Here is a 57671-nt window from a genome sequence, read left to right as displayed (position 1 = left end):
TCAGCGACAGCCTGCGCGACGTCCGGTACAGCAGCATGGTGCCGAGCCGGTTCTCGAGGCGTGCAATGGCCTTCGATACGGTCGACTGCGACGTGCCGATCAGCTCGGCGGCTTTTGCGAACGAGCCGGTTTCCGCGACGCGCGCGAAGATGGCCCAGGCGTCGAGATCAGGAAGGTGTTGCATCATGGAAATGGAATCGATGGTTGTGTGCCTGCGCGCTGGCCGGCACGATCCAAACGCAGTCGTCGACTGCACTTGCCGGCCGGCTCGTCATGCTGATTGACGCGCAGGCGATCGCGCTCATCGAGTCGTCTTTCGAATACTCGTCACGTGAGGAAATGCTTGCGAGCGCAACCTGTTTCACGCTCGATCTCATTCTTTTCAACGGACACGTCACTACGCTCGAGCGTTCGCACTCGATCAACGACGTGTGGGGACAGCGTCGGCAATTGGCGAGTTCAACACGACCGCGCCCGATACCCGGCGCTTATTTCACAGGCATATCCGCGAGCGCCGCCTGCGGGTGCTGATTGATGAAGATCGGCTGGCTATTCTTCGGAGTGGGTAATTCATGTTTCCGATTGCTCATGAAGAGTGCAGTCCTTTGAATCGGAAAATGGGAGACCGGCCTCGATCGTGCGAACAATGAACGCCCGGTGCGCATTGCGCTGGCATTACGGTAGCCGCGCCGACACATTTGACACGTATTCGTGTCGAAATAACACCGAAGAAACGGAATTGAACCGATTCGAATTAGCGCTTGCACTTCGTGCGCGACGAGTTCTCTCGCGTTCGTGCAAACGCTCGCCACGTTTCCAGGGGATCGACGGAGCTGTGCGCGTCACCAGTCGGTGATCGACGAGCCCCGCATCATGCACCCGCGCTCCCGTCGCTTCTCGCGGGTTTTACGCAATCGGCGCGCCGGCGTCGGCTCGCCACCCGCACTGACGATGCCGCGCTCGTATCCGAGCGCGGATATCGGCTCGCGCGGGTGGACTCGCGACACCCGGCAACGGCGATTTACTGCTTCGCTACCGAAAACGCGTAAAGCTTGTGGTTGTCGCCGGCATACGGCAGCCCGAGAATCTTGGTGTGATAACCGGATCCCCAGTAGACCGTACCGTCGACGATCGCGGCACCGGACACGACGGCGCCGCCGCTCTCGAAGCTCCACTTGATTTCGCCGGTCGACGCATCGAGTGCATACATGTTGGCGCCGCTGCCCGCCAGCGAACCCGCATACACCACGCCGTTAGCCTCGGACATCGCAACGGTGTCCATCATCTGCTGCGGATCCGCGGTGCGCCAGAGCACCTTGCCGGTTGCAGCGTCAACCGCGGCCCAGATACCGCCCTTGGTCGTCTTCGTCCCCGCGGGCGAATTGACTGCGACGGACTCGTGATTCAGGTTGCCGATCGACACGTAGATGCGTTTGCCGTCAGCAGCCGTTCCCCACAGCATGCCGCCGAGCAGGCTGCCGGGGCCGACCTGGGTATGCCAGACGACCTTGCCCGTCTTCGGCTCGAGCGCCCAGTAGACTCCGCTCTTCTGGCCGGCACCGAGCAATGTGCGCTTGCGGCCGCCGATGGTCGTCGTGTAGAGGTTCGGCCCCGAGCCGAAATCGTAGTCCGGGCCGTCGTCGTGGTCGTAGTTCGTCGACATGTCGGCGGCCAGCGTACGGGTGGCCCACGCGATCTTGCCTGTCTTCAGGTTCAATGCAACGAAACTGTCGATATGATTGTCCGGTACGGCTGCCTTGCACTTCTCTTGCCCCGGATACCGGCACACTCCTTCCGGAACGGTAAAGTTGTTGCCCGTGGTCACGTACAGCAAGCCGGTTTCACGATCGACGACCGGCGTGTTGCCCCAGACCGAACCGCCGGTGTAACCCTCCGGAACCATGTACGTCTTCCACAACAGCTTGCCGCTCGTCGCGTCGAGCGCCACGACGCTGCCGCGATACCGGGGCGTCTCCTTCAACGCCTCGGCGCGAGACGATACGCCGACGTAGACGATCCCGTTGTCGATAACCGGCGAACTCGTAATGATGGCCGACTTGTCCGTGTCGACCTGCGTGCGCCACAGCGGCGCGCCGTCTTCGGCCTTGATGCCCAGCATGTAGGCGCCGCTCGGATTGTTGGCGAGCTGCGTGCCCTGGCCGATCACCAGCGTGCCTTTCCAGTACGCAGGGCTGGTACGCGACGCATCGTTGGGAATCTCGCTGTAGTCACTGACCTTCCTGTGCCACTTGACCTGTCCGGTCGCGGCATCGACGGCCCATAGCGAGCCGCCGAAGTCGGGCACATAGACGACGCCGGCGACGACCGTCGGCGTAGCGGACACGTTACCGTCCGTATCGACCGACCAGCGCGGCGCCAGTTTGGCCACGTTGTTCAGGCCGATCGCGCGTTCGCCCGCGGCGCTGCGGGTATTGTGCAGATTCTGCCCGCCCATCGGCCAGTCTCCCGCGCTTTGGGCGGCAGCGGGAGCCGCAGCGACGAGGCTGCTCACGAGAGCGACGGCCGTCGCGATAGCCGGGGTGCGCCAGGATAGCGGCGAAGCGCGCCGATCTGCGTCTTGCCTGTTCAACACTCGTATCATTTTCAGTTCTCCATAAGACAGCGATAGAAAATCCCAGCCTTGCCACTGTGCTCACTTTGGTGAGTCATCGCATTCAAAAACGATCGATCATGCCGATCTGTACGCCGCGCACCAGCGAGCCGGGCCACGATGGCGGAAGCCCGGTTACGTTGACGCCACGCAGCGTGAAGGTCGCGTTGTTACGATTACGCAACCAGCCTGCACTCGCGTAGAACTGCAACGTCTTTGACAGCCTGTAATCGCACATCGCACTGAACTGGTCCGCGTTGTTGTCCGTTCCGGAACGGTCGCGCACGTACGCATAGCCGAGCGACGCATCGAGATTCGGCGCGAACGCGTAGCGCAGCGATACCGCAAAACCGTCGTTGTGATAAACCGGCGCATTGCCGCCCGACGCATTGAACCAGTCCGCAAACAAGGTGGTTTTGTCGATGCGATACGACGCGCCGGCGAGATTCGCCCGCAATGCGCCGCTGCCGTGCGTTTGCTGATGCCCGTAAGCGAGCCGCACCGGCCCGTACTGGTACGACACTGTTTCGAAGTTGCCCGCGAGCCCGTTGCCGTCGTTGTCGCTCGCCGCACGCAGCGACATCATCACCGTTGCGTCGAAGCCCGCGATTTTCGGTGACAGGTAGGTGATCGCATTACTCGCGTAGGGGGTGATCTTGGAGAAGTTGTTCAACCCGGACGCAATGGTTCCCGCGCCGAATGCATCGATCCCGCCTTTGAAGGGGATATAGATCGGCGAATATTGCCGTCCGACGCGCATTTCCCCCCAGGGGCCGCCCGCACCGATCCAGGCCTGGCGGTTGAACAGCGTGCCCGCCGTATCGAGCGTGCCGTTGGTCGCGCCAAATCCGTTCTCGAGCACGAACAGCATGTTCGTCCCGCCGCCGATCGGCTCGCTGCCGCGCAAGCCGATCCGCGAACCGCGATACGCACCCGAGTCCATCCGCGCCGCCCATCCCGCCCCGGGGTTCGTGATCTCGATACTCGTATCGATGACACCGTACAAGGTCACGGATGCCTGCGCCCACGCGAGAGACGGAGCAACGAGCAAGGCGCCCAGCGCACCGCACGCCCGCGCCCGTTGTCGAAAAACCGGACGAGCGCCGCTGCGCCGCTGCCGGAACCGCTTGACGCCGATCATCGATACTGTCTTCATCTATCGTTTCAGAACGTGTGCATCACGCCGACATACGTCGTGACCTGCGATTCGCCGTCGAGCGGATTGGTGGTCGGCGTCGTGCCCAGCGGAGTCGCGAATACCGAAAAATCCGAGTGACTCCCGTTACGCACATAACCCACCGTGCCGTAAAGGAAGGTGCGCTTGCTCAGGTTGTAGGTCGTGCCGAGCGCGTACAGCGTCGCATGGCCGGCAGGATCGTGCGTCGCATCGCCGCTGCCGCTGCGCACGCGAACGTAGTAGCCCGCGCCCGTCACCGACCAGCGGGAATTCGCCTGCCACGTCGCACCGAGCCAGAAGTGATCCGCGTTGTCCGCGAGGCCGGCCGGCGTGTCCGGCGCCGAATAGTGCGTCCAGGCGGTCTGAATCGTGAACTTCTGGATCCGCACGTTTCCGCCGACGAAATATTCACGGGAGCTCGTGAAGACATTGGTGAACTTGCCGGTCGAATCGCGCAGTTCGTCGTACATGCCGCGGACGTCGAAATACGGCGAGCGGTACGTCAGCATGACGCCGTCCGAGCGGCCGAACTCGCCCGACGCACCATTGTTGAAGCTGCTCGCCTGATTACCGAACGCGTATTGCGCCTGCACGTCGAAGCCGTGGAAAACCGGGCTGTGGTATTCCACGTTATTGCTGGTCTGCTGCCAGTTGCGTCCGCGCACGAGGGATGCCGACGACACCGCCTGCTGCACGAACGGGTCGAACGCCCACACGCCGTCGCTATCGATGAACAGGTTGCGCCCGGCCTGGAGTTGCCCCCACGTATCGTCTTTCAGTCCGACGTAGGCGCGCCTCGAAAAGAGCCGTCCGCCTCCCGTCGTACCGTTCATCGTTTGCAGCGCGGTTTCGAGATTGAATACCGTGGACAATCCACCGCCCAGATCCTCGTTGCCGCGCAGCCCCAGCATGCTCGTGCCCCAGTCGCCCCCCTCTGCGCTGAAGCGCGTGCCGGTTCGACCCGGTGCCGTCGTGACGTGGTTCAGGTACTCGAGCCCCGCGTCGACGCGGCCATACAGCGTCACGCTCGTTTGTGCCCACGCGGCCGGCATGAGCCCCCCCAACAACACCGCCACCGAGATTCTCTTTCTCATCGCGCTCTCCGATGAAAGCCGCCCCGGCATTCATCCCATATTTATATCGCTATCGTCGACGACGGATCATCGTTCGATTCATTTTGCATTGCTAATAATGAGCGGCACGCTTCCGCTGACAAGCCCGATCCGGGATCAACTGCCTGGCGCCGGTTGAAACGGCAGACCGAACCGGCTTGCTATGCGAGCGAGTTGTACGCTGTTGTCCGCGCCGAACTTCTGGCGGAGCGTCGACTGATGGTTGGCCACGGTCTTCCGGCTGATGCCGAGTTGCTCGGCGATGGCGAGCAATGTATACCCCTGGATGAGCAATCCCATCACCTCGAACTCGCGCGCCGAAAGCGCGCTGCCGACTTGTCCTTCCCGAAACGCATCACTCGCGTGCAGCGCCTGTGCGACGTCGGGACTCAGGAATCGACGGCCGTGCGCCACTGCGCGAACCGCATCGACAAGCACGTCGGGTGCACTGGACTTGGTCACGTAACCGAGCGCCCCCGCGGCGAGCGCGCGGCGCACGAAAATCGCTTCCTCACGGACACTGAATATCAGGATATGCGCCGCGCGCTCGCGCGCGAGCATGCGACGGATGGCCTCGATGCCACTCGGGCCCAGCAGCGACACATCGATCACGACCACATCGGGCCGCAGCGAGCAGAACGCGTGATAGGCCTCTGCCGCAGTCCTGGCTTCACCGCATACGTAAAGGTCCGATTCGAACGCGATCAGTCTCTTGTAGCCTTCACGCACAACCGCATGGTCGTCAACGAGCAAAATGGAAATGCGTGGGGGCACGTGGCGGGCCTCGTGTATCGAAATGTCCGACGTGTGCGCGTTTCGTCGACACGTCACTGAGCACTGCAATCTTGCCCCGTTTTTTCCCGGCCGGAAATGCAGATTATGGAAATGCATCCATTCCATTTATCCTTTCTAATTCATTTCATTTTCATGAAAAACGAAGGAAAACGTAATATTTCGCCTCCGGTCCATGATAGTCAGAACCGTTGAAATCGGCGCCCGCGGACGCATCGGCTCGGCGACGACCTGGAACGTCGCGGCCTGGTGTCCGATACGCCCCGACGACATACCGTTCGTCAGCAGCGGCGCGAGCAACATGCGGCTCACGAATCGACCTTCATCGAAACCGGTTCGAATCATTCGAGTGCCGACACGAACGGCAACATCGTCGTCCGATCTGGCGACCGCATTCCCGGCATTCCCGGCATTCCGGCCAACACCATGAAGCTGCGGCGCGTACGGAGCTGGCCGGCCGCGATTCGTCGGCGGAATCGCGGCCGTGCGCGCGGCAAAAGGTTGTCCGCGGGCAACAAACGTAATCGTCTGTAAATCCTGCAAGCAAACGGGCTTTTTGGCCACAGGCGACGCTGCCCGGTTTGCTAGGATCGCGCCTTTTCCGACCGCGCTGCTGCCGCCGTGAATCGCTTCGTGCCGTTTCTTCGCAACCTGTGGCTTCGCTGCCGTGACGGCGCCCGCGCGCTGGGTGCCGGCGCGTGGCATCGCCTGCGCCATCCGACGCGCCGTGGCATCGCGCTGACGCTCGCCGCGATACCGGTGCTCGGCCTGCTGGTCCTGCTCGCGTTCGTGCCGTTCACGCCGAGCATCGGCGACATCCGCAAGGCGCGCATCGACCGCCCCGCACGCGTACTGTCGGCCGACGGCCAGCTGATCGCCGAGTTCCGGCCCGTCAATCGCGAATGGGTGCCGCTCAAGCAGATCTCGCCGCACATGGTCGACGCGCTGATCGCGACCGAGGACCACCGCTTCTATGCGCATCACGGCATCGACTGGCGCCGCACGCTCGCGGCCGGGCTCCATACGTTCTCCGGCAGCCGCCAGGGCGGCTCGACGATCACGCAGCAACTCGCGCGCAACCTGTATCCGGACGAAGTCGGCCGCGCGCCGACGCTCACGCGCAAGGTGAAGGAGCTGATCACCGCGTTCAAGATCGAGACGGTGTACAGCAAGGACGAGATCCTCGAGACCTACCTGAACACCGTGCCGTTCCTGTACAACGCGTACGGCGTCGAAATGGCCGCACGCACTTATTTCGGCAAATCGGCCGACCAGCTCGACATCGTGGAAAGCGCGACGCTCGTCGGGATGCTGAAGGGCAACAGCTACTACAACCCGGTGCTCAATCCGGAGCGCGCGGTCCAGCGCCGCAACATCGTGCTCGGCCGGATGGCCGCGATGGGGATGCTGTCGCCGCAGCAGCTCGCGCAATTGCAGCGCCGGCCGCTGCGCGTGGACTTCGAGCCGCAGACCGCCCAGCCGGGCCCCGCGCCGCACTTCGCGGTGCAGTTGCGCAAGTGGCTGATCGCATGGGCCGACCGCAACAACTACGACCTCTACTCGGACGGCCTCGTCGTGTACACCACGCTCGATGCACGGCTGCAAGAGATGGCGACGCAAGCGCTGACCCGGCAGACCGAACGGCTGCAGGCGATCGCCGACAGCGCATGGCGCGGCCCGTCCGGCTGCGGCCTGCGCAACGACCTGTTCCGCGGCTTCATCCGGCAGACGCCCGACTATCGCGCGGCGCGCGATGCTGGGCTCGCCGATGCGGCGGCACTGAAGCAGCTCGGCGCGAATCGCACGTTCATGCGCGCGCTGTGCGAGCGCAAGACGCAGGTGCAGGCCGGCTTCGTCGCGATCGATCCGCGCAACGGCGCGATTCGCGCGTGGATCGGCAGCCCCGATTTCGGCAGCGAGCCGTTCGACCACGTCGTGCAGTCACGGCGCCAGCCGGGCTCGACGTTCAAGCCGTTCGTCTATGGCGCCGCGTTCGCGGACGGGATGCGGCCCGGCGATACGTTCGTCGATCGCCCCGTCGCGATCCCGGTCGACGCGCACGCGGTATGGCGTCCGACCGATGCCGAGCCGCCAACCGACGCGCCGATGACGCTGCGCGACGCACTGGCCCTGTCGCGCAACCGCATCACCGCACAGGTGATGCAGCGCGAAGGCGCGGCCCGGGTCGCGCAGCTCGCGCGCGCGATGGGCGTGCGCGACAGCCCGCTCGACGCGGTGCCGTCGCTCGCGCTCGGGACGAGCCCCGTCACGCTGAAGGAAATGGTGTCCGCGTACGGGACCATCGCGAACCGCGGCGTGTACGTCGCGCCGCAGATGATCACGCGCATCGAGGATCGCAACGGCAAGGTGCTCGCCGCATTCGGCAGCGCGCCGCCCGAACGCGCGCTGCCGGCGGCCGCGGCCCAGACGCTGGTGGACGTGATGCGCGGTGTCGTCGACTACGGGACCGGCGCCGACATCCGCTCGCGCTACGGCATTCGCGTCGACGTCGCGGGCAAGACCGGCACGACGCAGGACAACACGGACGGCTGGTTCATCCTGATGCATCCGCAACTGGTGGCCGGCGCGTGGGTCGGCTTCGACGACGGCAGCGTGACGCTGCGCAGCAACTACTGGGGGGCGGGCGCGCACAGCGCGTTGCCGATCGTCGGCTCGTTCTACGAGACGGCGCTGCGTGCGCGCGCGATCGATCCGCATGCGCAGTTCTCGCCGGACTTCCGGCCGCGCAGCGCACCGGCAAGCGTGCCGAAGCGGCGGCCGCACCCGGGGTTGTTCGACTGGCTGAAGATTTTCCGTTGATCGTGAAGCCGGCCGGCGGATCATGCCGGCCTTGCGATTCGTCGATTCATCGACATCGACGCGTCGTCGCGTCGTCGCGCAATGGCATCGCGTCAGCGCGCGGCCGCCGCCTTCAGCAGCCGCAGCATCTCCGGATCGTCGCCCGCATCGGCCAGCACCTTCGCGGTCGGCTTCACGCCGGCGCCCAACAGCCGTCGCACCCCCTCGACGTGATGCTCAATCACCTCGCCGCGAAGCAGCGTATCGCTCTGCAGCACCACCGGGTTCGTATCCTTCACGAGCAACGCGAACACCGACGCCGACACGGGCGGATTCAACGCGTCGGACAACGCGGCGTCGGCGAGGTGGTACGGATTGTTGTCGTGGATCTGCCAGCTCAGCGCGCCGCTCGCGTGCAGCTTGCCGAGCGCGGCGAGCGCATCGGCTTCCGGCAGTTTCACGAGTTCGGAGGCGAGATCGCTCGCCTGATCCTCGCGCCCGTCGCGCAGCGTGTCGGGCGGCGGCAGGTTCGGCACCAGCAGGTCCAGCACGAGCGCCTGCCGGCGCGCGTGGTCCGGCGACGCCTTGGCATCGGCATTCGAACGGTTGGCGTGCAGCAACTGGCCGGCCACGCGCCAGCGATCGTCGCTGCCGTGCTCGTCGCGCGGCACCTGATGCGCATGCAGCATCACGTCGAGCCAGCGCCACATCGAATCGACGGTCTTCGCGTCGTTCGACGACACGCCGTCGCCGACGATCTGGTCGAGCGTCTGCCCGCACACGAATTCGCGCTGCTGCACCGGGTCGAGACCAGCGAAGTATTTGCGCACGCGATCCGGCAGCCCGTCGAAGTCCGCCTGGCTCATGTCGGGTGCATGATAGCCGGGGCACGGCCCCGTGCCGGCGATCTCGCGGCCCGGCACCGCCTTCGCGGGGGGCGGCGGCGAATCGCCGCCGCGCGCGACCGGATACAGCTCGATGCCGTCGACCTGGAAGCCCTGCTCCATCCGCAACAGCACGCCCGTGGTCGAATGCTTCGTCGTGAAATTGCTGCCCGTGACCGACGTGACCTGATACGGCGAGCCGATCGGCATCCTGATCAGTTCGCCGCCCGGCACGTCGAGTATGCATGCGTCGGCAGGCGGCTTCTGCGGGCCATCCATATCGAGTTCCGCGACGTGCGTCGGGGCGGTTTCGACGCTCCACCGGCCGGCGTCGCGCATGCGCAGCACGATGTCGCCGCCCACCTTCTCGACCCGCATGGTCGCGGGCTTGCCGGCGGCCGGCGCATAGTCGCCGAGCAGGCCGTCGCAGCCGCTGGCGGCACGCGCGGACAGCGACACGAACATCATCAGACAGAAAACGGGAATGCGCACGGCAGGGCCTCTCGAGGTTCGAATTGTTGTCGGAATGCCGGCGCGGGCGCGCGCGGCGGCGGCAGCGCGATCGAGTCGCCGCCGGACGCCAATATAGCGAACGCGACCGGTGTATGCCAGCCCGCGACGCAGAGCGGTGCGAGGAGATGGCGGGACGCGTGCGAAGCAGCCTTCGCGATCGGTCGATGTGCCGCCATAGTCCACCTGGACGAAGCGGAAGAGCCGCACGCCGCGCACCATCGCCGTCGTCATCCATCGATGCCGGAGGCTGCATGAACGCGAGCGCTGTCGAGATCGCGAACCTGCTGTACCGCTACGCGGAGTTGCTCGACGCTGGCGACCTGCCGGGCATGGCGGCACTGTTCCGGCATGCGCGGATCAAGGTCGCGGAAGATGCGCCGACGATCGGCGCGGACAAACTGCTCGAACTGTTCGATGCGCGCGTCAAGCGCCACGCGTGCGGCACGCCACGCACAAAGCACGTGATTACGAATCCGATCATCGAGATCGACGAAGCCGCGCAGCGCGCGACGGCCCGCTCGTACTACACGGTGCTGCAGGCCGCCGACGGCCTGGCGTTGCAACCGATCGCGGCAGGCCGGTATCACGACGCGTTCGAGCGCGTCGACGGCGCGTGGCGCTTCGCGTTCCGCGACTACACGCTGTTCGATTTCGCGGGCGACCTGCGTTACCACCTGAACGATTCGCCGGCCGGCTGACGCGCCGACCGGCGGTTACCGCGCACAACGCGCGCTCAGCCCGCCGCGAGCGTCGCGGCCAGCGCGTCGAATTCCGGCGCCCACGCCGCGCGCCACGCGGCCTTCGTCGCGTCGTCGACCCACGCGCCGTCGATCCCGTTCAGCATGAATTGCTTCAGGTCGGCGACCGTGAAGCCGAAGTGGCTGAACATCAGCTCCCACGCTTCCGACGGATTCACCTTGTGCAGCGTCGGATCGTCGGTGTTCGGATGGATCTTCAGCCCGAGCCCCGGCATCTTGCGCATCGGATGCCGTTCCGCCCATTGCTCCGGCGGCAGCGTGCGCAGGTAGTACGAATTCGTCGGCACGACCGTGAAGACGATCCCGCGCTCCGCGTAGCGCGCGCACAGCTCGGGGTTGTCGACGATCGTATAGCCGTGATCGATACGATCGACGTGCAGCAGGTCGACGGCCGTCTCGACGTTGCGCCACGGCATCCCGAACTCGCCCGCATGCGCGGTCGTGCGGAAGCCGGCCGCGCGCGCGTCGCGATACGCCTTCCAGAACAACTCCGGCGGCCGGTCGTTCTCGCGATAGTCGATCCCGATCCCCGCGACTTCATCCGCGCGATTCGCCTTCATCCATTCGACGATCGCGACCGCTTCGTCCGGGTCCTGCTCGCGATCGATGCTCGGGATCAGGCATGCGCCGATCCCGAAGTCGCGCGCGGCATCGCGAATCGCGGTCACGATCGCGGCCTGCGCGTCCGCATACGGAATGCCCGAAACGCGCACCGTGCCCGTCGGATTCCAGAAGAATTCCGCATGCCGAACGTTGTGTGCGGCCGCATCCTCCAGATACTCGTACGCGATGCGCCGCAGGTCGTCGGGCCGCGTGAGCAAATACTTGTCGAGCGCGCGCAGCACGTGCAGCACGCCGACCGGCTTCTCGCCGCGCGCATAGAACGCGTCGATCTCCGCGCGCTCGATCGGCGCGCCGCTGCGCGCCGCGAGCGCGACGAACGTGTCGTGCCGCACCGCGCCGAGCAGGTGGCAATGCAGCTCCACCTTCGGCAGCGCGTGGAAGAAGGCCCGATGGGCCGGCGTGATCTCGATGCCCGTGCGCGCGGCCGGGACGTTACCTGGTGTTGCCTTCATGTGAGTCTCTTTTGCGGTAGTGCCGATGCGTCGTGAGAGCAGCCCCTCAGTGCGGCTTCACGACGGTCCAGAAGTAATAGCCGAGCGGCAGCGCGAGCACGACGAGCCCCCACGGCACGTCACGCCGGCGGCCCGCCAGCAGCTTGACGAGCACGTAGCACAGCAGCCCGCCGGCGATGCCGGTGCCGAAGCTGTTCGACATCAGCGTGAGCAGCACCATCGACATCACGGGCAGCGCATCGGTGAAGTCGTCGAAATGCGTATGGCGGATCGTCGCGAACATCGACAGCCCGATCAGGATCAGCGCCGGCGCGGTCGCCTCTTTCGGAATCGCGAGCGCGACCGGCACGAACAGCAGCATCGCGGCGAACAGCACGGCCGCCGCCAGCGACGACAACCCGCTGCGCCCGCCGGCTTCGACGCCCGCCGCCGATTCGATCAGCGCCGTCAGCGCGGGAATGCCGAACACGGGGCCGAGCGTCGCGGCGAGCGAATCGACGAGGAACGGCCGGTTGATGTTCGGCAGGTTGCCGTGTTCGTCGAGCAGGTTCGCCTTCGCGCCGACCGCGAGCGCGGTGCCGAGCGTCGAGAAGAATTCCGCCGCGAAGAACGCGAACAGGTACGGCGCGGCCGCGAGCGTCAGCGCACTGCGGATGTCGAGCTTGAACGCGATCGGCGCGATGCTGTGCGGCAGCGACACGAACGATGCCGGCAGATGCGTGACGCCCAGCGGCACGCCGGCCGCGGCGGCACCCAGAATCGCGATCAGGATCGCGCCGGGCACCTTGCGCGCCTGCAGCAGAATAGCGACCGCGAGGCCGATCAGCGCGACGAGCGCGCCCGGCCGCGAGAAATCGCCGAGCGCGAACGCGTTGGTCTTCGCATTCGCGACGACCATCCCCGCATTGCGCAGCCCGAGCATCGTGACGAACAGGCCGATCGACGCGCCGAGCCCGAGCTTGATCTGCACCGGAATCAACCGCATCACGACGCCGCGCGCGCCGAAGATCGTCAGCAGGAAAAACAGCACGCCTGATACGCATGCGATGCCGAGGCCCGTCTGCCAGCCGACGTGTTCGGTCGTCGCGAGCGTCACGCCGATGATCACCGAGCCGCCGATGCCCGGGCCGACCAGGAACGGCAGGTTCGCGTACAGCCCCATCAGCGTCGTGAACAGCACGAACACGATGATCGTCGCGGTGGTTGCCGCGCCGCGGTCCATTCCGCCGGTCGCGAGCAGCGACGGAATCACGACGAGCAGGTACGCCGCCGCGAGGAACGACGTGATCCCCGCGATCGTCTCGGTGCGCACGCTCGTGCCGCGCGCGGCGAGCGCGAAGCGCCGTTCGAGCCAGTTGGCCGGCGTACGCGCCGGCATCGTGTCAGTCGCTGACATGGTGGTTCTCCTGTGATTCCGATTATTGTCCTGTGTCGGTTCGCGCGGCGCGGTCTTATACTGCCGCGTACCGCCTCCCGACCGTACCGTTCCGATGTCGTCCGATCGCTCGTCGCTGCTGCCCGCACTCACGCTGCGGCAAGTCCAGCACTTCGTCGTCCTTGCGCATGCGCGCAGCTTCACGCAAGCCGCGCAGGCGCTGTCGCTCACGCAGCCCGCGCTGACCGCGTCGATCCGCCAGATCGAGTTCCTGCTCGGCGGCCGCCTGTTCGCCCGCTCCGCGCACCGGCTCACGCTGACGACCGCGGGCGTTGCCGTGCTGCCGCTCGCCGAGCGTCTGCTGAACCAGGCGCGCGGCACCTTCGACGACATGACGCGGCTCATCGGCGAACGCATCCAGACCGTGCGCATCGCGTTCATCCCGTCGGTCGCCGGCCGCCTGCTGCCGGCGCTCAACGCGCTGCGCGGCACGCATTCCACACTGCGCTTCACGCTCACCGACTTGCCGAACAGCGCGCTCGTCGAAGCCGTGCGCGACGGCGTCGCGGATCTCGGCATCGGCGTGCGCGAACCCGACGGCGACGACGGCACGCTGCACTACCAGCAGCTGTTCGAAGACGAGATCGTGATCGTCGTGCGACACGACGATCCGCTCGCGAACGCGAAGAGCGTCACGTGGGCGAAGCTCGTCGATCGCGAACTCGCCGTGTTCGTGCGCGGCAGCGTCAGCGAATCGCTGCATCGCACCGGCGGCGCCGAGAAGCTGCGCCTGAACGTCGCGTACCGGATGGAGTACACCGAGCCGCTGTACGCGCTCGCGCGCAACGGCCTTGCCACTGTCGTGCTGCCGAGCCTCTACACGATGCATCTGCACGATCCCGAACTCGTCGCGCTGCGCATCGAGAAGCCGCGCGTCACGCGCGCGATTTCACTGATCTCGCTCGCTGCCGACGATCGCGGCCCGCACGTGCGCACCTGCCGGGAATGGATCGAGAAACACATCTGAGCCGGTTCGCCGTGCAGCGCGTCGCGACGTTCAGGGCAGCTTCGCGATGCGCTCGGCCAGCGTCGCGTAGAAACGGTCCGCGTCGACTTCGTTGATCCACGTCGCGTTCGCCGCGCGGCCGCTGCGGCCGTTCCAGTCGACCACCGTTTCGCCGAGCGTCCACTGCCCGGTCGTCTCGACGACGACGTTCACCTTGCGTCCGTCGAACAGCGTCGGATCGACCAGATAGCCGACCGCCGTCGGGTCGTACATCGGCCCGTCCTCGACGCCACGCCGCTTCTTGTTGTACGCCAGCTCCGCGTCCATGATGTCCGCGACGATCGCGCCGCAGCGGTTGCCGAGCGCGCGGAACGGCGCGACGCGCGCCGGCGTGATCGGCGCCTTCACCGCGACGTCGCGCGGCAGCACGACGATCGGCACGCCGCTCGCGAACACGACTTCGGCCGCTTGCGGATCGACGTAGATGTTGAACTCGGCGGCGGGCGTGATGTTGCCGCGCTCGAAGAACGCGCCGCCCATCAGCACGATTTCGCGCAACGCGCCGCGGATCTGCGGCGCTTCGACCAGCGCGGTCGCGATGTTGGTCAACGGGCCGAGCGCGCACAGCGTCACGCTGTTCGGCGCGGCATGGCTCAGCGTATCGACGAGGTACGACACCGCATGACCGGCCGCAAGGGGCGCGCGCGGTTCGTGCAGCTCGACGCCTTCGAGGCCCGTCTTGCCGTGCACGTTCGCGGCCGTCACGAGGTCGCGCACCAGCGGGCGCGGGCATCCCGCATGGACCGGCAGCGTCTTCGTGCGGCCGGCCCAGTCGCGGATGATCCGCGCATTGCGTTCGGTCAGCTCGAGCGGCACGTTGCCGGCCACGGCGGTCAGCGCGCGCACGTCGAGCCGGTCCTGCGCGCCCAGCGCGAACAGGATCGCGATGGCGTCGTCCTGCCCCGGGTCGGTGTCGATGATCACCGTGCGCCGCGCGGCGTCGCCGCCGGCCCCGAACGCGCCGGCTTCGGGCAGCAGCGCCGTGCCGGCCAGCGCGGCGGACAGTTTCAGGAACGTGCGGCGGGATGCAATCGGATGGGTCATGGTCGGGCTCTCAGAAGACATGCCGGACGCCGAGCGTCGCCATCATCTGGCGCGTGCCGGTCGAGCGCGCGTACGCGAAGATCTGCGCATGATCCGCGTCGCCTGCCGCCTGCTGGGCAATCACGGTCAGCGCGACGTCGGTGCGTTTGGACAGGTAGTAATCGGCCTGCAGGTTCACCTGGTGCCATCTCGGCCGCTTGTCGATCACGTCGTACTTGCCGTTCGTGAAGGCATACGCGGCGCCGAGGAAAAGCTGCGGCGTCATCGTGTAGACGATGTTCACGCCGACGTTCTGCAGATGCAGGTGCGAATTGTCGAGGTAATCGTAGCGCACGTCGGTAAACATCGCCGCGAACTGCGCGCGGCCGATCGTGTAGAAACCGCCCGTGCCCGCGATGCGCTGCCGGCTCGCGAACGCCGCCGGCGACGTCGCGCTCTTCGCGAAGATCAGGAGCGGCGACGCATAGTCGTTCGCGATCGCGCCGTCCGGATTCGAGCCGCTGTACGGATGGTTGTACTGCGCATAGACCGCGCTCCAGCGCAGCGGGCCGCGCTCGTAGCCGAGGCCGAAGCTGTATGCGCTGTTGTTCGCGAAGCCCGTCGCGTTGCTGAAGCCGTACAGCGCGGTGAATTTCAGCCCGTAGTACACGGGGCTCACGTACTTCACCGAATTCTGCACGCGGATGTCGTTGTAGCCGTTGTCGTTGTCGCCGATGTTCACGCCGTTGCTCGCGATGATCACCGGCCCGATGTAGTCGTGGATCGCATCGTACTGGCGGCCGAACGTCAGCGACCCGTAGCTGCGGTCGGCGAGGCCGACGTAGGCCAGGCGCCCGAACTCGCGGCCGTTCTGCGCGGCCGTGCCCGTCATCACGTTGAAGCCGTTCTCGAGCTGGAAGATCGCGGACACCCCCTGCCCGAGATCCTCCTTGCCCTTCAACCCCCAGCGCGGGTTCTGGTTCGTGCCGGACAGCGCCTGCCAGGCGTTCTTGCCGCCCTGGTTCGTCGCGTACCCGACGCCTGCCGAGATGAGGCCGTACAGCGTGATGCTGCTTTGCGCGCAGGCATGGGTCGCGAAGGCGCCGAGCATCGCGAGCGGCGCGAGCTTGTGAAGAGTTTTCATGCGGGTCGTGTGGTCGGTGAGAGTCCAGGCGCGGCAGGGTTCCGCGAAACTGGACACGACTATACGAACCCGGATCGGATAATAAAAGTTTGGTTTTCTTATATATCAATAAAACGGATTTATTCTCATCTAGAGGCCTCCCGCGCAGGCGAAGCGGCTGCCGTCAATCCGCCGTGTCGCCGCTCTTCGGCAACTTCGACCACGCGTGGCGTCCCGGCGCTGGCGACCATGCCGGGCGCGTCTTGCGCGCGCTGTCGATCACGACCAGATAGCGGCCGGCGATCGGCGTGATGTCGCGATCGCGCCGCAGCACCCACAGCGACTTGCCGGCCTCGACGCGCGCCTGGTAATCGTCGTCGAGAATCCCGTGCCGGTCGAGGAACATGTTCAGCGACGCCGGAATCCGCACGCAGCCTTTCGAGTGCCGGATCCCGAGCAGCGGCTCGAGACGATCGGGGTCGGTCGCATGCATCTGGAAACGCATCGGCGACTTGCCGCCCTTGCCCCAGCCGCGCTCGCCGTCGACCCAGCCGAAGTCGTAGATGCGCATGTCACGCTTGCCGTAGCCGCGGATGCCGTTGTCGTTCGTCGTGCCTTCCGCGCGGAAGTCCATGTTGTCGGGCGAATGGTCGAACACGCCGAGCGGCGTCAGGAAGTGATCGTACTTGCCCGGCAGCCCCGTGCCGACCGGCGATGCACCGATCAGCAGCCACGCGCTGGACGGCGTTGCGCGGAAGTAGATGAACAGCGCCTGCACGTTCGGTGCACGATCGACCAAGGCGATGTATTCGCCGGCCAGATCACCGAGATTCGCGTCGGCGAGTGCTTGCTGAAGCCGCTCGCCGTACGCGCGCTGTTCGTTCGCGGGCACGTTCAGGCGTCGCGTGACTTCCTGCGTGAAGCGCTTGTGCATGTCCATGGCGCGCGCGGTTGCGTCTTTCGCTTCCTCGGCCGACAGCGGCGGATGCCGGCGCGGCGGTGTCGGTGCGGGCGCCTCGGCTTCGCTCGCGGCCGTGCCGGACGTCGCCGACGCAGGTGCTGCCGCGGACGCTGCCGAGGCCGCCGACGCACCCGATGCCCCGCTCGCCGGCGTTGCATGATGCGCAGCGGAAGCGGGCGATGCGCCGGACGACGCATGTTCGGGCGACGCCGGCGATGCAGTTGATGAGGATGACGTAGCAGTGGGCGACGGTACGTCGGACGCGGCGAACGCAGGCCGATCGACAAGAACGGAAATCGGGAGGGCTGCAGCGAGCCACGTGGCGACTGCGACGGTACGGCAACGCGGCTTGACCAGCCACCGCGTCAGGTCGGAAAGCATCATAAAGATCGAAGCCATCGGCCGATCCGGCCGCCGCGCAAAGGCGAACGGCGCATCTTCCGCGCGAGCCATCGACACGCCGCAGACCTTGCAGATTCCCGGCGCCGACGCCTCTTCGCGGTGGAGCCGTTTCGCGGATGCAACGCGACCGGTCCGATGGCGGCTAATGAGTCGTCAGGGCTTTCATTCTACTCGCGCATGCCGGATTCGGCAGGGCCGAACCCCGCGTTTCGCGGCGGTTTTTGCGCTTGGTCACGCTTTGTTTCAACTCGTTGCCGCGTGCGGCATCGTCGCGTGCCAAGCTCGTTCGCTGGCCTTTGCCGCGGCCGTGAAAGCGCGTGCCTGCGTGCCGCCCCGCATGCGGCACGCGCGATGCAATCGTCGCCTACTTCGAAATGGCTTCGAGTGCGATGCCTTTGGTCCGCGGTCCCATCAAGCCGATCGCGGCCATCACGATCACCATCGCGCCGGCGATGAACGCGAACACGCCGAACGTGCCGAAGCCTTTCAGCACGCCCGCGATCACGAACGACGAGAAGATCGCCGAGAAGCGGCTCCACGAGTAGACGAAACCCACCGCGCGCGCGCGGATCGACGTCGGGAACAGTTCGGCCTGGTATGCGTGGAAGCTGTACGACATGATGTTGCTCGCGAGCGTGAGGCCGATGCCGAGCACGATCAGGAACGCGCCCACCGTCGTCTGGCTGAACAGCAGCCCGCAGACGACGATCGCCGCCGCCATCGCGACGATCACCGACTTGCGCTCGAAGCGGTCGGCGATCACGAGGCCGATCAGCGGGCCGAGCGGCGCCGCGAGCGCGATCACGCTCGAATACATCAGGCTCGACGTGATCGTGATGCCCTGCTTGATCAGCAGCGTCGGCACCCAGTTCGCGAAGCCGTAGAAGCCGACTGTCTGGAACACGTTGAAGATCGTCATCATGATCGTGCGGTTGCGATACGGCTGCACCCACATGTCGCGGAAGCTGCCGCGCGGCGGCACCGGCTCGGCCGGCGCGGGCGGCGGCAACGGGCGGCCGTATTCGGCTTCGACCTTCGCCTCCAGCGCGCGCATCACGCGGTCGGCTTCGTCGACACGGCCTTGCTGCGCGAGCCAGCGCGGGCTCTCCGGCAGCTCGCGGCGAATCCACCACACGAACAGCGCGCCGTGCGCGCCGATCAGCACGACCCAGCGCCAGCCGTCGAGGCCGAGCGGCGCGTGCGGTACGAGCAGGTAAGCGAGGAACGCGACCACCGGCACCGCGACGAAGCCGACCGCCTGCTCGCACGCGAACGCACGGCCGCGAATCTGCTTCGGCACGAGTTCGGAGATGTACGTGCCGATCGTCACCATCTCGACGCCGAGGCCGAGGCCGACGACGAAGCGCCAGAAGTTCAGTCCGCCTGCCGTGTCCTGGAACGCCATCACGATGTTGGCGGCCGTGTACCACAGCAGCGACCACGTGAAGATCGCGCGGCGGCCGAAGCGGTCCGCGAGGAAACCGCATCCGATCGTGCCGATGAAGAGGCCGGCGAACAGCGCGGCGATGAAGCTCGCGACGCCCGTCGTGCCGAACAGGCCGTGCGTCGTCGCGGACAGGATTCCGCTTTTCACGAGGCCCGGCGCGACGTAGCCGCTGTACAGCAGATCGTAGAGTTCGAAGAAGAAGCCGAGGCTCAGCAGCACGACGAGCTTCCAGACGCTGCGAGTGGGCGGCAGGCGATCGAGGCGGGCTGAAATCGAGCCGGCGTCGATGGGGGAGGACAAGGCGGCGGCCTGTGAAAAGCTGTCCGTTGAAGCCATCTTGGTCGAGTCTCCTGATCGTGTCGTATGTTGTTGTCCGGCGGCCTGCGGGCCGCCGTCGGGCGAATCGCTGCATTGTACCGGCACGCCGCGCGAGCCGCGTCACGTGGCGAACCGGTTCGGACACCCCGGTTTCGCGCCGGATAATGTGTAAATTGCGTAACCTTCTGTCGGTTCTGTAAGCCTCGCCGGCATCGCGATCGCCGTCGCAGCTTGGCAACCGATGCCGGCGCGGGCCCGTCGATACGGGCGCTCGGCGCCCTCGCACGGCGCCGCGGGCCGCATGGCGCGCGACACGCCCTGCGCACAAACGTCGTCATTGCCGCCGCCACACCCCGGTAACATGCTACCGGGCCAACTCCCGGCTTCCTGACGCCTTTCGGCGCCCGGAATCGTCGGCAAAACGTAAGCATTCCATGTCCATACAACGACTATCCATCTACGCACGCCGGATCGCGCTGTTCGCGCTGCTGCAGTTCGCAGCGATCGCGACCGCGTCGGCGTTTCCGGCGGCCGCGTCCGCGCCGGGCGCGAGCGGCGTCGGCGCGCCCGTGCCGGCCATTTCGCTGAACGATGCCATTGCGCAGCTCAAGCAGATGCAGGTCCAGCAGGACCGCATCAAGCAGCAGACGTCGAACGCGACCAACAGCAAGGAGCTCGACGGGCTCGACGATGCGGCGCAGGAACTGAGCGCCGACGTCGACAAGCTGCAGAGCGAGCTCGCGCCGCAGCGCACGCAGATCCAGGCGCAGCTCGACGTGCTCGGCCCGCCGCCGGCCCCGGGCGCGTCGCCCGAAACGCCCTCGGTCGCGCAACAGCGGGCGACGCTGAATGCGCGCAAGGCGCAGATCGACGCCGCGCTGAAACAGGCCGCCGACCAGAAGACCAACCTCGCGAACCTGAACGACCAGTTCGCAAAGCTGCACCGCAGCCTGCTGCGCAACCAGCTCGCGTTCCGTTCGGGCAGCATCTTCGGCGCGCAGTTCTGGCTGCCGCTGTTTCATCTGTCGGCTGACGACGTCCATCGGCTCGAGGATTTCAACGACGAACTGCGCGACATGCTGCACTCGTCGTGGATGCCCGGACAGCGTGCGATCACCACGCTGCTGATGATCGCCGCGCTCGCCGTCTGGGTCGGCGGCCGCCGCCTCGTCGAACGCGGGCTCGCGTGGGTCTGCCTGAACCGCCTGCCGCCCACGCGGCTGCGCCGCAGCGCACTCGCGCTGTCGACGGCGTTCTCGACGCTGTTCGCGACCGCCGTCGCCGTCCAGATTCTCTATCTCGCGCTCGCCCGGCACTACGAGCTCACGCCGTCGATGAGCGATCTGTGGGATCAGTTCGCGAAGCTGGCGGTGACCTGCGCGCTGATCGCCGGGCTCGGCCGCGCGCTGCTCTGCACGAAGCACCCGTCGTGGCGGCTGCCGGCGCTCGCCGACCCGGTCGCGCTCGCGATGAAGCCGTTCCCCGGCGTGCTGGCCGCACTGTTGCTGATGTCCGGCACGCTCGAATCGATCAACCGGATCGTCGACACCAGTCTGTCCGTCACGCTGTTCGGCCGCGGAATCGTGTCGCTCGTCGTCGCACTGACCGTCGGCGCATCGCTGCTGCGCGCGAACCGCGTGCGCAGCGCGCTCGCGCAAGCCGGCGAAGCGCCCGAGCAGCGCTCGACGCTCGCGGGGCTGATCCATGCCGGCGTCACGCTGGCGATTATCGTGTCGCTGGGCGCGCTCGTGATCGGCTACATCACGGTCGCGCGCTTCATCACGTACGAGCTCGTGTGGTTCGAGATCGTGCTGTGCAGCGTCTACATCCTCACGCAACTGACGCGCGACGCCAGCGAGAGCCTGTTCTCCGCGAGCCTGTCGACCGGCAAGCAGATCAAGCACCTGTTCGCGCTCGACGACCGGCATCTCGAGCAAGCGCACACCATCGCGTCCGGCTTCGGCACGAGCCTGTTGATGCTGGTCGCGGCCGTCGCGCTGCTGACGGGCGGGTTCGGCACGACGCCGAGCGACCTGCTCGACAGCGTGGTCTCGATGATCGGCGGGCAGCGGCTGCAGAGCCTGAACATCATGCCCGACCGGATCATGAACGCGGGCATCGGGTTCGCGATCGGCTTCTACCTGCTGCGCTCGGTGCGTCGCTGGCTCGACAGCGAGTTCATGCCGGCGCTCGGCATGGACGCGGGCATGCGCGTGTCGCTGATCACGCTGTTCACCAACGTGGGCTACGTGCTGCTCGTGCTGATGACGCTCGGGCTGCTCGGCGTCAAATGGAGCAACCTCGCGTGGATCGTCAGCGCGCTGTCGGTCGGTATCGGCTTCGGCCTGCAGGAGATCGTGAAGAACTTCGTGTCGGGGCTGATCCTGCTGACCGAGCGGCCGGTGAAGGTCGGCGACATGGTCAGCATCTCGGGCGTCGAAGGCGACATCCGCCGCATCAACGTGCGCGCGACCGAGATCCAGCTGAGCGACCGCTCGACCGTGATCGTGCCGAACTCGCAGCTGATCTCGCAGAACGTGCGCAACGTGACGATGGGCAACAGCACGCAGGGTGTCGCGACGCTGATGCTGACGTTCCCGCTGAACACCGACCCCGAGCAAGTGCGCGACCTGCTGCTCGACGCGTATCGCGAACACCCGGCGATTCTCGACAAGCCGGCGCCGTCGGTCACGTTCAGCCAGCTGACGCCGGACGGCATTACGCTCAGCGTGACGGGATATGTGGCGAGCCCGCGGATCGCGAGTTCGACGAAGAGCGATCTGCTGTTCGAGATCCTGAAGCAGTTGCGCGCGGCACAGATCACGTTGTCGACGCCGCAGATGCTCGTTGTGCAGAACATGCCGGCGAACGAGGGTGCCATGCGACATGAGCCATGAGTGAGTAATCAGGCGCGTGCGCGCCGATCGATCGTCGCGGCAGACGTGTCGCCAAAAACGACGAGGGCCGGTCACCGCTTCCGCGGTAACCGGCCCGTTTCGACTTCAAGCGGCGCTACGCGCGCCGCCTCCCATCACACGTCGAACTTCACACCCTGCGCCAGCGGCAACTGACGGCTGTAGTTGATCGTATTCGTCGCACGGCGCATATACGCCTTCCATGCATCCGAACCCGACTCGCGACCCCCGCCCGTTTCCTTCTCGCCGCCGAACGCGCCGCCGATCTCCGCGCCGCTCGTGCCGATGTTCACGTTGACGATCCCGCAATCGCTGCCCGCCGCCGACATGAACTGCTCGGCCTCGCGCATGTCGTTCGTGAAGATCGCCGACGACAGACCTTGCGGCACGGCGTTGTGCACGTCGATCGCGTCTTCGAAGTCGTCGTAGATCATCACGTACAGGATCGGCGCGAACGTCTCGCGCTCGACCACCGACGATTGCTTCGGCATCCGCACGATTGCCGGACGCACGTAGTACGCATCTGCGTGACCGATATCGACGCGCTCGCCGCCCTTCACCTCGCCGCCCTGCTCGCGCGCATCGGCCAGTGCCTTCTGCATCGCGTCGAACGACGCACGGTCGACCAGCGGGCCGACGAGCGTGCCTTCCTCGAGCGGGCTGCCGACCTTCACCGACGCATAGGCCTTCTCGATGCGCGGCAGCAGTTGATCGGCAATGCTGCGATGGACGATCAGGCGGCGCAGCGTCGTGCAGCGCTGGCCGGCCGTGCCGACCGCCGCGAACGTGACGGCGCGCACCACGAGGTCGAGATCGGCGCTCGGCGCGACGATCATCCCGTTGTTGCCGCCGAGCTCGAGGATGCCGCGCGCGAGACGCTGGCTCAGCACCTTCGCGACTTCCGTGCCCATCCGCACGCTGCCGGTCGCGCTGACGACCGGCACCTTCTTCGACGACGTCAGCACTTCACCGACGTCACGCATGCCGATCACCAGCTGGCTCAACTCCGCCGGCGCGACGCCCGGATGCGTCTTCCCGAATTCGCGGATCGCCTTCTGGAGCAGCACGTGGCATGCGATCGCGGTAAGCGGCGTTTTCTCCGACGGCTTCCACACGACCGAATCGCCGCAGACGAACGCGAGCGCCGCATTCCACGCCCACACCGCGACCGGGAAGTTGAACGCCGAGATCACGCCGCACACGCCGATCGGGTGCCACGTTTCCATCATCCGGTGGCCCGGGCGCTCGGACGCGATCGTCAGGCCGTAAAGCTGACGCGACAGACCGACCGCGAAATCGCAGATGTCGATCATTTCCTGCACTTCGCCGAGCCCTTCCGACGTGATCTTGCCGGCTTCGAGCGTGACGAGGCGGCCCAGCTCGGCCTTGTGCTCGCGCAGCACGTTGCCGAACACGCGCACCAGCTCGCCGCGCACCGGCGCCGGCACCGTGCGCCACTTGAGGAATGCGTCGTGTGCGGCGTCGATCTTGCGCTCGGCGTCGGCGGGCGAATCGACCGCCAGCGTCGCGAGCGTCGCGCCGTCGAGCGGCGAACGCGCGGTCAGCGCATTGCCTTTCCACTGGGCGAGATCGATATCGAGCGCGGCAAGAATGTCGTTGAATTGCATCACTTCCTCTTCAGGGACAGATTGATCGGTGCGGCGGCGACGCCGCCCGCGTGATTCGATTGGAGCGCGTTCGCGCGCCCTGTGCAAGCGGATGCGCTGCTCGGCAGGCCCGGTGCGCCGCGTGGCGCATCGCGCTGCGCCGCCGCCGGAAACCCGGCCGGACGGCGCGCCCCCACCTCGCGAGGCACGATCCATGAGACACATTGTCGGCGGCCACAAGTCGGGCCGCTATTGATATTAACTCACGACTTCATTCCCAAAACGCAACACCCGGGCAGGACACACCGGGCCGTTTCAGCCCGCATATGGGACGCGTCCAAAGCCAGTGACCGGGCCATCCGGACGCGTCTCGGCACGCCGCGACTTGATGACAAAGTTGCATCACCCTGTGCGGAAATATCGTTTGCAGCCCATCCGGCGGGCACACACAATCGGGGCGACGTCGAGGTGCGCCGCACCCGGCGCATCGACGGCCGCCGACGGCGGCCGGACGACAGACGAAGACGACGCGCGTCGCGGGCCGGTTGCACCGGATCATTCCCGCGAAGCCCCGCCGCCCGGCGGCGGCCGGCGACGCGTCGCGCTTCGCAGCCAAAAGACAATCCCGGAGACAGCGCTCAGCACCCGCCATGCATTCAGATGCCCGCCCCGATTCGCCCCGCCCGTCCGGCTCGCCGCCCGCGAAGCCGTCCCTCCACCGCAGCCTGCAGGCACGCCATCTGCGCATGATCGCGATCGGCGGCTCGATCGGCACGGGCCTGTTCGTCGCGTCCGGCGCGTCGATCTCGCAGGCCGGCCCCGGCGGCGCGATGGTCGCATACATGATGATCGGCCTGATGGTGTATTTCCTGATGACGAGCCTCGGCGAAATGGCCGCGTTCATGCCGGTATCCGGCTCGTTCGCGACCTACGGCTCGAAGTTCGTCGACGAAGGCTTCGGCTTCGCGCTCGGCTGGAACTACTGGTACAGCTGGGCCGTAACGCTCGCGGTGGAACTCGTCGCCGCGCAGCTCGTGATGAACTACTGGTTCCCGCACGTACCGGGCGTCTGGTGGAGCGCGATCTTCCTCACGCTGATCTTCGCGCTCAACGCGCTGTCGGTGCGCGGCTTCGGCGAGGCCGAATACTGGTTCGCACTGATCAAGGTGCTGACGGTGCTCGCGTTCGTCGGCATCGGCCTGCTGATGATCTTCGGGATCATGCAGGGCGGCCCGAGCGCCGGCTGGGGCAACTTCACGATCGGCGACGCGCCGTTCGCGGGCGGCCTGCCGGCGATGATGGGCGTCGCGATGATCGCGGGCTTCTCGTTCCAGGGCACCGAAATGATCGGCGTCGCGGCCGGCGAATCGGAAAATCCGCGCACCACGATCCCGCGCGCGGTCAGCCAGATCTTCTGGCGCATCCTGCTGTTCTACGTGTTCGCGATCTTCGTGATCGGCGTGCTGATTCCGTACACCGACCCGAGCCTGCTGAAGAGCGACGTGACCGACATCGGCGTGAGCCCGTTCACGCTCGTGTTCCGCCACGCGGGCCTCGCGTTCGCGGCCGGCGTGATGAACGCGGTGATCCTGACGGCCGTGCTGTCGGCCGGCAACTCGGGCATGTACGCGTCGACGCGGATGCTCTACAACCTCGCGGTCGAAGGCCGCGCGCCGAAACTGTTCGCCAAACTGTCGCCGGGCGGCGTGCCGCGCAATGCGCTGTACGCGACGACGGCGATCGGCGGGCTGTGCTTCCTCACGTCGCTGTACGGCGACAAGACGGTGTACCTGTGGCTGCTGAACACGTCGGGCATGGCCGGCTTCATCACATGGCTCGGCATCGCGGTCAGCCATTACCGGTTCCGCAAGGGTTTCCTGAAGCAGGGCTACCGGCTCGACCAGTTGCCGTACCGGTCGAAGTGGTTCCCGTTCGGCCCGCTGTTCGCGTTCGCGCTGTGCGCGATCGTCGCGCTCGGCCAGGATTACCAGGCGTTCCTCGCCGACAGGATCGACTGGGCCGGCATCGCCGCGACCTACATCGGCCTGCCGTTCTTCCTCGTGATCTGGCTCGGCTACGCGCTGGTGCGCAAATGCCGCCTCGTCCGCTACGAGGACATGGAGATCGCGCCGTGGATCGAGCGCAACGCGATGCCCGACGCCGCGGAGAAGGCCGACGCCGGTTATCCGGCCTACGTCGCCCGCCCCGTCAACCCGACGCCGGGCGCATAACGCCCGGTAACGCGCCGGCCGCCGCCCGACCGCGACGGCCGGCGCACTGAAAACCCCATTCGACGCGGCGCGCGCGTTCAGGCAAGATCGACGCGCGCCGTCCGTTTTCCGCCGTTACGAGTCACCGAAACCGCATGCAGAATTTCTACGAAGCCACCGTTACCCGCCAGCCCTACCCGCAATTGACCGGCACGATCGACACGCAGGTCTGCATCGTCGGCGGCGGCCTCGCCGGCCTGTGCACGGCGCTCGGTCTCGTCGAGCGCGGCGTGACGGACGTCGTCGTGCTCGACAGCGAGCGGGTCGGCTTCGGCGCATCGGGCCGCAATGGCGGCTTCGTGTTCGGCGGCTACAGCCTCGACAACGCGGATCTGCTGCGCACGCTCGGCCGCGACGAAGGGCGTCGCCTGTACCGGCTCACCGTCGACGCGGTCGACCTGATCCGCACGCGCATCGCGCGCTACGGGATCGATTGCGACATCGTCGACGAGGGCGTGATGCTCGCGAACTGGTTCGACGATCCGTCGCGGCTCGACGGCGTGCGCACGCTGATGAAGCAGGAATTCAACGTCGACTGGGAACCGGTCGCAACCGACGCGCTGCGCGCGCGGCTCAAGACGCAGCGCTACTACGGCGGGCTGTTCGAGCCGAACGCGTTCCACTTCCACCCGCTCAAGTACGTGCTCGGCGTCGCGGCGGCCGCCTCGCGCGGCGGCGCACGCGTGTACGAACGTTCGGCCGCGCTCGGCATCGCCCGCGAAGGCGCCGGCTACGTCGTGCGCACGGCGCAGGGCACGGTGCGCGCGAAGGACGTCGTGTTCGCCGGCGGCGGCTATGCGCGCGGCGTGTCGCCGCGCATCGAACGCGCGGTGCTGCCGATCGCGACCTACGTGATCGCGACCGAACCGCTCGGCACGCGGCTGCCGGACGCGATCGACGCACCGTACGCGATCTACGACACGCGCTTCGCATTCGACTACTACCGTCCGCTGAAGGACACGCGGATCCTGTGGGGCGGCCGGATCTCGGTACTCGACCGCGGCCCCGACGCGATCGCGCGCCTGCTGCGCCGCGACCTGCTGCGCGTGTATCCGCAGCTCGACGGCGTGAAGGTCGACTACGCGTGGGGCGGGCTGATGAGCTACGCGCGGCACAAGATGCCGCAGATCGGCCGCGATGCGGACGGCGTGTGGCACGCGATCGCGTTCGGCGGCCACGGGATGGCGCCGACCACCGTCGCCGGCGAAGCGCTCGCCGCCGCGCTGGCCGGCGAGCAGCCCGTGCCGGAAGGCTTCGCCGCGTTCGGGCTCACGCGCACGTTCGGGCTCGCGGGCCTCGCCGCCGCGCAACTCACGTACACCGCGTACCAGGCCCGCGACGCGCTCGCGTCGTGCCGGCGCTGACCGGCGGCGACGGTCGACACCGCGCGGCCGATTAGAGCGGGAGGTCGGCCGGGCGGGGATTTCCCGCATGCTAGAATGGTTTCTCCATGCCGCCGCGAACCCACAACAAAGTCACATGAAAGCTGGAAGCAAGGCCGCCACGTCCGAAAGCCGCGCGCTTGCGTCCGACACGCGGCGCAAATACGATCCCGAGCAAACCAAGCGCAACATCCTCGACGTCGCCACGCAGGAATTTTCCGCGATGGGCCTCGCCGGTGCGCGCGTCGACGCGATCGCCGAGCGCACGAACACGACGAAGCGGATGCTCTACTACTACTTCGAAAGCAAGGAAGGCCTGTACGAGGCCGTGCTGGAGAAGGTGTACGGCGACATCCGCGCGCTCGAGCAGGAACTGCACGTCGGCGACATGGAGCCGCGCGAAGGCATGCGCAGGCTCGTCGAATTCACGTTCGACTATCACGACAAGCATCGCGACTTCGTCCGCCTCGTGTCGATCGAGAACATCCACGGCGCGAAGTATCTCGAACAGCTGAAGTCATTCAAGAACCGCAACGTCAGCATCATCAAGACGCTCGAGGAACTGCTCGAGCGCGGCGCGGCGAGCGGCGCGTTCCGCAAGGACATCGACGCGTTCGACCTGCACCTGCTGATCAGCTCGTTCTGCTTCCACCGCGTGTCGAACCGCTATACGTTCGGCGCCGCATTCGGCCGCGATCCGTCGGCGCCGCGTCTGCGTGCGCGGCATCGCGAGACGATCGCCGACTCCGTGCTGCGCTACGTCGCCGCGTAGCCCTCTCCCCGAAACACGCCGGCGAGTCGCGCACTCGCGCCTCGAACGAGGCCGCGACGCATGCATCCGGCATGAGCCGGACGCATGCGCGCATTCGAACGCGTGCGCCGCGCGTCAGTCCGTCGGCGCCGTCGCCGCCAGCGCGATCCGCGCCTTCTCTTCCGGGCTGCCCGCCACGTAGTACTTCTTCGCCCAGCTCGAATCCGGCGCGAGCGAGAGCTGCCGCTGCGTGCCCGCGCCGTGCTGCTTCGTCTCGATCGACAGCGCCCGCGCACGATAGTGCTCGTAGAGCCGCAGGAATTCCGCGAGATAGATCGCCGCGATGCGTGTATCGCGAATCTCGAGCAGGTTCTCGTCGTTGTACTGCTCGGAGTTGCGGCTCATGTTCGCCGAGCCCGTATAGACGATCGGGTTCGCGCCTTCCGCATCGATCACGATGAACTTGTGATGGATCACGACCGGCGGGTATGCAGGCGCCGGTTCGCCCGGAAAGAGGCGCAGCTCCGGCTCGAAGCCCTTCGGCACCGTCGCCGGTGAAAAATACGCGGCATCGATCACGTCGCGATGGTCGCGCTGGCGGTGGTACAGCTCGAGGTTCGCGAGCGTCGCCGCATCGAGCGACTGACCATCGTGTTGCGCGGCATCGGCCTTCGTCGCGCTGCCGACGTTGATGCGGTTCACCAGCCCGAACATCATCAGGCCGCGGTCGCCGGCCGCAAAGCAGGCATCGCGCAACGCCGCATCGGTCGGCATGAACAGGCAGAACGACACCGAGTGCTTCGCGGCCGCGATCGCGGCGACGATCGTATCGATCTCGGTGCGCTGCCCCGCCGGCTCCGGCGAAAACGCAACGCGCACCCGCGCGCTGCCCACCGTCATCGGCGCCGACCAGCCCTGCGACAGCCGCGCCGTCTCCGCGATCGGCGGATTCGCGGCGAGCGCATGCGCCCGATCGTTGTACAGCGCGGCCAGCTCGGGCGAATCGAACGCGTGCAGCACGTTCGCCTGCTCCGTCAGCCCTTCGGTCGTGAAGTTCGCGGAACCGGTCAGCACGCGCGCGGGCGCCGCGTCCGGCGGCGTGTCCGTCACGATGAACTTGTCGTGCATGATGTGCGTCCGGTCGCGCGGCGCCAGCGTCGCGAGCCCCTGCAGCGCATCGACGGCCGGCTGGTTCGGCGACGGCAGCGGCGGCTTGCCCTTGCGCGCGGTGGTGTGCGCGTCGTAGACGATCGCAAGCGACGCTTCGCCATGCTGACGGCCGAACGCTTCGAACGCGGGCAGCGCCCACAGCGTGTCGGTCAGGTGATAGACGGCCGACGCCGCGCGCGACGCCGGGTCGAGCACCTGCGCGAACACCTGCTCCATGTCGTTCGCGAGCCACGTGCGCAGCTTCAGCGCCTGGGCGGCACTCGGCGCCGCATTCGGTTCGAGGCCCAGCGCCGCGACCTGTTTCGCGAACGCCTGCGAGCTGACCACCGCGCGGTTGAACCAGGTGCCGATGCCGTCCTCGACGTGCGCGGGCAGCACGACGTCGCACACGCCCGCCTGCGCATCGAGCACCCGCAGGTCCGCCGGCGTGCCGACGACCGGATAGACGTCATAGCGGAACGCCGCGCCGCGATCCTGCGGATCGATGCGCGCATCCCACCACATGAATTTCTGGATCGGCGCCTGATCGGTCGGCGCATCGCCCTGCGTATCGGCGGCCGGGCCGTCGAACGTCAGCCGGTTCGGCAGCCAGCTGTTCGGCGCCCGCGTCTTGCCGTCGGCCGACCAGAAGCCCGGCGTGCGCCGGATCGCAAAGCCGAGGAAATCGGTGCGCGACGCCGCATCGGGCCAGTCGAAGGCCAGCAGCACGAGGGTCGGGGAAAGATAGCTGCGTACGCTGACGGTCATTCGTTGCTCCTGCCGGGCCGGCCGGTCGAGATGAATGGGTCAGTGTCGACGGTGCTTCTTCCCCTGCGATGACCGTTCGATGAACCTTGTATGTCAGCGCCGCGTCAGTCGGTCAGTCGCACACGAGCAGCTCGATGCCGCGGGCGGTCAGCGCGCGGCGCACGGCCTTGTCCGGCATGCGCTCGGTGACCAGATAGCGTGCGGCCGACGTGCCGTTGATCCGCACCGGCGTCACGCGGCCGAACTTCGAATGGTCGGCGACGATGATCGCCATGCCGGCCGCCGCGATCATCCGGCTGCGCACTTCGGCGGCGAGCCGCGAATAGTCGGTGCAGTCGCCGTCGGTCGTGATGCCGCCCGCGCCGACGAATGCGAAGTCGACATGGTATTGCGCGAGCTGCTGGATCGTATCGAGCCCGAACGTGGCGTCTTCGTCGTCGGACAGTTCGCCGCCGAGCAGCGTCACGCGATTGCCGTTGCGCCGCGCGAGCACGAACGCGGTGCGCCAGTCGTTCGTGTAGATCGACAACCGGTGACGATCGGCCAGCGCGAGCGCGACCGCATGCGGCGTGCTGCCCGAGTCGATCAGCACCGAGGCGTCGTCGGGCACGAATTCGGCCGCGCGCCGCCCGATCGTGCGCTTCGCTTCGGCGTTCGCCGCTTCGCGCTCGGACAGGCTCGGCTCGCGGCGGTCCGCCGCCAGCGCGCCGCCGTGCGTCATCACGAGCAGGCCGCGCGCCGCGAGCGCATTCAGGTCGCGCCGTACCGTCTCGCGCGACACGTCGAGCGAACGCACGAGTTCGGCGACCGACAGCGCGCCCGACCGTCCAAGCTCCGACAGGATGTATTGATGACGTTGTTCCGCCAGCATCGCAATGCGCCCGGGGCGACTGGTAATGGGTAAGCCGACCATTGTATTACGGCCGTTTGACCGTCATTTGACGACGGCGCGACGCGCGAGCGCGCCGCGAAAGTGAAATTCTGTATTGCCTGAGGTGCGCGAATCGGTGCGGCATGCGATTGCTACACTCTGCGTTTCGCCGAACGGCAGACCATCAAGGAACTCACGCCATGTATCGCAAAGGCAGTGTGCTCGAAATCCAGTTTTCGCCCGAACGACTCAACGACGGCGCCGGCGATCCGTACTGGATCGACCTGACGCTCGACGAGGCGCGCCGGCTGTACGAACAGCTCGCCGCGCGCTTCGCGACCGATGCGCGCGCGAACCAGCCGCTCGACACGTTCTCCCTCGACTGATCTCCCCTTCGTTTCGCGCGCGCGTGCGCGCGCTTCCGTTGCGGCCGGTTCACCCGGCCCCGGCCCTGGTCCCGGCCGTTCGATAACGAACGGCCCGCGTACCGCCACGCCGCGCGCCGACGCGTCTGCGGCCGCCGCCCGCAGCAGATGCAGCCCTCGACGATCGCCTTCGCCGCCGCTCCGCACGACGCGGCGCGGCGTGCAAGCGAGTGCAGAATTCGACAAGACGGCAACCTCGCTTCGCCCGATACTGACCGACTTCACGATTCGTCCGGCCGCGTCGCGGCCCGCCCTGCATGCTTACCTCGCTCGTCGCCGCGGCCTTCGTCGCGCTGTGGTCCACCGGCTTCATCGTCGCGCGGGCCATCAAGCCCTATGCCGATCCGAACCTGTTCCTGCTCGCGCGCTTCGCGGGCACGGCCGTGCTGTTCGGCGCGGTGGCGTTCGTCGCGCGTGCGCCGTGGCCGGGCCGCCGCGAATGGCCGCGTCACCTGATCGCGGGCGCGCTGCTGCAGGGCATCTATCTCGGCGCCAGCTACTGGGCCGTCGCGCAAGGGCTGAACGCCGGCGTGATGGCGCTGCTCGGCGCGCTGCAGCCGCTCGCCACCGCCGTGCTCGCGGTGCCGCTGTTCAACGAGCGTCTGCCCGCGCGCGGCTGGCTCGGGATGGCGCTCGGGCTCGCCGGCGTCGCGCTCGTGCTCGCGCCGAAGGTCGCGGGCGGCGTCGCGCCGCCGCCGGGCACGGCGCCGGCGTGGTTCGTCGTGGTCGTATCGGTGCTGTCGGTCGGCTCGATCACCGCGGGCTCGCTGTACCAGAAGGGCAAGCTCGCACAGAACGACCTGCGCACGGCCGTCGCCGTGCAGAACCTCGGCGCGGCGATCGTCGCGGCGCTTTTCGTCGTGCTGCTGCACGAAACGCGCTGGATCGGCGCGCCCGCGCTGTGGATATCGCTCGTATGGGGCATCGTGTTCCTGTCCGGCGGCGCGGTCACGATGCTGATGTGGATGCTGCGCCGCGGCAACGCGGCACGCGCGACGTCGTTGCTGTTTCTCGCGCCGCCGCTCGCCGCGCTGCAGGGTTACCTGCTGTTCGGCGAAACGCTCGCGGCCATTCAGCTCGCCGGCTTCGCGCTCGCGCTGGTGGGCGTCGTGCTCGCACGGCGCTGACGCGGGCGCAAGCACCCGCCGCATCGGCCGCGCATGCCTCGGAACGACGCATCCGGACGCCCGCTCCGGTGCGCCCGGTCGCGGGCTGCACCATCACGATGCATCGCGTCTCGCCGATGCAACGCGCGGCGGCCGGATCGCACGCCCGGCGCGGCGCCGGGCCACGATTGCGCTTATGATGGGCGCCTTGCATTTCGTTCCGGAACTCCCTTCATGACATCCGCCGATTACGCCAGCCGCCAACGCGCGATCATTGCCGAACTGAACGTCGCCCCGCACTTCGACGTCGATGCCGAGATCGCCCGGCGCGTCGATTTCCTCGCGCAGTACCTCCGTTCGACCGGCCTGCGGACCTACGTGCTCGGCATCAGCGGCGGCGTCGATTCGTCGACGGCCGGGCGGCTCGCGCAGTTGTCGGTCGAGCGGCTGCGCGCCGACGGGTACGACGCGCGCTTCATCGCGATGCGTTTGCCGAACGGCGTGCAGAACGACGAAGCCGATGCGCAGCGCGCGCTCGACTTCGTGCGCGCGGACGAAGCACTGACGGTTGACGTGAAGCCCGCCGCCGACGCGATGCTCGCGTCGCTGGCCGCGTCCGGCCACGCATTCGAAACGCCGGCACAGCAGGACTTCGTGCACGGCAACATCAAGGCGCGCGAGCGCATGATCGCGCAATACGCGGTCGCCGGCGCGCGGCGCGGCATCGTGATCGGCACCGACCACGCGGCCGAATCGCTGATGGGTTTCTTCACGAAATTCGGCGACGGCGGCGCGGACATTCTGCCGCTCGCCGGCCTGAACAAGCGCCGCGTGCGTGCGCTCGCCCGCGCGCTCGGCGGCGAGGAATCGATCGTGATGAAGGTGCCGACGGCCGACCTCGAGGAACTGCGCCCGCTGCGCCCCGACGAGCACGCATACGGCGTGACCTACGACGAGATCGACGATTTCCTCGAAGGCAAGCCCGTCAGCGACCGCGTCTACGAAACGGTGCTGCGTTTCCACGAAGGCTCGCGCCACAAGCGCGCGCTGCCGTACACGCCGTTCGACTGGCCGGCCGCGCAACCCGGCCACCGCGGCTGATCGACGGCACCACCGATCACACGAACCGCGCGAACCGCACCGTAGCGGTTGCGCGCGGCACGTGCCCGACGGGCAGCGCTATGCGGGGCCGCCCGTCTTCTTCGCCTGCAGTGCGCGGATCCGCATCCGCGCCCCCGTATCGCCGACCGTCGCGTCGTACATCGTCGCGAGATCGCGCTTGAGCGCGGTGCGCGAACCGCCGTCGAGATACACCATGTGCCCCGACGGATAGAAGCGCGCGGACAGGTTCTGCCGCACCTTCTGATCCTCGAGCGGCATCTGCTGCAGGTCGATCACGGTCTGGTAGAACGGCGTGACGAAATCGTAGAAGCCGTTCGCCGACAGCACCTTCAGGTCGATGTTCAGCGCCATCACCGCGGCAAGATCGCCCGCCGTGTAGAGAATCACGTTCCCCTTCGCATCGATGCCCTGCTGCGCGCCGGTCGGGTCGATGTGGCTGAAATCCCAGTTCTGGAATGCCTGGTCGTTCAGGTCCGTGAACGCGGAGTTCGACGTGAACTTCAGCTGCTCGTTCAGGTAGCTGTTCCACATCGCCGTGTAGACGCCCGTCACCGCCGTCATCGTCGGGTCGTTGCCGCCCGAGTTCGGATCGATCTTGCCGGCGATGCCCGACGAGATCCCGGTCACGCGGCCGTCGTACGAGCCGAGCGCGAGCCCCTGAGCATGCAGCAGCGTCGTCAGGAACAGCGAATTGCCGCGCGTATCGTAGCCCGCGATGTCGAGCCCCCACGTCTGCAGCGTCGCCGCGTCGATGCCCGTGTACCCGGAGAGCTTCTGCACGGTGGCCGGGGCGGCATGCGGCACGTTGCGCAACGCGGTCAGGTAATCGGTGCGCGCGAACTGCGCGACCTCCTCGACGAACGCGCCGAGATCCGTCGGCGCCGGCTTGACGCCGAGTTTCTTGTGATACCACGCGTCGGCCGCCGCGGTCGGCAGCGCGCCGACCGGATTGCCGGCCTGCCGGTAGTCGAGGATCGACGACTGCAGCGTGACGCCGTTCAGGTCGACGCCGTCCTCGTGCAGCTTGTAGGCGAGCACGCAGCTGCGCGCCGTGCCGTACGACTCGCCGAACAGGTATTTCGGCGAATTCCAGCGGTTGTTCTTGGTCAGGTAGCGCTTGATGAACTGCTTCAGCGAATCCGCATCCTGGTCGACGCCCCAGAAATTGCGGTTCTTGTTCGGCGCGACGGCCGCCGAATAGCCGGTGCCGACCGGGTTGATGAAGACCAGGTCGCTGTGGTCGATCATGCTGTCGGGGTTGTCTTCCATCTGATACGGCGCGGGCGGCGTGAACCCCGGCATCGACGTCTTGATGCGCTTCGGCGCGAACGAGCCGAGCAGCACGAACACCGACGACGAACCGGGGCCGCCGTTGTAGAAGAACGTCACGGGCCGCGTTTCTTCCTTCGCGCCGTCGGCCGTGAACGCGACATAGAAGAGCTTCGCGGCCGGTTGCGAACTGCTCGGATCGACGGTCACGAGATGGCCGGCCGTCGCCGTATAGGCAATGCGCTTCCCGCCGATCAGGATCGTGTGGTGCGTGATCGCGGCCGCTTCGGTCGTGTCGGTCACCGAGTCGTCGGGGCCGTTGCCGTATGCAACGGGATCGAAGAACGGCTGGTCGCGGCCGTGGCTCAGCGCGACCGGACTGACGGCCGCCGGCACGCCATGCGAATTGAGGTCGCCGTGATGCAGCGGATACACGTCGCCGGAAGATGCGGAATCGATGTCCATCGTGCTGCTCCTGGAGGTGAAAAAAGACGCGGGCAGGGCACCCGCGTCGCAAGAAAACGCATGTGCCGGCGCGTCAGCTCGACGGCTTGCGCGCGAGGACCGCGGCGAGCTTCGCGCCGTCCGGGCTGCCGAGGCCCGTGCATGCATCCCAGCCGGACGCGGCCGCATAGGTGCCGTTCGAGCCTTTCGTGATGTCGCGCAGCGCGCCGGGATGCTTGTACAGCACCGGATTGACCCAGCCGACCGAGGCGCCGGCCGCCGCGTTGATCCGCGCGATCAGCGCGGCCCACAGCGGCGCGACCGCGCTCGTGCCCCCCATCACCGCGGGCGTGCCGGCAACCGACACCTCGTAGCCCGTTTGCGGCGATGCATCGCCGGCGACGTCCGGCACGCCGCGCTTGGCGAGCGGCGTGCTGCTGCCGTCGGCGCGCGTCACGGTCAGCCCCTGCTGCCACGTCGGCAGGTCGAACATCGCGCTGACGCCGCCGCCGCCCGCGCCACCGCCGGCCGCCTCGTCGTTCCACGTGACCTCGCTGCGAATGCCCTGCCCCGGCAGCGCATCGAGCTGCGTGCCGCCGCAGCCGAGCACGTACGGGCTCGACGCGGGGAAATCGACATGATCGGCGCCGTCCTGCAGCCCGTCGCCCGAGCCGCTATCGCCCGACGCCGCGCACACCGTGATCCCCTGTGCGGCGGCCGCCTGCAGCACGCGGTCGAACGCCTGCGCCGACTGCGCCTGCCAGATCGCTTCCGGCCCGCCCCAACTGATCGAGATCACCGAAGGCTGGTTGGTCTTGTCGCTGACGGCCGCGTTCACGGCCTGGATGAAGCCCGCGTCGCTGTTCGGCGCGAAGTAGATCGCGATCTTCGCGGCCGGCGCGATCGCACCGGCGATCTCGATGTCGAGCGCGACTTCGCCGTCCGGGCCGTTCGGATCGCCGCTCGGCGCATTGCGGCCGGTGCCGACGTTCACGTCGACGAGCGCTGGGGGCGTGTCGATCCCGAGCCCGCGGAAATATTGCTGGATATCGGCCGCGCGATAGCCGCCGCCGAGTTCGACGATCGCGATGCACTGCCCCGCGCCGTCGCCGGCCGGGAAACCGTACAGCGACGCGAGCTGGACCGGCGTGAACGTGACGCCCGCGGCGCCGCGTGCGGGCTTGAACGGCGGACGCAGCCGGAAGTGCGGCCGCGCCTGCGGACGGCTGTCGAGACCGAGCACGGCCGTGACCGCATCGCCGATATCGTCGGGCAACACGATCGGGCCCGAGCGGCCGCGATACTGACCGATCGAGCGATGCTCGAAACGCTCGAGCTTCACGCTGAATGCGGCTTCGAATTGCTGGATCGTGCCGGACAGCACGACGACGCTTTCGACCGGATCGACACGATCGACCGTGAGTTGATGACGGCGTGCGAAGTCCTCGGTCTTGCGAATGTCGTCGGGACTCGCGGAGAAACGCTGGGCGAATGCATCGCGCGACACCGGTTTTGCGCGCGCGTCGCCGGTCGCGAGCTGGTGGACCAATGCATCGAGTTGCCCTTCTTCCTGCCGCCGCAACATGATCGTGACGTGGATGCGTTCTGCCGGATCGCACTGGCCGATACACTTGGACTCGGCGACGATTCGAGGTTCACGGTCGGCTTGAAGATGCCTTGCCATGTTCAGACCCTCCTTGGTACCGCGTTGCACGGAACAGCCAGGAAATCGGACAGGGCCGGCGGAAGACGGTTCCGTTCAATCAGTCGGTTCGCAGCAGCGCGAAGTTAAAGGAAGTTTAGAACAGTCAGACGATTTGCGCGCGTGCGCCGCCGTGACGAAGAGGCGTGCGAAGGCCGGCATTGCGCGCGCCCTTCGTTCGGTGATGCACCGCGCCGTGCGCGCCGGTCGAGCGGCACGGCAGCGATGCCGGGATGCCATTCAATCGGCCGGTCAGTCCATCGACAGGCGCAGCGCGAAGCCGATCAGCGCGGCCGAGAACGTCCAGCGCTGCACGGTTTGCGCGAGCGGATGCGCACGCATCCACGCCGCGATACGCGACGCGCCGAACACGCACGCGAGATCGAAACACACGCCGGCCGCGACGAGCAGCGCGCCGAGTTCGAACATCTGCCACACCACCGGCCCGGCTTCGGGCCGCACGAACTGCGGCAGCAGCACCGAGCAGAACAGCAGCGCCTTCGGGTTCAGCAGGTTCGTCAGCAGCCCCTTGAAGAACGATTGCCGCAGTTCGCCCGCGGCAGCGGCCTCGCCGTCGCCGAGCGCGAACACCGGCGAGCGGAACACCTGGATCGCGACGTACGCGAGATAGAGCGCGCCGCCGTAGCGGATCACTTCGTACAGCCACGGCGCACTGCGGATCAGCGCCGCGACGCCGCAGGCGGACAGCGTCACGTGCGCGGTGCGCGACAGCGACAGGCCGGCCGCCGCCGCCATGCCCGGACGCACGCCGCGGCCGATGCTGGTCTGCAGCACGAGCGCCATGTCGGGCCCGGGCACCGCGTAAATGGCCGCCAGCGCGGCGAGATAAATCAACAGCAAATGCGTGGAAATCATGGTCTGCCCCCGTCCTCCAATGACGATATGTTGCCGCTGAAGGACGAGGGATTATTGGCCATTTTCGATACCGGATTGGCGATCGATAGTGGAATCCGCCACAATCACGATATCCGAACAAGGATTCCGCCAAGATGACCGAACTCGACAAAACCGATCGCGCGATCCTCGCCGCGGTGCAGCGCGACGGCCGCCTGCCGATCGCGCGTCTGGCCGACTCCGTCGGCCTGTCGGAGACGCCGTGCGCGCGTCGCCTGAAGCGTCTCGAAAGCGACGGCTACATCGAGCGTTACCGCGCACAGCTGTCGCGCCAGGCGCTCGGCTTCGGCGTCGTCGCGTTCGTGCTGGTGCGTTTCGCGACGCACGACCGCAAGGTCGCCGACCGGTTCGAACGGGAAGTGCTCGGCATCGAGCGGATCCTCGCGTGCCACAACGTCGCGGGCACCGCCGACTATCTGCTGCAGGTGGTCGCGCGCGATCTCGACGACTACGGCACGTTCCTGCGCGATTCGCTGCGGATGCTGCCGGGCGTGACGTCGATCGAGTCGGCGCTGTCGTTGCGGGAAGTGAAGCACGACGCGGGGTTGCCGGTGCCGTGACGCAGGCAGCAGGCCACGCCGGCGCGGCACGGGCTCACGTTGCCGCCCGCGCCGGCATCATGCGGCGTGTCACGCCACGTCGGGAGACTGGTGCGCGCGTTCGAGATCCTCGAGAAACGCTTCGACGAGCGGGTCGCCGCGCCCGTTGCGCGCCACGACCATGTGGAACGTGACGTCGTAGCGCAACTGCTCCGGATTGAGCGGCGCGAGCAGCCCCTGCGCGACGTACGGCGCCGCGAAATGCTGCGGCAGGTAGCCGAGATGATGGCCCGACAGGATCAGCAGCGCGACGGCCTCCATGTTGTCGGCGGTCGCGGTCACGCGATCGGGCGTCGTCGACATCTGCGCCTCCGGCAGCGGATACGAGCGCCAGGCCCACTCGAAGCCGGCGACGTCGGCCGGCGTCAGCGCACCCGCGCCGTCGAACAGCGGATGACCGCGGCCGCAGTATGCGACCTGCCGCTCGATGAACAGCGGCGTGTAGTGCAGCGACGGCACGCGATGCCAGAAGTAGCCCACCGCGATCTGGATCTCGTCGCTCAGCAGCTTTTCCTCGAGATCGCCCGGCGCGCGCACGGAGATCGAGAAGCGCACCGCCTCGTCGCGTGTGCGGAACGCGGCGATCGCCTCCGCGATCCGCGCGTTCTGGCTGACCGGCGTATGGCCGATCAGGCCGATGTTCAACGTGCCGACCAGTTGGCGGTCCATGTGCCGCGCCGCCATCCCGAATTCGTCGAGCGCCGCGAGCAGCTTGCGGCTCATCGCATGGAACCGCTCGCCCTTCGGCGTGAGCCGGAAACCGCTGCGGCCGCGCTCGCAGAGCCGGTAGCCGAGCCGTGTCTCGAGCGACGACAGCTGCGCGCTGATCGTCGACTGGCCGACGTTCAGCATCGCCTGCGCGGCCGAAACGCCGCCCGCGTCCGTGACCGCGAGAAACACGCGGATCAACCGCAGATCGAGGGTCGACAGATTCCCCAGCACGCTATTCCCCTTCCATACATCGATGGAAATCGATGTTTACGTCGATATCTTCGCATTCTTCTTTCCGGCCGGACGCGTAAAACTATGCGCCAGACCGCGTCGAATGATACGGCAACCCCACATCGGAAGAGACAGCCCCCATGAACGAACACACCCATTTCCAGCCGCTCGGCGGCAATGAAATGCCGCGCAGCGGCGGCATCGCGACGATGATGCGCCTGCCGCACGTGGCGAGCGCCGCAGGGCTCGACGCATGTTTCGTCGGCGTGCCGTTCGACCTCGGCACGTCCAACCGCACCGGCGCGCGCTTCGGCCCGCGCCAGATCCGTACCGAATCCGTGCTGCTGCGCCCGTACAACATGGCCACCCGCGCCGCGCCGTTCGATTCGCTGCAGATCGCCGACATCGGCGACGTCGCGATCAATCCGTACAACCTGCACGATTCCATCGCGCGCATCGAAGCCGCGTACGACGCGATCCTCGAACACGACTGCAAGCCGGTCACGCTCGGCGGCGACCATACGATCGCGCTGCCGATCCTGCGCGCGATCCATCGCAAGCACGGCAAGGTTGCATTGATCCACGTCGATGCACACGCCGACGTGAACGATACGATGATGGGCGAAAAGATCGCCCACGGCACGCCGTTCCGCCGCGCGGTCGAGGAAGGGCTGCTGCACGGCGACAAGGTCACGCAGATCGGCCTGCGCGGCACCGGCTACGCCGCCGAGGATTTCGACTGGTGCCGCGAGCAGGGCTTCCGCGTGGTCCAGGCCGAGGAATGCTGGAACAAGTCGCTTGCCCCGCTGATGGAAGAAGTGCGCGCGCGCGTCGGCGACACGCCGGTCTACATCAGCTTCGACATCGACGGCATCGACCCGGCCTACGCACCGGGCACCGGCACGCCGGAAATCGCGGGCCTCACGGTGCCGCAGGCGCTCGAGATCATCCGCGGCGCGAAGGGGCTGAACATCGTCGGCTGCGATCTCGTCGAAGTCGCGCCGCCGTACGACCCGTTCGGCACCACGGCGCTGCTCGGCGCGAACCTCGCGTACGAGCTGCTGTGCGTGCTGCCCGGCGTCGCGTATCGCGACTGATCCCGGCACGCACACGATCCATTCCAAATCAAAGGATTCCAGAGGAGCACATCGACGATGGGGACTGCCATCAAGCAACCGAAGCGGGCGGCGCTCGCTTCGTTCGTCGGCACCACGATCGAGTGGTACGACTTCTATAGCTATGCGACCGCCGCCGCCATCGTGTTCGGGCCGCTGTTCTTTCCCGGCGAAAGCCGTTTCGTCAGCCTGCTCGCGTCGTTCGGCTCGTTCGCGGTCGGCTTCTTCGCGCGACCGCTCGGCGGCGTGATGTTCGGCTATCTCGGCGACCGCTTCGGCCGCAAGCGCTCGCTGCTCGCGACGCTGATGCTGATGGCGATCTCGACCGTCGCGATCGGCGTATTGCCCACCTACGCGCAGGCCGGCATGCTCGCACCGATCCTGCTCGTGCTGATGCGCGTGCTGCAAGGCATCGCGGTCGGCGGCGAATGGGGCGGCGCGGTGCTGCTCGCCGGCGAGCATGCGCCCGAAGGCAAGCGCACGTTCTTCGCATCGTTCGCGCAGTTGGGCAGCGCGAGCGGCCTGATCCTGTCGATGCTCGCGTTCGGCGCGATCAGCACGCTGTCGAAGGACGACATGATGAGCTGGGGCTGGCGCGTGCCGTTCCTCGCGAGCGCCGTGCTGCTGGCCGTCGGGTTCGTGATCCGCGCAAGCGTGTCCGAGTCGCCCGAGTTCGAGGAAGTCAAAAAGAGCGGCAACACCGCGCAAAACCCGGTGCGCGAAGCGCTCACGTACTGGCCGCTGCTGTTGCTCGCGATCGGCGCGAACGTGTACGGGATCGCCGGCGTGTATTTCAGCAACATCTTCATGATCAGCTACGCGACGCAGTTCCTGTCGCTCGACCGGTCGATGGTGCTGCATTGCATGACCATCGTCGCCGTGCTGCAGTTCGTCGTGCAGCTCGCGGCCGCGTTCCTCGCGCAGCGCTTCGGCACGACGCGGGTGCTGCTGATCACCGGCGCGTGGGCCGCGATCGTCCCGTTCGTGATGCTGCCGCTCGTGCATATGGGCACGCCGCTGTCGATCACGGTCGGCGTCGGTCTCGCGACGCTCGCGGAATCGGGCTACTACTCGGTGGTCGCCGGCTTCGTCAGCGGCATCTTCATCGCGCGCATCCGCTACACGGCGATCTCGATCGCGTACCAGGTGTGCGGCGCCCTCGCCGGCGGCCTCACGCCGCTCGTCGCGACGCTGATCGCGCAGAACGTCGCGCCGCAGTGGTGGCCGCTCGCGATCCAGTACACGAGCGCCGCCGTGCTGTCGTCGGTGTGCGTGTGGCTGATCTCGCGCCGCGTCAGCATCGACGATGCCGGTGCGCCGGACAAGACGAACGCGCCGCTGCCGCGCGGCACGCGCACGGCGTAATCTCGACGTACCGGGCCGGCTTCGTCACGCGCCCGGTCATCTCCCGCGAAGGGCGGCACATCGTGCCGCCCTTTTTCATTGCCGCCGTCAGAAGTCCGAACGCAGCGTGAGCATCACGTTGCGCTTGTCGCCGAACACGCTGTAGAACCGGCTCGGCGGACGGATGTAGTAATCGCGGTTGAACACGTTGTTCAATTGCAGCGACGCTTCGAGATGCTTGTTGAAGCGATAGCCGACCTGCGCGTTGAAGATCGCATATCCGCCCTGTTCGACGCCGCGCGTGATGCTCGTCTGCGCGAGCACGCCGCCGCCGATCGACACACCGCGCAACACGCCCCGCGAGAACGTGTACTTGGTCGACAGCTTGAACAGGTGTTTCGGGTCCGTGCCGTCCGTCAGGTAGGCGTCGCTGCCGCTGTCGTAACCCGCATCCAGATACGTATAGCCCGCATAAACGTTCCAGTCCGGCGCCGGCTGGCCCGTCACTTCGAGTTCGACGCCCTGGTCACGTACGTGCCCCTGCGCCAGGGAAAAGTTCGGATGCTCCGGATCCCCCACCGCGCGGTTGTTGTCGTTGATCCGGAACAGCGCGGCCGTTGCGTCGAGCCGGCCGTCGAGGAAGCTGCCCTTCACGCCCACTTCGTACTGCTCGCCGGTGCGCGGCGGCAGGCCGCCACCGCCGTAGAAGGTCTCCGTCTGCGGCGTCACGAAGCGCGAGTAGTTCGCATACGCGGTCAGCCACGGCACGATGTCCCACACGAGGCCCGCCGACGGCAGGAAGCGGTGATCGATCTGCGAGCCGGTCGTCCAGTCCGCCACGGTCGGCAGCAAGGTCTGCGAACGCGTCTGCACGAATGCTTCACGGCCGCCCAGCACGAGCGTCAGCGGATCCGCGAGACGGATGCGCGCCTGCGCATAGAAGCCGTACTGCACGGTGCGGTCGTTCTCGCCGTACGTGAACGGCACGTCGACCGCCGGCACCGCGTTCGGATCGAACAGGCTGTAGAGTCCGGCGTCGCCGCCGTACGGCCCGTTGAGCGCGACATAGCCGGAATGGGCCGTCGTCGACATCACCGTGTAGTTCGCGCCGAACGTCAGCGTGTGGGTCCGCCCGAACAGCCGCACCGGGCCCGATACGTTGGTGTCCGCGCCGAACCAGTCGATCGTGTTGCGCTGCCGCTGGTCGCCGAACCACGCGAGCCCGTTCGGCAGCGAACCGGGGCCCGCATACGCGTAATACCCCTTCAACAGCTCGTGCCGGTAGAACAGCGTGGTCGACGACGTCCAGTCGTTCGCGAAGCGGTGCACGAGATTGCCGTTCACCTCCTGCACCGACGTATACGAGTAGTTCCAGCTCGGGCTGAAGTTCTGCGTATACGCGCCCGGCACGCGCCCCGTGAGGCTGGTCATCGATGCATTGACGACACCGGCCGCCCCGTAGTCGAGGCCCGAGACCGGCGACACCTGATAGGCGGCCGACAGCGACAGCGTCGTGCGCGGCGAGAAGTCGTAGTCGATCGCGCCATACGCCATCACGTTCTTGCTGCGCGTCCTGTCGACCGATTCGAGCCCGTCGCTGCCGACCAGCACCGCGCGACCGCGCAGCGAGCCGTCCTTGTTCAGCGGCCCCGTCACGTCGATCATCTGGCGCACGCTGCCGAACGAACCGATCTGCGTCTCGGTCGACAGATGGAACTGATCCTGCGGCCGCTTGCGCACGAGATTGACCGTGCCGCCGGGTTCGCCCGCACCGTCGATCACGCCGGCCGGACCGCGCTGCACCTCGATGCGGTCGTACATCGCGAGATCGAACTGCTGCTTGTATTGCAGCCCGCTTGCGATCGGCACGCCGTCGAACTCGATGCCGAGCTGCGTGCCGCGCGCACGGAAATACGCGGTGCCGTCGCCGTAGTCGACCGACGTCACGCCCGTCACATAGCGCAGCGCGTCCTGGATCGTCGTCAGGTTCTGGTCGTCCATCTGCCGGCGCGTCATCACCGACACCGAGCGCGGGATGTCCTTCACGCGCTCCGCCGTCCGGCCCGCGATCGTGGCGCGCTTCGCCGCATACGTCCCCGAGCCTTCGGTCGTCGCGTCGGGCGACACGGTCGCGGTGACGCTCACGGCCGGCAGCACGTCGCCGTTCGCACCCGGCACGGCCTGTGCCCGCACGCACGGCGACGCGATGCCGAGCATCGCCAGCGCCAGCGGCGTCAGGCACGGCGCCCGCAGCCGCCATGCGATCGTCGACGCGCGCAGCGTCCCCGAGCGATCCATTGTTGTTCTCATTGCACTCATCCCACGGTTGAAAAGACGAACGAAGTCCTCCCGCCGGTGGCGGGCGCGACAGCTTCCTGGGGGGACGGTTCTTGTATGCGGGCCCGATCGGACCTCGTTGCCCCGGTTACCGCACGCGATGCGCCGGCACGCCGGGCCGTGCCGCTCATTCGCGTATCGCTCGCCGGCGAACCGGCCGTGAGACAATGACGAGAATGAGAATCATTAATCAATCGTCAGGGTATGCGCCCTGAAGCCTTGCCAGGTAAGGAGCTTATCGGGTCGCCCGAAAGAAAGGCTGACAACCGATATCGATTTTTTGACAAGATGAGGTGAATTCGCGATATGGCCGCCGGCCCGTCTCGCGACCACGACCGATGAAGACGTTTCTGCTCAAGCGTTACCCGACCGTACGCGTGCCGCTGCCGCACGACATCGTCGCGTCCGTCAGGCCCTATCGCCACGGCGATCGCGTGATATGGCACCAGCACCGCCACGGCCAGCTCGTGTTCGCGGCGCAAGGTGTCGTCCGCGTGCTGACGCCGTCGCGCACGTGGACCCTGCCGCAGTCGCGCGCGGTATGGCTGCCGTCCGATATCGACCATGAACTGCACGCGGTCGGCGACGGGCTGCTCTGCAGCGTCTACGTCGAGCCCGAGGCCTTCCCGTGGTCATGGCGCGAGCCGGCCGTGATCGCCGTGTCGCCATTGCTGCGCGAACTGGCCGTTACGCTGGCCGACGACGGCGACGAGCATGTGCGCAGCAGCCGCGCGGCGCTATCGGCGCCGCTGCTGCTGAAAGTGATGGCCGACACGCCGGCGCTGCCCGAACCAGGCGTTCCGCTGCCGCGCGATCCGCGCCTGCTCGGAATGTGCGAACACATGATGAACGACCCGGCGAGCGACCTGACGCTCGACTTCTGGGGCGCGCAGTTCGGTGCGAGCGGGCGCACGCTCGCCCGCCGCCTGCATGCGGAAACGGGGCTGACGTTCGTGGCGTGGCGGCAGCAGATGCGCGTGGCGGAAGCGATCACGCGCCTGACGCTGGGCCAGACGGTCGCCCAGGTATCGAAGGATCTCGGCTACAGCAGCGCAAGCGCGTTCATCGCGATGTTCCGGCACGTCACCGGCGACGCACCGCAGCGCTATCTGTCGCTGAAATGAACGCGCGATTGCCGCGCGGCCGCATGACCGTGGATGAGCGGCATCGCGACGCAACCGTCAGCATGCCGCATCGTCGTCGGACGAGTCGACGCCGTAATACTTCACGCCGATCCGGATCGGCTCGCGATCGTTCGCCTTGCGCTGCAGGTTAGTATCGCGCAGCGAGTATGCACATCCGCAGTACTCCTGCTGATAGAACGCCTCGCGCTTGCTGATCTCGATCATGCGCGCCGAACCGCCGCCCTTGCGCCAGTTGTATTCCCAGTAGGCCAACCCCGGATAGCGCGCCGCCGCACGCACGCCGCAGTCGTTGATCTGCCGCATGGTCTTCCAGCGCGAGATGCCGAGCGAACTGGTGATCACGGGAAAGCCGTGCTCGTGCGCATAGAGGGCGGTACGTTCGAAACGCATGTCGAAACACATCGTGCAGCGGACGCCGCGTTCGGGTTCGTGCTCCATCCCCCGTGCGCGCTCGAACCAGTTGTCGCGATCGTAGTCGGCATCGACGAACGGGATGCCGAACTTGTCGGCGAAGCGGACGTTCTCGTCCTTGCGCAGTTCGTATTCCTTGCGCGGATGAATGTTCGGGTTGTAGAAGAAGATCGTGTAGTCGATGCCCGATGCGAGCATCGCTTCCATCACTTCGCCCGAGCAAGGCGCGCAGCACGAATGCAGCAGTACCCTGCGATGGCCGCCGGGCAGCGGAAGCGGCTTGCGCTCGTCGAGCGTCGTCATGTCGCGTCCGGGAAAAGCACTTTCCGGATCACGTCGCGGAACACGGCATCGACATGCTCCGCGCGGTCCCTCGCCGCATCGAGGTCCGGCGAATGGCGATCCGTGTCGACCAGCGCGGCCTGCGCGTCGTCGCTCGCGACCCACGCGCGGGCGATGGTGCGCAACGCATCGCGGTCGGCGAGCCGCAGCCGGCCGACGACCACACGCCCGATCTCCTCGTACATCGCCCAGCAATCGTCGCCGTCTTCCTCGATCGCGCCCAACAGCCGCTCGATCGCATCGTTCGCCGCGCTCCTCACCGTCGCCTCCTCAGCGCGCCGTCACGAATACGCGGGGAAGCGGCGCGTCAGCTCGGCCACTTGCGCGCGCACGCGGCCGATCGCCAACTGCTCGACGATGTCGGCGTGTTCGCAGCCGCCGTAGTAGCGCTTGCCCGGATAACCTTCCGCGTACTTGTTCGCGAGCTGCGAGCCCTGTGCGGCCATCACGGCCGGGCTCGTGCAGTTTTCCGACGCGATCGGCCCGATGTGCGCTTCCCGGCGGCGATTTTCTTGTTGAATGGCATCGACCAGTTCCGGATCGGTCTGGTCGAGCGGGTAGCGATTGCGTTCGAACATGGCGGGAATGGCCCTTGAAAATCAAACAGTCGAAACGACACGTCCCGAGGCTTGCCCGGGACGGTCCGAACCGGTGCAACGCCCGCCGCCGATCGACGATCGGGACAGCAGGCGTGCAGCGTTCGTGCGTTATTGCACCTGCGTCATTGCACCTGGTTACGCAGCGTCTTCGCGGCAGCGACCATGTTCGTCAGCGCCGGAATCACTTCCGCCCACTGACGCGTCTTCAGGCCGCAGTCCGGGTTCACCCACAAACGCGCCGCCGGAATCCGCTCGGCCGCCTTCTTCATCAGGCCGACGATGTGATCCTGCGTCGGGATGTTCGGCGAGTGGATGTCGTACACGCCCGGCCCGATTTCGTTCGGATACTTGAAGGTGTCGAACGCGTCGAGCAGTTCCATATCCGAGCGCGACGTCTCGATCGTGATCACATCGGCATCCATGTCGGCGATCGACGCGATGATGTCGTTGAACTCCGAATAGCACATGTGCGTGTGGATCTGCGTGTCGTCCTGCACGCCGTTCGCGGTGATGCGGAACGACTCGACGGCCCACTTCAGGTACTCGCCCCATTGCGCGCGGCGCAGCGGCAGCCCTTCACGCAGTGCGGCCTCGTCGATCTGGATCACGCGCACGCCGGCCTTCTCGAGATCGAGCACTTCCTCGCGGATCGCGAGCGCAAGCTGGCAGCACGACACCGAGCGCGGCTGGTCGTCGCGGACGAACGACCAGTTCAGGATCGTCACCGGGCCGGTCAGCATGCCCTTCATCGGCTTGTTCGTCAGCGACTGCGCATACGTGATCCATTCGACCGTCATCGCCTTCGGACGGCTGATGTCGCCGAACAGGATCGGCGGCTTCACGCAGCGCGAACCGTACGACTGCACCCAGCCGAACTGGCTGAACGCGTAGCCGTCGAGCTGTTCGCCGAAGTATTCGACCATGTCGTTGCGTTCCGCTTCGCCGTGCACGAGCACGTCGAGTTCGAGCGATTCCTGTTCGCGGACGCTGCGCTCGATCTCGGCCTGCATCGCCGCGCGGTAGCCGGCTTCATCCAGCGCGCCCGCCTTGAACTGGCTGCGCGCCTGGCGGATCTCGCCGGTCTGCGGGAACGAACCGATCGTCGTCGTCGGGAAGGCCGGCAGGTTCAGTCGTGCCGACTGCTTCGGCGCGCGCTCCGTGTACGGGCTCGCGCGGTTGCCGAGCTGCGCGTCGATGCGTGCGATCGCGGCCTTTACCGTCGGGTTGTTCACGCGCGGCGAGCGGCGGCGCGAGTCGATCGCGGCGGCATTCGCGGCAAGCGCGTCGGCCACCTTGTCGCGGCCTTCGTTCAGCGCGGTCGCGAGCACCTTCAGTTCGTCGAGCTTCTGCAGCGCGAACGCGAGCCACGAGCGGATTTCCGCGTCGAGCTTTTCTTCGCTAGCGAGATCGACCGGCACGTGCAGCAGCGAGCACGACGGCGCGAGCCACAGGCGCTCGCCCAGTTGCTTCGCGAGCGGCTCGAGCCAGTCGAGTGCTGCGTTCAGGTCCGTCTTCCAGATGTTGCGGCCGTTGATCGCGCCCACCGACAGCACGCGCTCGGCCGGCAATTCACGCACCAGCGCGTCGATTTCGTCGCGGCCATTGATCGCGTCGATGTGCAGGCCGTCGACCGGCAGCGACGCCGCGAGCGTCAGGTTGTCCTGCAACTGGCCGAAGTACGTCGCGAGCAGCAGCTTGATGCGACGCGTTTCCAGCGCCGCGTAAGCAGTGCGGAATGCCTGGCGCCATTCGGCGTCGAGTTCGGTGACGAGGATCGGTTCGTCGATCTGCACCCATTCGACGCCCTGTGCGGTCAGCGTGTCGAGCAGCGCGCCGTACACCGGCAGCAGCTTCGGCAGCAGTGCGAGGCGATCAGAATCGTCCTTCGACTTGCCGAGCCACAGGTACGTGACGGGCCCGAGGATCACCGGCTTCGCGGCGACGCCCAGCGCCTGCGCTTCGGCCAGTTGCTGGAGCAGGCGCGACGGATCGAGCGAGAAGTTCGTGTCCGCGTGGAATTCCGGGACGATGTAGTGATAGTTCGTGTCGAACCACTTCGTCATTTCGCCGGCCGAGACGCCGCCGCAGCACGCGGCATGTTCTTCCGCCGATTGCGCCGAGCGGCCGCGCGCCACGCGGAAATAGTTGTCGAGCGCGTCGCCGTGGAAGCCCTGCACGCGCTTGGGCAGGTTGCCGAGCGTGAAGCTCATGTCGAGCACCTGGTCGTAGAACGCGAAGTCGCCGATCGGCGCCAGATCCAGCTCGCGCTGGGCGCGCCAGTGACGCTGGCGCAGCTCGGCCCCGAGCGCCTTCAGCTCGTCGCGCGACGATTCGCCCTTCCAGTAGCGTTCGAGACCGAACTTGAGTTCGCGCTTCGCGCCGATGCGCGGAAAACCGAGGTTGTGTGTCGTAACCATGACGCTGCCGTCCAGAGAAAAATTGAAGATCCGGCAGCCATGATAGGGATTTCAAACCATGAAATAAAATGGCATTATTTCATTCATCCATTAAATCTATTCATGTATCTGTTGAGCGAGCACTATCCATGCTGGAGCGATTCCATCTCGTCGTGATCCGTGAGGTCGAGCGCCAGGGCTCGCTGACGGCCGCAGCCAATGCGCTGCATCTCACGCAATCGGCGCTCAGCCATACCGTCAGGAAGGTCGAGCAGCAGCTCGGCACGCCGATCTGGGATCGGGAAGGACGCGGGCTGCGGCTCACGCAGGGCGGGCAATATCTGCTGAAGCTGGCGAACCGGCTGCTGCCGCAGTTCGAGCTCGCCGAGGAGCGGATGAAGCAGTACGCGAAGGGCGAGCGCGGCACGCTGCGCATCGGGATGGAATGCCACCCGTGCTATCAGTGGCTGCTGAAGGTCGTGTCGCCGTACCTGGCGCGCTGGCCGGACGTCGACGTCGACGTGAAGCAGCGCTTCCAGTTCGGCGGCATCGGCGCACTGTTCGGCTATGACATCGACGTGCTGGTGACGCCCGATCCGTTGAACAAGCCGGGGCTGCGCTTCGATCCCGTGTTCGATTACGAGCAGGTGCTGGTGGTCGCGGACGCACACCGGTTCGCGCATGCCGACTACGTGACGCCCGAGCAGCTCGGCGACGAAATCCTGATCACGTACCCGGTCGAAACAGACCGACTCGACATCTACAACCAGTTCCTGACGCCCGCCGGCATCGTGCCGCGGCGCCACAAGTCGATCGAGACGACCGACATCATGCTGCAGATGGTGGCGAGCGGGCGTGGCGTGGCCGCGCTGCCGAGATGGCTTGCCGACGAATATGCGGACCGGATGCCGGTCGTGCCGGTCAAGCTGGGCAAGCAGGGAATCGCGAAGCAGATCTTCCTCGGCATCCGCGAAGCGGACGCGTCGATCGACTATCTGGCCGCGTTCGTCGCGCTCGCGCGCGAATCGACGTGGAGCGCGCCGCGCATGCTGCGCTAGGCGCGCCCTGTTGCGATGCGCGTCAGGCGGCGCGCATGCCGATGCGTTCGCCGCGTTCGACCCACGCGCCGAACAGCAGGCCGATCGTCGTCCACATGATCACCTGCATGCCGATCGCCGCCACGCGGAACTTCCACAGCACGGCTGCCGGAAAATCGGCCGGTAACTCGCTGACCGACGGCAACCCGAGCTGCACGGCCGCGATGATCGCAATGAACACGAGGCCCGCCACGATCGACGCGTTCCACTGGCCGAGCTTCGCCAGCAGATGGCGGCGCACGTTGACCGAGAACACCATCGTCGCGATCGAGATCGCGATCATCAGGAAGAACAGGCCCGTGCGATAGCCGATCGTGTCGGGGTCGCCGACCGATGGCGGATTGGCCGGGTACTTGATGTTGGGCACGATCACGAGCGCGACGAATGCCGCGAGCGCGAGCCACGCGGCGAGCGGGCGTGCCGGGAGGCGGCTGCCTCGTCCGTATGCGAACGCGAAGACCAGCGAGAACAGCCCGCCGAATGCCGCGCCGTAGGTCACGACGCCCGTCAGCAGGCCGAGGCCTGCCTGCGTGTGACGGCTGACCAGTTCGGGCTCCGGCGCTTCGCCCTTGGCGGCATCGGATTTTTCTTCGAAGGAGATTGCCTGATCGACTTGCGGTTCGCCGACGATTTTCGCGAAACCGAACGTAAGGAGACCTGCGGCGATGCCTGCGAGCATCCCGCGCATGAGCAGCTTTCCGACCATCTTCTACTCCGCGTCAGTGGCAGGGAAAACCAAGCAGATGGCGGCCGTCGTGCACGAACTCGTGCACGTACATGCCCGGCACGATCGACGTCGCGCCCTGTTCCGCGCCGACGAAATACAGCGCGAGCAGCAGGATCAGACCGACGAAGATGGCCCACGGCAACAGTTCGCGGACGGGGATGGGCGCCGGCACGACAGCCGGCTTCAGCACTGCTTCGCTCATGGATGCACCTCAGGGGAATCGCGCCCCGACAAATGTTGGATGGAGTACGAACGCAGGTCTGGCTTCCGGGATCGGATATCCCCGGTTACAGTGGCGCGACCGCGCCGGAATTGCACCGGCTTCCACGTTTCGTATCGGGCGAATTGTACGCGCGAACGCGCGCGTATTGAAGGCCCGGACATGATCGGCACTGCCGCGCCCTGCCGCCTCGAACAATCGACCACCGACATGATCCAGCCTGTCTCGCTGCGCCTGATCGCACATGCATCGACCCGTGCGATGCGCACCGGCACGTTCCCCGACGACGATCCGCTCGACGCGCACGGGCTGGCCGACGCCGCCTCGATGCGCGAGCGGTTCATCGGCGTCCCTCACGCGATCGCGCTGAGCAGTCCCGCGCTTTGCGCGCAACAGACCGCCGATGCGCTCGGGCTGCGCGTGCGGCTCGACGATGCGCTTCGCGATGGCGGCTACGGCCGCTGGCGCGGCAAGCGGCTGCACGACCTCGCGCGCGACCTGCCGGACGAACTCGGCGCATGGCTCGGCGATCCGCGTGCGTCGCCGCATGGCGGCGAATCGTTCGAAGACGTGGCATGCCGCGTCGGCGCATGGCTCGACGGCCTGCCGCCCGGTCGCGACGTCGTTGCGGTCACGCATGCGGCGATCGTTCGCGCAGCCATCGCGCATGCGCTTCGGATGGCCTCGCAGGCCGCGATGCGCATCGACGTCGCGCCGCTGTCGTGCACGCTATTCGTCAGGTCGCACGACAAGTGGACGGTGACCACCGATGACGATGGGCGCGATGCCGGCGCGTAAGTCCGGTGTTCACCATAGGGATGACGATGCGGGCCCGGGCAGCGCGGCTGCGTCACGGATGGAATGGCCGCGCACGCATTTCTTACATATCTGTAAGAAAACAATTCGTCGTCCCGACTGTCATCAAACTGACTGGTAGCCGAAGCTAGCATCGGACGCGGTTCCCTTACGAGATGCCGTCATGAATCAACCTGCTTCGTCCGCCGCCAATACTCCCGGCTCCACCGAACGCACCCGACAGGTCGGCTATGCCGTCTTCCTGCTGGTGCTCGCGATCGGCGCCGTCTATATCGCTACCCACCTGATTGCCGATCTGTCGCCCGTCCGCGAAGGATCGTTGTTCCCGTACCTGATGCTCGGTGCCGCGCTGCTGATCGCGCTCGGCTTCGAGTTCGTCAACGGCTTCCACGACACCGCGAATGCGGTCGCGACCGTGATCTACACCCACTCGCTGACGCCGAACGTCGCGGTGATCTGGTCCGGCATGTGGAACTTCCTCGGCGTGATGGTTTCGAGCGGCGCCGTCGCGTTCGGCATCCTGCAGTTGCTGCCGGTCGAGCTGATCCTGCAGGTCGGCAGCGGCTCGGGCTTCGCGATGGTGTTCGCGTTGCTGATCGCCGCGATCGTATGGAACCTCGCGACCTGGTACTTCGGGTTGCCGTCGTCGAGCTCGCATACGCTGATCGGCTCGATCATCGGCGTCGGGCTGATGAACCAGCTGCTGCACGGTCCGTCCGGCACGAGCGGCGTCGACTGGGGCCAGGCGCTCGGCGTCGGCAAGTCGCTGCTGTTCTCGCCGATCGTCGGCTTCCTGTGCGCGTCGCTGCTGCTGCTCGTGCTGAAGGCCGTCGTCCGCGTTCCGGCGCTGTACAAGGAGCCGCCGAAGGACCAGCCGCCGCCGTTCTGGATTCGCTGCCTGCTGATCCTCACCTGTACCGGCGTGTCGTTCGCGCACGGGTCGAACGACGGGCAGAAAGGGATGGGCCTCATCATGCTGATCCTGATCGGCACGGTGCCGACCGCATACGCGCTGAACAAGGCCGTCACGCCGGCCGAATCGCAGACGTTCGTCGCCGTCGCGAACCAGGCCGCCGCGACGTTCGCGAAATACTCGAACGGCGTCGCACCGTCCGCGAATCCACGCGCCGACGTCGAACACTTCGTGCAGCGCCGCGAGATGACGCCGGCCGTGCTGCCGGGCGTGCAGCAACTGTCCACGTCGCTGGCGACCGCGGTCGGTTCGTCGGGCTCGATGGCGGCCGTGCCGCAAGGCGACGTCGACAACGTGCGCAACACGATGTATCTGGTGTCCGAAGCGATTCGCCTGATCGAGAAGTCGGGGCAACCGGCATTTTCCGCCGATGACAAGCTCGCGATCGACAACTACCGCAAGCAGCTCGACCATGCGACCAAGTTCATTCCGACGTGGGTGAAGGTTGCCGTCGCGATCGCGCTGGGTCTCGGCACGATGGTCGGCTGGAAGCGGATCGTCGTGACCGTCGGCGAAAAAATCGGCAAGCAGCATCTGACGTACGGACAGGGCGCCTCGGCCGAGCTCGTCGCGATGCTGACGATCGGCGCGGCCGATGCGTACGGATTGCCCGTATCCACGACGCACGTGCTCTCATCGGGTGTCGCGGGCACGATGGCGGCGAACGGGTCCGGGCTGCAGTGGGGCACGGTGCGCAGCCTCGTGCTCGCGTGGGTGCTGACGTTGCCGGCATCGATTGTGCTGGCGGGCGGACTCTACTGGTTGTTCCGCTCGGTCGCCTGAGCGGAGAAGCGGCGAGCGGCCAGGGGATCGGTCGCTCGCTGCGAAAGATCCGAAGTCGGTTCTTCCGTTCTTCGCGTCGTAGTCTTTCCGTTTCGCTCACGCTGAGCGAAGCCCATCCGGCTCACCGCCGCGTCAACGTCGCCGAGCCTCCGCGTCGCCGTACCGGGCGGCTCGCGCCATACTCCTCCTTTCTTTCCGGATTGAAGCGCAAGATCTGGAGCGCGTCGTCGCACGGACGACACTAGACTGAGTTCATCGACTTTCACCGCGGACGCAGGCATGCGCCGCGCTTGCCGACATCGCGTCGCCGCCCGTTCCACATCGACCGGCTGCGCATCGCGGCACGCTCGATGTCGGGTACTTCGATGCCGACAGCATGCCTGCACGACGCCACATCGCTGACGAACGAGGTACACCCGTGAACATCGCCGCCCTGCAACCCGCCGTCGAATCGGTCGACATGGCGCAGCGCGTGAGCGCGCTCGACTGGACCACCGTTGATACCGAACTCGATCGCTACGGCTGCGCCCGCGTACCGGGTCTGCTCTCGGCGGCGGAATGCACGGCGCTGGCAGCGCTCTACCCGCACGATGCGCTGTACCGTTCACGCGTCGTCATGGCGCGGCACGGCTTCGGCCGCGGCGAGTACCGATATTTCGCGTATCCACTGCCTGCGGTCGTCGATGCGCTGCGGACAACGATCTATCCGCACCTCGCTCCGATTGCGAATCGGTGGAACCGGGCGCTCGGAATCGACGCCCGCTATCCGGCCGAACATGCGGCATTTCTCGAGCGCTGCCATGCGGCGGGCCAGACGCGGCCGACGCCACTGATCCTGCAGTACGGCCCGGACGACTATAACTGTCTCCATCAGGACCTGTATGGCGAGCATGTCTTTCCGCTGCAGGTCGCGATCCTGCTGTCGGCGCCGGGCCGGGATTTCACTGGTGGGGAGTTCGTGCTGACGGAACAGCGGCCGCGCATGCAGTCGCGTGCGGAAGTGGTGCCGCTGATGCAGGGCGACGCAGTGATCTTCGCGGTGCATGGCCGGCCGGTGCAAGGGACGCGCGGCGTCTATCGCGTCAATCTGCGTCATGGCGTGAGCCGCATCCGGACCGGACACCGCCATACGGTCGGCATCATCTTCCATGATGCGCAGTAGCGACACCGACATCGGAACGGTGTTGCCACACGCCGCATCGTGCCGATACCCGTGCCACGCACAGGTCGCTGCGCTCGAGCACCGTCATGCAAGCAGTCACGGCCCATGACGCACCCGCAGCAGCCACGCATGAAACATGCGAGGAAGTCGATGCGTACCGGACAATCCCGCTGGCGGTGAATCGAAGCGTCCGGTGAATGCCGGGGGCAACAGTACGCCTCTGTCGCCCTCCGCATGCGATCGACTACTCGACCTACCCTCGCGCCGTACTCGCGCGCAGCCGGTCCCCCGCATCGGACGCAAGCCGTACATAGCCCGGCAACGTCAGCAACGCGAGCACGCCGGCGGCAACGAACGCCCAACGGAAGTCGTCGAGCACATAGTGAATACCGGCCGCGTCGCCGCGCACCAGCGCCGCGAGCCGCAACGCCAGCGCGCCGAACGCAATCCCCATCCCGATCGTCATCTGCTGAGCCGCACTCCACAGCGTGCTCGCCGCACTGGTCTGGTGAGACGGAATGTCGGCGTAGGCGAGCGTCGCAAGCGTCGTGAACTGCATCGAACGTGTGAGCCCGTAGACGAATACGATCAGCAGAGTCATTGTCAGCGGCGTCGATGCGGTCAGCCAGCCGCATGCAATCGTGCAGAAACCGACGATCGTCACGTCGACGAGCGCAACGCGCCGGAAACCGAAACGGTCGAGTATCCACGACGTGCCCGCCTTCATGCCCAGATTGCCGAGCGCACTCGCGAGCAGCAGCAGACCGGACTGGAACGGTGACAGTCCGAAGCCAATCTGGAACAACAGCGGCAGCAGGTACGGCACCGCATTGACCGCGACGCGCGTGATCGATCCGGTGAGCACCGTCACCGAGAAAGTCGGCACCTTCAGCGTCGTGAAATCGAGCAGCGGATGTGCACAACGCCGCGCATGCAACCACGCGGCAATACCGAACAGCACGCTGGCGCCGACGAGCGCCGCTGCACGCGTGAGCTGCACGTCCTGCTGGCCGGCCGTTTCGGTGCCGAGCAGCAGACACGTCAGCGCCCCGCCCGCCAGCACGAAGCCGACCCAGTCGAGCGGACGCTGTTCCTCCGCGCGCGTATTCCGGACGATCAGCCAGGTACAGACGAGCGCGGCGAGACCGAGCGGCACGTTCAACAGGAAGATCCAGCGCCACGATGCATACGTCGTGATGAAACCGCCGATCGGCGGCCCGACGACCGGCGCAACGATGCCCGGCCACGTGATCGTCGCGATCGCGCGCATCAAGCGCGCCTTCTCGGTGCCGCGCACGACGATCATCCGCCCGACCGGCACCATCATCGCCCCGCCGACACCCTGCAGCAACCGCGCGGCAGTAAACGTCCCAACGCCGTTGGACAGCCCGCACAGTATCGATGCGCCGGTAAAAATGACGATCGCGCTGCCGAATACCGTGCGCGACCCATATCGGTCCGCAATCCAGCCACTGATCGGAATGAACACCGCGAGCGCCAGCATGTAGGCCGTCATCCCGAGGCTCAGCGCATTCGGCCCGACGCCGAAGGAGCGCGCCATTTGCGGTAGAGCGGTCGCGATCACGGTCGTGTCGAGGTACTCCATGAAGAAGGTCGCGGCGACGAGATACGGCAAGAAGTCGGTCGTCCGACCACTCTGGGCAGAGCTGGAAGTCATGAACGATGCAGTTACGGAAAGCGGGACACGCCGGCCACCGCGCAGGTGGCGGCCGGGACGAGTGGCGATATTACCCCGAAGCGTCCGAACTCCGCTTTGCAGGCACATGATCCTGGAACGACTTTATGCGCATAGATTTTATTCCGCTTGAGCAGCAGCCATGCGCGCAGCCTGGATGAGGATAACGACTTTTATCTCCAATATCACGGACAATCGCCGAGGTTATTCGCCAATCAGGCCATCCTGGCGAATCGTGTATTGCTCGCCGCGGCATGCATCGCTCCACTCCGCACGGCCCTGCGCATCAGTTGTTCCTCGATAGACCGCGACACCATCGGACACTCGGATCAGCGAAAACTTCATATTGGCGAACGGGCCGACGTCGCCGTCTGCATCCTGGAATTTCGCGTGAAATGGCGCACGTACGCAGCTGGTTTGATGCTGTGCCGCGCATCCGAGCAGAGAGAAACTGAGCAGAAGCGGTACGAGCTTTTTCATTGATATTGCCCGAAGGAATTCGTCAACGGTGCAGAAAGACAGGAAGAGGATGCGGTCAACATCAGCATTCGACCTCAACGTTTGACAGGAGATTGAGTCGATATGGGCACGAATACCCAAAGATAACCGATGAACTGTTGATTCGGGTGCTCGCCTTGATGTCTTGAGCAGCGAGAAGCGCATCGTCATGGCCGTGCCATGGCTCAGTTCCAGTGGAGTCGGGGTTGTTGCTTGCCCCGCGTGATCGTGATGCTGGAGATCGATGTGTCGCCGTGGTGCGTCTGTCGCGTCTGGCCGATTCACGCGCTTGGGCGGCATTTGAAGGCCGAATCGCCTCCGCACCGTCGGCATGCA

At 66.6% G+C, this 57671-nt stretch carries 46 protein-coding genes, 1 pseudogene and 1 riboswitch (1 of these 48 running past the window's edge); of the genes and pseudogenes, 18 read left to right on the top strand and 29 right to left on the bottom strand.

Annotation, left to right across the window (positions count from 1 at the left end):
- The 6 genes from BME24068_RS32935 to BME24068_RS32910 all read right to left on the bottom strand — a co-directional run.
- Positions 1-184, bottom strand: partial view of a LysR family transcriptional regulator gene (locus tag BME24068_RS32935; protein ID WP_096507782.1) — the 5' portion only. It extends 740 nt beyond the left edge of the window; the window shows 184 of its 924 coding nt (coding positions 1-184); the start codon lies at positions 182-184; its stop codon lies beyond the left edge, outside the window.
- An 837-nt stretch (positions 185-1021) separates the two neighbouring features.
- Positions 1022-2455, bottom strand: coding sequence for an outer membrane protein assembly factor BamB family protein (locus BME24068_RS32930; protein WP_203368178.1), 1434 nt, complete (start codon positions 2453-2455; stop codon positions 1022-1024).
- 220 nt (positions 2456-2675) lie between these two features.
- Positions 2676-3752, bottom strand: a complete 1077-nt coding sequence (locus tag BME24068_RS32925) for a porin (protein ID WP_174928578.1) — start codon at positions 3750-3752, stop codon at positions 2676-2678.
- 23 nt (positions 3753-3775) lie between these two features.
- Positions 3776-4882: a porin gene (locus BME24068_RS32920; protein WP_174928577.1), complete on the bottom strand. Its 1107-nt coding sequence runs from the start codon at positions 4880-4882 to the stop codon at positions 3776-3778.
- 135 nt (positions 4883-5017) lie between these two features.
- Positions 5018-5800, bottom strand: coding sequence for a response regulator (locus tag BME24068_RS32915; protein ID WP_239008089.1), 783 nt, complete (start codon positions 5798-5800; stop codon positions 5018-5020).
- Positions 5801-5809: 9 nt separating this feature from the next.
- On the bottom strand, positions 5810-6256 hold the full coding sequence (locus tag BME24068_RS32910; protein ID WP_174928576.1) for a hypothetical protein: 447 nt from the start codon (positions 6254-6256) through the stop codon (positions 5810-5812).
- A gap of 57 nt (positions 6257-6313) precedes the next feature.
- Here BME24068_RS32910 and BME24068_RS32905 point away from each other — a divergent pair, with 57 nt between their 5' ends.
- On the top strand, positions 6314-8512 hold the full coding sequence (locus BME24068_RS32905; RefSeq protein WP_174928575.1) for a penicillin-binding protein 1A: 2199 nt from the start codon (positions 6314-6316) through the stop codon (positions 8510-8512).
- 92 nt (positions 8513-8604) lie between these two features.
- Here the strand turns inward: BME24068_RS32905 and BME24068_RS35205 are convergent, their stop codons facing one another.
- A complete protein-coding gene (locus BME24068_RS35205; RefSeq protein ID WP_239008090.1) occupies positions 8605-9867 on the bottom strand; it encodes a hypothetical protein in 1263 nt (420 codons plus the stop codon).
- A 272-nt stretch (positions 9868-10139) separates the two neighbouring features.
- Here BME24068_RS35205 and BME24068_RS32895 point away from each other — a divergent pair, with 272 nt between their 5' ends.
- Positions 10140-10586 (top strand): nuclear transport factor 2 family protein, encoded by a 447-nt coding sequence (locus BME24068_RS32895; protein WP_096507746.1) that lies wholly within the window; start codon positions 10140-10142, stop codon positions 10584-10586.
- 35 nt (positions 10587-10621) lie between these two features.
- Here BME24068_RS32895 and add read toward each other — a convergent pair whose 3' ends face one another.
- Both add and BME24068_RS32885 read right to left on the bottom strand, forming a co-directional pair.
- On the bottom strand, positions 10622-11722 hold the full coding sequence (gene add, locus BME24068_RS32890; protein ID WP_174928574.1) for an adenosine deaminase: 1101 nt from the start codon (positions 11720-11722) through the stop codon (positions 10622-10624).
- A 46-nt stretch (positions 11723-11768) separates the two neighbouring features.
- Complete coding sequence (locus tag BME24068_RS32885) at positions 11769-13118, bottom strand: NCS2 family permease (RefSeq protein WP_174928573.1); 1350 nt, start codon at positions 13116-13118, stop codon at positions 11769-11771.
- A 94-nt stretch (positions 13119-13212) separates the two neighbouring features.
- Between BME24068_RS32885 and BME24068_RS32880 the strand changes: the two genes are divergently transcribed.
- On the top strand, positions 13213-14124 hold the full coding sequence (locus BME24068_RS32880) for a LysR family transcriptional regulator (protein ID WP_096507749.1): 912 nt from the start codon (positions 13213-13215) through the stop codon (positions 14122-14124).
- Between the two features lie 30 nt (positions 14125-14154).
- On the opposite strand, the gene BME24068_RS32875 is transcribed toward BME24068_RS32880, so the two are convergent.
- The 4 genes from BME24068_RS32875 to BME24068_RS32860 all read right to left on the bottom strand — a co-directional run bounded on the left by BME24068_RS32875 (position 14155) and on the right by BME24068_RS32860 (position 19455).
- The gene (locus tag BME24068_RS32875; protein ID WP_096507750.1) at positions 14155-15207 is read right to left on the bottom strand and encodes a nucleoside hydrolase; all 1053 of its coding nucleotides are present in this window, start codon (positions 15205-15207) and stop codon (positions 14155-14157) included.
- A gap of 10 nt (positions 15208-15217) precedes the next feature.
- The gene (locus tag BME24068_RS32870) at positions 15218-16330 is read right to left on the bottom strand and encodes a porin (RefSeq protein ID WP_174928572.1); all 1113 of its coding nucleotides are present in this window, start codon (positions 16328-16330) and stop codon (positions 15218-15220) included.
- A gap of 163 nt (positions 16331-16493) precedes the next feature.
- Positions 16494-17249, bottom strand: coding sequence for a hypothetical protein (locus BME24068_RS35200; RefSeq protein WP_239008091.1), 756 nt, complete (start codon positions 17247-17249; stop codon positions 16494-16496).
- Positions 17250-18036: 787 nt separating this feature from the next.
- Positions 18037-19455 carry an MFS transporter gene (locus tag BME24068_RS32860; RefSeq protein WP_096507752.1) on the bottom strand — a complete coding sequence of 473 codons (1419 nt, stop codon included), beginning with the start codon at positions 19453-19455 and terminating at the stop codon, positions 18037-18039.
- Positions 19456-19871: 416 nt separating this feature from the next.
- Between BME24068_RS32860 and BME24068_RS32855 the strand changes: the two genes are divergently transcribed.
- Positions 19872-22334: a DUF3772 domain-containing protein gene (locus BME24068_RS32855; RefSeq protein WP_174928570.1), complete on the top strand. Its 2463-nt coding sequence runs from the start codon at positions 19872-19874 to the stop codon at positions 22332-22334.
- Positions 22335-22468: 134 nt separating this feature from the next.
- Here BME24068_RS32855 and amaB read toward each other — a convergent pair whose 3' ends face one another.
- Positions 22469-23980: an L-piperidine-6-carboxylate dehydrogenase gene (gene amaB / locus BME24068_RS32850; RefSeq protein WP_174928569.1), complete on the bottom strand. Its 1512-nt coding sequence runs from the start codon at positions 23978-23980 to the stop codon at positions 22469-22471.
- 629 nt (positions 23981-24609) lie between these two features.
- On the opposite strand from amaB, the gene BME24068_RS32845 reads away from it, so the two are divergent.
- The 3 genes from BME24068_RS32845 (at position 24610) to BME24068_RS32835 (ending at position 28383) form a co-directional block, all read left to right on the top strand.
- The gene (locus tag BME24068_RS32845; protein WP_174928568.1) at positions 24610-26190 is read left to right on the top strand and encodes an amino acid permease; all 1581 of its coding nucleotides are present in this window, start codon (positions 24610-24612) and stop codon (positions 26188-26190) included.
- Between the two features lie 134 nt (positions 26191-26324).
- On the top strand, positions 26325-27593 hold the full coding sequence (locus tag BME24068_RS32840; protein ID WP_174928567.1) for an NAD(P)/FAD-dependent oxidoreductase: 1269 nt from the start codon (positions 26325-26327) through the stop codon (positions 27591-27593).
- Positions 27594-27708: 115 nt separating this feature from the next.
- Entirely contained in the window at positions 27709-28383 is a 675-nt protein-coding gene (locus BME24068_RS32835) for a TetR/AcrR family transcriptional regulator (RefSeq protein ID WP_096507757.1), read from the top strand.
- Between the two features lie 114 nt (positions 28384-28497).
- Here the strand turns inward: BME24068_RS32835 and BME24068_RS32830 are convergent, their stop codons facing one another.
- Together BME24068_RS32830 and BME24068_RS32825 are read right to left on the bottom strand one after the other, a co-directional pair.
- The gene (locus tag BME24068_RS32830) at positions 28498-30279 is read right to left on the bottom strand and encodes a phospholipase D-like domain-containing protein (protein ID WP_174928566.1); all 1782 of its coding nucleotides are present in this window, start codon (positions 30277-30279) and stop codon (positions 28498-28500) included.
- 112 nt (positions 30280-30391) lie between these two features.
- Positions 30392-31150: a DeoR/GlpR family DNA-binding transcription regulator gene (locus BME24068_RS32825; RefSeq protein ID WP_096507759.1), complete on the bottom strand. Its 759-nt coding sequence runs from the start codon at positions 31148-31150 to the stop codon at positions 30392-30394.
- Between the two features lie 200 nt (positions 31151-31350).
- Between BME24068_RS32825 and BME24068_RS32820 the strand changes: the two genes are divergently transcribed.
- The 3 genes from BME24068_RS32820 (at position 31351) to nadE (ending at position 33782) form a co-directional block, all read left to right on the top strand.
- Positions 31351-31536: a hypothetical protein gene (locus BME24068_RS32820; protein WP_006752380.1), complete on the top strand. Its 186-nt coding sequence runs from the start codon at positions 31351-31353 to the stop codon at positions 31534-31536.
- 296 nt (positions 31537-31832) lie between these two features.
- Positions 31833-32702 carry a DMT family transporter gene (locus BME24068_RS32815; RefSeq protein ID WP_174928565.1) on the top strand — a complete coding sequence of 290 codons (870 nt, stop codon included), beginning with the start codon at positions 31833-31835 and terminating at the stop codon, positions 32700-32702.
- Between the two features lie 213 nt (positions 32703-32915).
- Positions 32916-33782: an ammonia-dependent NAD(+) synthetase gene (gene nadE / locus BME24068_RS32810; protein ID WP_174928564.1), complete on the top strand. Its 867-nt coding sequence runs from the start codon at positions 32916-32918 to the stop codon at positions 33780-33782.
- A 78-nt stretch (positions 33783-33860) separates the two neighbouring features.
- On the opposite strand, the gene BME24068_RS32805 is transcribed toward nadE, so the two are convergent.
- The 3 genes from BME24068_RS32805 to BME24068_RS32795 form a co-directional block, all read right to left on the bottom strand.
- Positions 33861-35537 carry a S10 family peptidase gene (locus BME24068_RS32805; RefSeq protein WP_174928563.1) on the bottom strand — a complete coding sequence of 559 codons (1677 nt, stop codon included), beginning with the start codon at positions 35535-35537 and terminating at the stop codon, positions 33861-33863.
- A gap of 73 nt (positions 35538-35610) precedes the next feature.
- Positions 35611-37200, bottom strand: coding sequence for a S53 family peptidase (locus BME24068_RS32800; RefSeq protein WP_174928562.1), 1590 nt, complete (start codon positions 37198-37200; stop codon positions 35611-35613).
- A gap of 270 nt (positions 37201-37470) precedes the next feature.
- Positions 37471-38094: a LysE family translocator gene (locus tag BME24068_RS32795; protein WP_096507764.1), complete on the bottom strand. Its 624-nt coding sequence runs from the start codon at positions 38092-38094 to the stop codon at positions 37471-37473.
- A 134-nt stretch (positions 38095-38228) separates the two neighbouring features.
- Here BME24068_RS32795 and BME24068_RS32790 point away from each other — a divergent pair, with 134 nt between their 5' ends.
- Positions 38229-38693: an Lrp/AsnC family transcriptional regulator gene (locus BME24068_RS32790; RefSeq protein WP_060328960.1), complete on the top strand. Its 465-nt coding sequence runs from the start codon at positions 38229-38231 to the stop codon at positions 38691-38693.
- Between the two features lie 69 nt (positions 38694-38762).
- Here the strand turns inward: BME24068_RS32790 and BME24068_RS32785 are convergent, their stop codons facing one another.
- Complete coding sequence (locus BME24068_RS32785) at positions 38763-39674, bottom strand: LysR family transcriptional regulator (protein WP_124829542.1); 912 nt, start codon at positions 39672-39674, stop codon at positions 38763-38765.
- Between the two features lie 140 nt (positions 39675-39814).
- Between BME24068_RS32785 and speB the strand changes: the two genes are divergently transcribed.
- Both speB and BME24068_RS32775 read left to right on the top strand, forming a co-directional pair.
- Positions 39815-40771 (top strand): agmatinase, encoded by a 957-nt coding sequence (speB, locus tag BME24068_RS32780; protein WP_174928561.1) that lies wholly within the window; start codon positions 39815-39817, stop codon positions 40769-40771.
- Between the two features lie 57 nt (positions 40772-40828).
- Complete coding sequence (locus BME24068_RS32775) at positions 40829-42154, top strand: MFS transporter (protein ID WP_096507767.1); 1326 nt, start codon at positions 40829-40831, stop codon at positions 42152-42154.
- An 87-nt stretch (positions 42155-42241) separates the two neighbouring features.
- Here the strand turns inward: BME24068_RS32775 and BME24068_RS32770 are convergent, their stop codons facing one another.
- Entirely contained in the window at positions 42242-44431 is a 2190-nt protein-coding gene (locus tag BME24068_RS32770) for a TonB-dependent siderophore receptor (RefSeq protein ID WP_172441936.1), read from the bottom strand.
- A gap of 377 nt (positions 44432-44808) precedes the next feature.
- Here BME24068_RS32770 and BME24068_RS32765 point away from each other — a divergent pair, with 377 nt between their 5' ends.
- Positions 44809-45594: an AraC family transcriptional regulator gene (locus tag BME24068_RS32765; protein WP_096507769.1), complete on the top strand. Its 786-nt coding sequence runs from the start codon at positions 44809-44811 to the stop codon at positions 45592-45594.
- A 57-nt stretch (positions 45595-45651) separates the two neighbouring features.
- Here the strand turns inward: BME24068_RS32765 and BME24068_RS32760 are convergent, their stop codons facing one another.
- From BME24068_RS32760 to metE, 4 genes and pseudogenes are all read right to left on the bottom strand, one after another.
- A complete protein-coding gene (locus BME24068_RS32760) occupies positions 45652-46329 on the bottom strand; it encodes an epoxyqueuosine reductase QueH (protein WP_174928560.1) in 678 nt (225 codons plus the stop codon).
- Positions 46326-46628 carry a hypothetical protein gene (locus BME24068_RS32755; protein WP_174928559.1) on the bottom strand — a complete coding sequence of 101 codons (303 nt, stop codon included), beginning with the start codon at positions 46626-46628 and terminating at the stop codon, positions 46326-46328. The genes BME24068_RS32760 and BME24068_RS32755 overlap by 4 nt, the downstream gene beginning before the upstream one ends.
- 63 nt (positions 46629-46691) lie before the next feature.
- A pseudogene (glyA, locus tag BME24068_RS32750) lies at positions 46692-46946 on the bottom strand (serine hydroxymethyltransferase); the annotation flags it as partial.
- Between the two features lie 143 nt (positions 46947-47089).
- On the bottom strand, positions 47090-49384 hold the full coding sequence (metE, locus tag BME24068_RS32745; RefSeq protein ID WP_174928557.1) for a 5-methyltetrahydropteroyltriglutamate--homocysteine S-methyltransferase: 2295 nt from the start codon (positions 49382-49384) through the stop codon (positions 47090-47092).
- A 128-nt stretch (positions 49385-49512) separates the two neighbouring features.
- On the opposite strand from metE, the gene BME24068_RS32740 reads away from it, so the two are divergent.
- Positions 49513-50421, top strand: a complete 909-nt coding sequence (locus BME24068_RS32740) for a LysR family transcriptional regulator (RefSeq protein WP_096507771.1) — start codon at positions 49513-49515, stop codon at positions 50419-50421.
- A gap of 22 nt (positions 50422-50443) precedes the next feature.
- On the opposite strand, the gene BME24068_RS32735 is transcribed toward BME24068_RS32740, so the two are convergent.
- Together BME24068_RS32735 and BME24068_RS32730 are read right to left on the bottom strand one after the other, a co-directional pair.
- Positions 50444-51166 (bottom strand): CbtA family protein, encoded by a 723-nt coding sequence (locus BME24068_RS32735; protein ID WP_096507772.1) that lies wholly within the window; start codon positions 51164-51166, stop codon positions 50444-50446.
- 13 nt (positions 51167-51179) lie between these two features.
- Positions 51180-51389, bottom strand: coding sequence for a CbtB domain-containing protein (locus BME24068_RS32730; protein WP_096507773.1), 210 nt, complete (start codon positions 51387-51389; stop codon positions 51180-51182).
- A 34-nt stretch (positions 51390-51423) separates the two neighbouring features.
- Positions 51424-51561: riboswitch (cobalamin riboswitch) on the bottom strand.
- Positions 51562-51617: 56 nt separating this feature from the next.
- Between BME24068_RS32730 and BME24068_RS32725 the strand changes: the two genes are divergently transcribed.
- From BME24068_RS32725 to BME24068_RS32715, 3 genes are all read left to right on the top strand, one after another.
- On the top strand, positions 51618-52205 hold the full coding sequence (locus BME24068_RS32725; protein WP_174928580.1) for a histidine phosphatase family protein: 588 nt from the start codon (positions 51618-51620) through the stop codon (positions 52203-52205).
- A 181-nt stretch (positions 52206-52386) separates the two neighbouring features.
- Entirely contained in the window at positions 52387-53979 is a 1593-nt protein-coding gene (locus BME24068_RS32720; protein WP_174928556.1) for an inorganic phosphate transporter, read from the top strand.
- A 418-nt stretch (positions 53980-54397) separates the two neighbouring features.
- The gene (locus tag BME24068_RS32715; protein ID WP_174928555.1) at positions 54398-55141 is read left to right on the top strand and encodes a 2OG-Fe(II) oxygenase; all 744 of its coding nucleotides are present in this window, start codon (positions 54398-54400) and stop codon (positions 55139-55141) included.
- A 253-nt stretch (positions 55142-55394) separates the two neighbouring features.
- Here the strand turns inward: BME24068_RS32715 and BME24068_RS32710 are convergent, their stop codons facing one another.
- Both BME24068_RS32710 and BME24068_RS32705 read right to left on the bottom strand, forming a co-directional pair.
- Positions 55395-56819, bottom strand: a complete 1425-nt coding sequence (locus BME24068_RS32710) for a DHA2 family efflux MFS transporter permease subunit (protein ID WP_174928554.1) — start codon at positions 56817-56819, stop codon at positions 55395-55397.
- Positions 56820-57041: 222 nt separating this feature from the next.
- Positions 57042-57671 (bottom strand): hypothetical protein (locus tag BME24068_RS32705; protein WP_217462579.1); only part of this gene is annotated, 630 nt, incomplete at its 5' end.

It is taken from the genome of Burkholderia anthina (assembly GCF_902498995.1).
GTDB classification, from domain to species: Bacteria; Pseudomonadota; Gammaproteobacteria; order Burkholderiales; family Burkholderiaceae; genus Burkholderia; species Burkholderia anthina.
The sequence above is the reverse complement of the archived record's forward strand: the minus strand, read 5'-3'. Positions and strand labels throughout refer to the sequence as shown.

Excerpts from the sequence above, each read along its gene's own strand:
- BME24068_RS32930 (WP_203368178.1), bottom strand. The coding sequence starts at position 2,455 with ATGGGCGGGCAGAATCTGCACAATACCCGCAGCGCCGCGGGCGAACGC.
- BME24068_RS32845 (WP_174928568.1), top strand. The coding sequence starts at position 24,610 with ATGCATTCAGATGCCCGCCCCGATTCGCCCCGCCCGTCCGGCTCGCCG.
- BME24068_RS32730 (WP_096507773.1), bottom strand. The coding sequence starts at position 51,389 with ATGAGCGAAGCAGTGCTGAAGCCGGCTGTCGTGCCGGCGCCCATCCCC.
- BME24068_RS32855 (WP_174928570.1), top strand. The coding sequence starts at position 19,872 with ATGTCCATACAACGACTATCCATCTACGCACGCCGGATCGCGCTGTTC.
- BME24068_RS32795 (WP_096507764.1), bottom strand. The coding sequence starts at position 38,094 with ATGATTTCCACGCATTTGCTGTTGATTTATCTCGCCGCGCTGGCGGCC.
- BME24068_RS32740 (WP_096507771.1), top strand. The coding sequence starts at position 49,513 with ATGCTGGAGCGATTCCATCTCGTCGTGATCCGTGAGGTCGAGCGCCAG.
- BME24068_RS32710 (WP_174928554.1), bottom strand. The coding sequence starts at position 56,819 with ATGACTTCCAGCTCTGCCCAGAGTGGTCGGACGACCGACTTCTTGCCG.
- BME24068_RS32880 (WP_096507749.1), top strand. The coding sequence starts at position 13,213 with ATGTCGTCCGATCGCTCGTCGCTGCTGCCCGCACTCACGCTGCGGCAA.
- BME24068_RS32765 (WP_096507769.1), top strand. The coding sequence starts at position 44,809 with ATGAAGACGTTTCTGCTCAAGCGTTACCCGACCGTACGCGTGCCGCTG.
- BME24068_RS32825 (WP_096507759.1), bottom strand. The coding sequence starts at position 31,150 with ATGCTGGCGGAACAACGTCATCAATACATCCTGTCGGAGCTTGGACGG.
- BME24068_RS32915 (WP_239008089.1), bottom strand. The coding sequence starts at position 5,800 with ATGGAATGGATGCATTTCCATAATCTGCATTTCCGGCCGGGAAAAAAC.
- add (WP_174928574.1), bottom strand. The coding sequence starts at position 11,722 with ATGAAGGCAACACCAGGTAACGTCCCGGCCGCGCGCACGGGCATCGAG.
- BME24068_RS32840 (WP_174928567.1), top strand. The coding sequence starts at position 26,325 with ATGCAGAATTTCTACGAAGCCACCGTTACCCGCCAGCCCTACCCGCAA.
- BME24068_RS32790 (WP_060328960.1), top strand. The coding sequence starts at position 38,229 with ATGACCGAACTCGACAAAACCGATCGCGCGATCCTCGCCGCGGTGCAG.
- BME24068_RS32805 (WP_174928563.1), bottom strand. The coding sequence starts at position 35,537 with ATGGACATCGATTCCGCATCTTCCGGCGACGTGTATCCGCTGCATCAC.
- BME24068_RS32920 (WP_174928577.1), bottom strand. The coding sequence starts at position 4,882 with ATGAGAAAGAGAATCTCGGTGGCGGTGTTGTTGGGGGGGCTCATGCCG.
- BME24068_RS32870 (WP_174928572.1), bottom strand. The coding sequence starts at position 16,330 with ATGAAAACTCTTCACAAGCTCGCGCCGCTCGCGATGCTCGGCGCCTTC.
- BME24068_RS32885 (WP_174928573.1), bottom strand. The coding sequence starts at position 13,118 with ATGTCAGCGACTGACACGATGCCGGCGCGTACGCCGGCCAACTGGCTC.
- BME24068_RS32735 (WP_096507772.1), bottom strand. The coding sequence starts at position 51,166 with ATGGTCGGAAAGCTGCTCATGCGCGGGATGCTCGCAGGCATCGCCGCA.
- BME24068_RS35200 (WP_239008091.1), bottom strand. The coding sequence starts at position 17,249 with ATGGACATGCACAAGCGCTTCACGCAGGAAGTCACGCGACGCCTGAAC.
- BME24068_RS32875 (WP_096507750.1), bottom strand. The coding sequence starts at position 15,207 with ATGACCCATCCGATTGCATCCCGCCGCACGTTCCTGAAACTGTCCGCC.
- metE (WP_174928557.1), bottom strand. The coding sequence starts at position 49,384 with ATGGTTACGACACACAACCTCGGTTTTCCGCGCATCGGCGCGAAGCGC.
- BME24068_RS32725 (WP_174928580.1), top strand. The coding sequence starts at position 51,618 with ATGATCCAGCCTGTCTCGCTGCGCCTGATCGCACATGCATCGACCCGT.
- BME24068_RS32775 (WP_096507767.1), top strand. The coding sequence starts at position 40,829 with ATGGGGACTGCCATCAAGCAACCGAAGCGGGCGGCGCTCGCTTCGTTC.
- BME24068_RS32760 (WP_174928560.1), bottom strand. The coding sequence starts at position 46,329 with ATGACGACGCTCGACGAGCGCAAGCCGCTTCCGCTGCCCGGCGGCCAT.
- speB (WP_174928561.1), top strand. The coding sequence starts at position 39,815 with ATGAACGAACACACCCATTTCCAGCCGCTCGGCGGCAATGAAATGCCG.
- BME24068_RS32830 (WP_174928566.1), bottom strand. The coding sequence starts at position 30,279 with ATGACCGTCAGCGTACGCAGCTATCTTTCCCCGACCCTCGTGCTGCTG.
- BME24068_RS32800 (WP_174928562.1), bottom strand. The coding sequence starts at position 37,200 with ATGGCAAGGCATCTTCAAGCCGACCGTGAACCTCGAATCGTCGCCGAG.
- BME24068_RS32895 (WP_096507746.1), top strand. The coding sequence starts at position 10,140 with ATGAACGCGAGCGCTGTCGAGATCGCGAACCTGCTGTACCGCTACGCG.
- BME24068_RS32835 (WP_096507757.1), top strand. The coding sequence starts at position 27,709 with ATGAAAGCTGGAAGCAAGGCCGCCACGTCCGAAAGCCGCGCGCTTGCG.
- amaB (WP_174928569.1), bottom strand. The coding sequence starts at position 23,980 with ATGCAATTCAACGACATTCTTGCCGCGCTCGATATCGATCTCGCCCAG.
- BME24068_RS32770 (WP_172441936.1), bottom strand. The coding sequence starts at position 44,431 with ATGGATCGCTCGGGGACGCTGCGCGCGTCGACGATCGCATGGCGGCTG.
- BME24068_RS32815 (WP_174928565.1), top strand. The coding sequence starts at position 31,833 with ATGCTTACCTCGCTCGTCGCCGCGGCCTTCGTCGCGCTGTGGTCCACC.
- BME24068_RS32860 (WP_096507752.1), bottom strand. The coding sequence starts at position 19,455 with ATGGCTTCAACGGACAGCTTTTCACAGGCCGCCGCCTTGTCCTCCCCC.
- BME24068_RS32820 (WP_006752380.1), top strand. The coding sequence starts at position 31,351 with ATGTATCGCAAAGGCAGTGTGCTCGAAATCCAGTTTTCGCCCGAACGA.
- nadE (WP_174928564.1), top strand. The coding sequence starts at position 32,916 with ATGACATCCGCCGATTACGCCAGCCGCCAACGCGCGATCATTGCCGAA.
- BME24068_RS32720 (WP_174928556.1), top strand. The coding sequence starts at position 52,387 with ATGAATCAACCTGCTTCGTCCGCCGCCAATACTCCCGGCTCCACCGAA.
- BME24068_RS32925 (WP_174928578.1), bottom strand. The coding sequence starts at position 3,752 with ATGATCGGCGTCAAGCGGTTCCGGCAGCGGCGCAGCGGCGCTCGTCCG.